The organism is Gordonia tangerina, assembly GCF_021556435.1.
In the GTDB taxonomy this organism is placed as follows: Bacteria; Actinomycetota; Actinomycetes; order Mycobacteriales; family Mycobacteriaceae; genus Gordonia; species Gordonia tangerina.
This window is the reverse complement of record NZ_JAKGCU010000006.1, coordinates 1-57,671: the sequence shown is the minus strand read 5'-3', so window position 1 is coordinate 57,671 and position 57,671 is coordinate 1. Positions and strand designations below refer to the sequence as shown.

Below are 57,671 nucleotides of genomic sequence, written 5' to 3'. Positions count from 1 at the left end.
GATGGACTGCACCCGATCGGCGAGCTCACCGAATCCGCCGGCACGCGGCCCGGTCATGGTGATGCCGGGCACGAGTCGACCCATCCCGGCCAGTGCGACCTCGGCTCCCACACCCTCCGGGGAGGGACCGATGTCGTTCTGCTTGCCCGATTCACGGCGGCCGTCGGCGATCAGCCCCACACCCAGCACCAGATCCTGGTCGGAGGCGTCCAGCACGCCGCGCCCGTTACCGATGTTGCTGGCCAGGTCGCCGGCGATCACCGCGCCCTGCGAGAAGCCCATGATCACGTAGCGCGTCAGCGGACAATTCCGGTTGGTCTGGATGATCTTGCCGGCCGCCCGTTTGTAACCCTGCGAGCGAGAGAAATCGTAGTCACGCTGCCGGTCGGCCAGATTGGTCGGATTCCGGAACTGCGCCACGTAGGGCACGGTGTAGACGCTCGTGCGCGACGACGGGAACTCGTCGGCGAGCGCACCGGAGACCCGCAGCATCAACGACTGCGGATTCGCAGTCGGTGTGTAGGGATCGTCGTCCGCCGACGACTCCCAGGTACCGGGTATGACCAGGGTGAGCACGTCCGGGCAGTCGGCCGACTGCGCATCGGGCCGCTCCTTTGGTTCGGTGGTCGACTCTCCCGGGCCGATGGGAATCCGTGGCGGGCCTGGCTGCAGCAACACGATCACCAACACCACGATCAGGATGATCGCGACGACCGCGAGCAGCGCCAGGAACAGCAGCATCCTCGGCAGTCGCCGCTTACGACGCTGCGATCTCCGTGCGCTCACCTATCAGCAGTAATTCTCGTCGGCGGCCTTGATGACCTTGTCGGCCTTGGTGTTGGCCTCGACGACGGTGTCGGTGCCCGGTCCGACCGACGCGGTGACGAATGCCTTCACGGTCACCGGGTCGGTGCCCTTCTTGCGTTCATTGCACACGTACTCGGCCATCGTGAGGGCCACCGAATTGTCGGTGTCACCCATGAACGTGACGTTGTCGGCCTTCAGCGCCGCCAAATACGCCTTGCCCTTCGGCCCGATCTCCTGCCCGTCGGGTCCGGGGAAGCTCTGCGGGACGCCGGTGCCGGGTTCGGGTGCCGTTGCCGGCAATGCCGTCCCGCCCGGCTCCTGCGGTGCCGGTTCGTCGGGGGCGTCGGAGTCCGCGGTCTCTTCGGCCGAGGCCGTCGTCGACGGAGCCGCCGATGACGACGGCGTCGTCGAATACATCGAGGTGGTCGTCACCGGGTTGCTCGTGATCGGGGCCGTGGCCGTCGAGTCGTCGGAGCACGCCGACACCGAACCCACGGTGAGCGCGAGTCCCGCCGCGACCATCGCGAGTTGCAGAAACTTTCGGGTCATCGTCACTTCCTCGTCGCACCCGGCCCGGACGTCGTCGTCGGAGTCGGGTTCTCACACCTGCTGCCGCGGTCCGCTCCTGCGATCCGCCTGGCGTCAGGCTACCGTCTCCGCGGTGAGTCGCTTGCCACCCGACCCACCCCACCAGCAGAAACGTGCCGATTACTCAGTGAAGTCTCAGCACCGGCGACGGCTCCCGTTCAGCTTGGGCCGTCGCCGGGTGCGAGAGGTCACTTGGTGACCTTCGCTCCATCCTTGGCCGTCCAGACGATCCGGCCGTGCTCGAAGGTGTTGACGCGCCCCTTGCCGTCGCGGGTGGGCATCTCGTCACTGGTCGGCAGACCCAGCTTGCCGCCCGGCCCGCCGGCGGCGACGTACTCGCCGCCGATGCCGCCGCCGACCATCTTGGGCCCCTTCGGACCGGTGATGATCCGCCCACCGCGGAAGTCCTGTGCCTTGCCACCCGGTACGCCGTAGACCGGTGTCAGGCATTCACCGAGAACGTCCTTGTTGACGTTGTAGGCCTTCGCGAAGCCGACCTTGCACGCCGGGTGATCGTTCATCAGGCCCAGGGCGCCCGCGGCCTGCGGCCACGACTGCTGCATCTCGAACTGCCAGTACGGCCAGGTGTGCGTCCCAGAAGGACGGTAGACCGCCTGACCGGGGATGCCCAGCTGGTTGAGCTTGATGGCGAACTGCTGCGAGGTCACTCGGCTGAGGATCTCCAGTCCGACACCCGAATAGTTGGTGGCCAGCATCGGGATGTCGGACGGCTTGTCGTGCGGGCCGACCAGTCCGTTGCCCGACGACACGTACAGGCTGGTGCCGCGCAGCTTCTCGGCCAGCAAGTACGGGTCATGCTCCTTCCAGGCCGGGTCGCTGGGCGGGCCGAACATCTTCATCGAGTCGTAGCCGCCACCGTCGCGCAACGCGAACTGGATCGCCTGCGGCATTCCGTAGGAGGTCATCTGCAAGATGCCCGAGTAGGACGCGGCGTACTTGTAGAAACCGGGGTTGCGGGCGGCCAGCATCATCGCCGCCGAGCCACCCATCGACAGGCCCTGGATGCCGCGGACGTCGGTGGAGCGCCAGTCGCCCTCCAGGATCGGCGGGAGCTCGGACTGCAGAAACGTCTCCCACTTGTAGTTCTTGCCCTTGTCGGGTTCTTTCCAGTCGGTGTAGAAGCTGGACTCGCCGCCGATCGGGAGCACCACGTTGACGTTCTTGTCGCGGTAGAAGTCCTCGATGTTGGTGTTGATGATCCAGCCACTCTGGTCTTCTTGTGCCCGCAGACCGTCGAGGGTGATCAGCTGCGGGAACTTCTCCTTCGGCTTGGCCCACCAGTCACGGGCCAGCAGCAGCTGGACCTGGATGTTGGTTCCCATCGCCGGCGAGTCGACCCACAGCGCGACACGGCGGTCGGTGTACCAGAAGGTGTTGGTCACCCGCGCGGGTTGGCTAGCGGCGACCGGGGCCGGTGGGGCCGACTCGGCCGCCGGCGGTGCTGCCGGCGCGGGGGCCGATGGCTGCACCGCGGGCGCGCCGGGCGCCGGGGCCGGCTCGGCGCCGGCGGGGATCGTGGGGGCGGCGAGCACCAGGACCGCGGCGGCCGCTACCGCCGCACCGGTCGCCCACCGTCGGGCGGTGCCGGATCGACCGCTCTGACCTCGGTGCCCCCGGACGCCGTGCCCCCGAACATCGTCGGTCGTGTTCCGCGCGCTGCGCGCCACGACATACCGAACCACTTGCCAGTTCACCCTCTGACTCCTTCACACCACCTGAGCATCACGGCGTTTGACCAGGTGAGCGAGTAACTCTTTCCCCAGAAGTCACATCAACCCCACAGACAACAAAACGCCCTACGTGTTTCTTACACGTAGGGCGTTCTGTTTTGCGTGCGCCACGCTGTTACGCGTGGGATTTCTGTGACTGATGTTGTCCTGCGGTGCGATCGCCGGTCAACTCAGCGGAAGAACCCGCGATTCTTGGCGTTCCAGAGCATGTCCTGCCAGTAGCCCCAGGCGTGGGTGCCGTTGGAGTAATAGGTCATCAGCGGCAGTCCCTGGACCAACGCGGCCGCCTCGAAGGCCTTGGCCTGGGTGAAGGCGAGGACCTCGAGCGTCGAGCCCTTGAACAGGTCGTCGAAAACGTTCGGCAGCGAGTTGTATTGTCCGAACAGGCCGTTACCGGACCCGATGAAGATCTTCATACCGTGCATGCGGTTGATGTTCATGAACGGGTCGTTGGAGATCCATCGCGGGCTCCACGGCGGGCCCCACATGCTGTCGATGTTCCACGGCTTGGGGTCGACGTCGAACATCGCCAGTCGCAGCGCGGTGCGCATACCGGGCGCGTTCAGGAAGTTGTAGCCCGACAGCGACGCCGCGCGGTCGAAGTTGTGGCGGTTCTGCGCACCGATGACGAGGGCGGCATTACCGCCCGACGACAGACCGGCGATGGCGTACTTACGGCTCGCGCCGACCCGGAACCCGCGGCGGTCCAGTTCGCGGACCAGCGAGCGGGTGATGACGCAGTTCCACATGTAGCGGTACGGCTGGTTGTTGAAATTGCTGGGTGCGTCCCAGTCGGAGTAGAAGCTGGCCGGCCCACCGATGGGTTCCACGACGTTGACGCCGGAGCGGACCATCTCCTGGACGTTGGTGTTGATCTCCCAGCCGCTGTAGTCGTACTGGGCGCGCATGCCGTCGAGCAGGATCGCGGTCTTGTAGTTACCGGGACGCTTCCAGGCACGCACCTTCACGTTGGGCATGCCACATCCGTTGACCCAGAACTCCTGCTTGCCGATCTGGGTGCCACCGATCCGGGCGCTCGCGTCACCGGCACCGCCGATCACACCGGCCAGGCCGATCACGGTCGCCATCGCGATGATTGCCGCGACGGCTCGGTTTCGCGCCCAACCGGCTCTTGGCGGCCTGGCAGCAGCTTCACGCATCGACTGATATCTCCCTCTGTCATCCGGCGGGACGGGACAACATTCCCGAACCGCCGAATCCTCCTACGACACCCGGCCGCTGACATCCCCCGACGGCGCTGCGGGCGCACTGGCCCCGGCACGCGAAGCAATCGCGCGCCGAACAGCCCACATTCGGCCGTTGAGCACCGTTTCGGGAGCCTATTGCATCCCCCCAACGCTGACAAACGCTGTGACTGCTCTCACATCCGCTCGTCGGCGAGCCGTTATGCAATCAGCACACGGGTGTCCTGGTCACGTTGATCTATCGACCAAGTCGGGCCGAACGTTACCGATTCGAGATATTGATGGGCAAACCGGGCCTTCGTGACGGGCCTCCGCACGCTCCGGCCCTCCTCAGGCAGCGTATTCAGCGGACTTCCACACGCGTCGGCCCCTCGCGGATGAGGTGAACGGTCAGCGCGGATGGATGCGGGGCGGCATCTGCAACCCACAGCGCGCGATCTCGTACTCGGGCTCACGTTCGATCCGGTAGTCGGTGAACGTGAACGACTCCTTGAGATTGCGTTTGAACCGTTCCCATGTCCACGCCGCCTCGTACGAGTCGAAACGATCCTGGGTTTCCGGGCATCTCAGCGCCACCTGCGCCTGCCGCACCAGGTCCTCGTCGAGATAACCCGGCAGGACCGGCTTGCGCGGGTAGGCTCCGGCCTCCGCGACGACCCATTCCGAGGGCAACACCTTGTCGTGACCGATCCGGCCGTCCTCGAGGCGCTCGGTGTGCGCGGCGAGCGGATATGCCAGGCCCATCTGGTCGATGACACGGACGTCGAGTGGCGCGTTCATACTCGTCATCCCCAGATTGAGGAAATAGACGGTGAGCTTGCGGTCCTCGGGCGCGATATTGCCGGGCAGCTTTGCGATGTACCACTCGTCGTAATTGAACGACGGCAGGATCACTCCGCCCTCGTCGTGGTAGCGCTCGATCCACTCGGCCATCGCTCCCATACGCGGGTAATCGAGATAGTCCTCGGCAGTCACCGGGTTCTCGTTGCCCATGTTGGTGACGTAGAAGCGACGCTCGTCGACGATGCCGCTCCGGCCGATGTCGGTGCCGGCGTTGGGCAGCACGTTGTGGCTGCACACCGCGGCCCACGCGACGATGGTCACCCAGAACGCGCCCATGATCACCGACCCGGCGAGCTGTACCCGCGTCCGACGCCGCACGTCGGTATCGGTGCCGGTATCCGAGCGCCATGCCGCGCGCACGTGCGCCGGAATGGTCACCGGCACCACCATCAACGGCAGCAGCAGGGTGAACAACGGGACCAGCAGAACGCGACCGTGCATGAAGTCGCCGCCCTGCCGAATCCAGTAGATGCCGCCGATCAGCCCGGCCAGCATCACGGTGACCGTCGCCGCGGAGGGACTGTGTAGGGCGGCCGACCAGGACGCCACCCGCTGCCGCCAGGTGAGTCGGACGGACTCGCCGGGCTCCGGCGTCGGCCGCCCGCCCGCGAGACGTCGGCCGCCGACGATGAAGATGCCGGTCACGACGATCAGGACGACGGGCAGCAACAGCACGTACGGTCCGAACAAATTGGCCAGATAGAGCAACCCTTGATGCCACTTGGCGCCGCTGGCGTCCTTGGCCACGGCCGGGTTGGGCACCAGCAACGCGTAGTAACCCATCCGGAAGATCTGATAGCCCACCGGCAGCACCGCGGCCACCACGATGATGCCGATCCGCATCGGCCACGAGGTGGGTGCGAGTATCACCAGTAGCAAGACCAGTCCGCCGAGAATCGTCAGTTCCGGCCGGATCAGCGGCGCCAGCCCGGCGGTGAACGCCAAGGTCAGCGTCGCGGCCCGCTGCCACCGCGACGGGTCGGTGACCGGGCGTCGGCTCCACGCCACCAACTGACCCCACAGGACCGCCACCCAGAAGATGCACAGGCCGTTCTCCAGACCGCTGGTCGCGAAGTCCCGGGCCGGCGGCAACGCGACGTAGGCGATCACGCCGAACGGCAGCAACAGCGTCCAACCGTCCCCGGTCAGTCCCCCGAGGCGGGTGCGATACAGCCGTGCGGTGGCATACATGGCGATCGGAATCGCCGCGACCGACAGCACCAGCGCCACCCAGAGGGCGACGTACTCGAGCTGACCGTCGGTGACCCAGGCCCAGAACCAGAGCACGTAGGTCCAGGCGGTCGAGGTGTTGGCCTCGACGCGTTCGCCGACGTTGAAGACCGGGCCGTTGCCTGCGAACAGGTTGCGCAACGTACGCAGCACGATCAGCCCGTCGTCGGCGATCCAGCGTCGCTGCCACACCCCGATGGTGAACAGCGTGGTGACCGTGATCGTGCCGATCAGAAAACTGATGACGGGCACCCACTGACGGGCACCCCAGCTGCCGAGGCCACGGCCCGTGTCGGCGCCTGTCGTCAGCTCGGTGGCGACTGTCGATTCGGTGTCAGGGTTCCGCTCGGTGGCACGGCTCGACTCGCTGTCGGGGTCCGACTCGGTGACGGGGATCGCCTCGGTGGGGGCGTCGGCTGCCGCGTCGCCGACCTCACCGCCCTCGGAAGACCCCAGGTCAGGAGACCGCATAGACCGCGACACCAACACACACCAACCAGGCGACGGCCAGCAACTGCAGGACGCGGTCACCGAGCGCGATCTCTTCGGGCTCCCCGGCCTGACCACCGTCGATGTCGACGGCGTAGCGCAGGATCGCGATCGTGAACGGCACCATCGACACGGAGTAGGCGACATTCGTGTCGGCGTTGTCGAAGGCCCAGAGGCCGTAGAAGATCACCACCGCAGTCGCCGACAAGGTCCACACGAACCGCAGGTAGGTGGTGGTGTAGTACTGCAGCGCCTTGCGGATCTTGGCGCCGGTCCGCTCGGCCAGCTGCAGCTCCGCGTACCGCTTGCCGGCAGCCATGAACAGCGACCCGAACGCCATCACCAGCAGGAACCACTGCGACAGCTCGATCTCGGCGGCGACACCTCCGGCGATAGCACGCAGCAGGAAGCCCGACGAGACAATGCAGATGTCGATGACCGGCTGGTTCTTCCAGCCGAAGCAGTAGCCGAGCTGAATGCCGAGGTAGATGGCGATGACGACCGCCGTCTCCCAGTTGGCGAGCAGCGAGATCCCCAGCGCCGCCACCGCGAGCACCACCGCCAGACCGTAGGCCAGCGGCACCGGCACCACACCCGCGGCGATCGGGCGGAAACGTTTGGTCGGATGATTGCGGTCGGATTCGACGTCGCGAGCATCGTTGACCAGATATATGGACGACGCGACCAGGCAGAACGCGACGAAGGCGATGGCGACGGGCCCGAGCACATCGCCCTCGCCCACGCTGCCCGCCGCCAACGGCGCGGCGAGAACGAGGACGTTCTTCACCCATTGCCGCGGGCGGACCGCCTTGATCAGGCCGGTCGCCAGATTCTTCGGCGGTGCCAGCACCGGTTCATGCTCGATCGGCTCTTCGCTCATGTCCTCGGACTCATCTCGTAGCGACGTTGGTCGCGAACAGTCTGTCACCCGCCGTCACGGCCGCCGCGCTCGCCGCTCCAATGGCTGCTCCGGCGAGCACATCGGTCGGGTAGTGCACGCCGAGGACCAGCCGCGACAACAGCATCGGCGGAACAAGTACCGCGGGCAACGCCGCCGTCGGCAGTCCGGCCGCCCGCCCGATGAGGATGGCGGCTGCGGTGGTGGAGGTGGCGTGCGACGACGGGAAGCTGAGTTTGCTCGGCGTCGACACCCCGACACGGATGCGCTCGTCGTGTGGGCGGCGGCGGCGCACCACCCGCTTGATGATCACCGAGGCGGCATGCGCGCCGAACGCGCCGACCCCGGCCTCCGCCCAGCGCCGCACCTCGGGCTGATCGCCGCGTCGCCATGCGGCGGCAGCGCCGACGCCGGCGATCGCCAGCCAACCCAGTGAGTGTTCGCCGAAGTGCGACAGGCCTCGCGCCGCCGAGACCACGCCCGGACGGTCGGCGGCCACGCGTTGGACCGCGAGCAGTGCGGCGACCTCACCGGTCGCCGGTGGCAGCACCACCGGCGCCGAGACCGACTCAGTCGATTCCGAAGACACGCGCCCAACTCTCCTGACTCGTCAGTTCTGCATGCTTGGCCCGGTACTCCTCGCGCATCGCCGGGAAGCGGTCCTTGAGTTCGCGCACGAGTGCCGCCGACTCTCTGGCCAGCGCAATCATCTTGTCGCGGTCACGTTTGCGGTAGACCACGCCGCGGCCGTCGGCGGTGGTCACGGTGACGCCGTCGACGCGTCCGAGGCTGAACCAGCGTGCCTCGATCGGCGGGAAGTTGGCCTGCGGCACCTCGTGGTGACGCGGGTCGGCCGGCTTGGCGTTGCGCACCAGCGCGGCGGTCAGCGACTTGAGCTTGGCGACCTTACCCTCCGGGATGTTGGTGCCCAGGTGGGTGGCCTGTCCGCTGGTGCGCGGCAACTCGGTGGCCGACGGCAGGACGACGGCGTCCGGGTACTGCTTGCGCATCGCGGCGATCTTCGGCAGCGCGGTCGGCAACAAGCTGCGGATGTGATCCGGCCCGGCCAGGAAGTCGCGGATCGCCTCGTTCTGGATGGCGACCGTCGAATACTCGAGGCACAGTAGATGTTTCGCGGTCGCCTTGACCATCGACTTGACGATTCCGTCGATGGGGCCGTCCTTGGTCAGCGACGCGACCACCAACCGGTTGCGCAGGTGGAAGTAGGCCTGCCAGTCGATGGCATCGTCCTTGTCGCTCCACGCCATGTGCCAGATCGCGATACCCGGCACGGTCGCCGTCGGGTAGCCGGCCTTGGCGGCGCGCAGCGCGAACTCCCAGTCGTCCCACTTGATGAACAGCGGCATCGGCAGGCCGATCTCCTCGGCGCACTGCCGCGGGATCATGCACATCCACCACCCGTTGCCCTCGACGTCGATCCGCCGATGCAGGTTCTTCGAGTTCTCCCGGTCGCGCAACGGGTATTTCGCGAAGTTGTGGTCGTAGGAGACAAACGGCGCCGCGGTCCACATGAACTTGTCGCGGTTGATGACCTCACCCATGCAGTGCAGGTGGCTGCGGTCCTGCAGGTTGAGCATCTGACCACCGACGAGCATGGGGGACTTGGCGAATCGCGACATTGCCAGCGCCCGCAAAATCGAGTCGGGCTCGATCATGATGTCGTCATCCATGTAGAGGATGTAAGGAGAGTCGGTGCGGCGCAACGCCTCGTACATGATCCGGGCGTACCCGCCGGAGCCGCCGAGGTTCGGCTGGTCGAAGATGTGCAGCCGATCACCGAGTGCGGCGGACGCCTCGGTGTAGCCGGGTTCGTCGACGACCTTCTTGTTGCCCTGATCGGGCATCATGACGGCATCGATCACCTCGTCCACCAACGGATCCGAGGTGAGCGCGGCCAGCGCGTTGACCGCATCGGTGGGCCGGTTGAACGTCGGGATGCCGATGGTGACGCGTTTGGTCTCGTCACCGGTTGCTGCCGGCTGCGCCGAATACCACCCGGCCGCGACGATCTCGGTGTCGGTGTCGGTGGTGATGTCGAACCAGATCCAGCCGCCGTCCTCGAACGGCCCCAGGTCGAGCTCGAATTCGGCCACGCCGCGGCCGTTCTCGTCGGTGGCGATCAGGTCGCCGCCGATGCCGATGCGTGAGCCGTCGATCTTCGAGCGATACAGATCGACTCGGCAGGTGCCGACCACCTCCACCCGCAGCACCACCGACGTCAGCACACTCCAGCGACGCCAGTAGGCAGCGGCGAAGGCGTTGAAGTAGGTCTCGAAGCTCACCTCGGACTCGCCGGCGAGCGACACCGATGTCCGGCTCGGTGCGTGCGCGCGTCGCGAATTGTTCGGCGATTCCACCAGATACAGCGACCGCACGTCGATCGGTTCACCGGCGCGCGGGAAGATCACCCGCTGCAGCAGTGCGGTCGCCTTCGACGGGCCGGCGCCCGCCTCCGGGATGTCGGTCTGGTTCACAGGGGTCACTGTCATGTATTCCGCCTCATCGGTTCACACCCGGTCACTGCCCGTCGGACGTCGAGAGCGGGGTGCCCTCGGCGAGGTGCGGCGCCAAGGTGTTGTCGAACATGGTGAGCGCACTGGCGATCGCCATGTGCATGTCCAGGTACTGGTAGGTGCCCAGCCGACCACCGAACAACACGTTGCGCTGTGCGGTCTCGGCTTTCGCGAGGTCGCGGTAAGCCGAGACCTTCGCACGATCCTCCGGGGTGTTGATCGGGTAGTAGGGTTCGTCGTCGGCTTCGGCGAAGCGGCTGAACTCGCGCATGATGACCGTCTTGTCGGCCGGGTAGGAGTCCCGCTCAGGATGGAAATGCCGGAACTCGTGGATACGCGTGTACGGGACGTCGGCGTCGTTGTAGTTCATCACCGGTGTGCCCTGGAAGTCCCCGATGTCAAGTACGTCGGTCTCGAAATCGAGTGTGCGCCAGCCGAGTCGGCCGGCCGAGTAGTCGAAGTAGCGGTCCAGCGGGCCGGTGTAGACCACCGGGGCGTCCGGCGAGATCGCCCGCAACTCGTCGCGCACGTCGAACCAGTCGGTGTCCAGGCGCACCTCGATGCGGTCGTCGGCGGCCATCTTCTCCAGCCACGCCGTGTAGCCGTCGACCGGTAGCCCCTCGTAGGTGTCGTTGAAGTAGCGGTTGTCGAAGGTGTAGCGCACCGGTAGCCGGGTGATGTTACCGGCGGGCAACTCCTTCGGGTCGGTCTGCCACTGTTTGGCGGTGTAGTGCTTGACGAACGCCTCATACAGGGGCCGCCCGATGAGGCTGATCGCCTTCTCCTCGAGGTTGCGGGCCTGCGCGGTGTCGATCTCGGCGGCCTGCTCGGCGATCAGGGCGCGCGCCTCGTCGGGCGAGTAGTAGCGTCCGAAGAACTGCGCGACCAGGCCGAGGCCCATCGGGAACTGATAGGCCTGGCCCTGATACATCGCGAAGACGCGGTGCTGATAGCCGGTGAAATCGGTGAACTGGTTGACGTAGTCCCAGACCCGCTTGTTGGAGGTATGGAACAGGTGCGCGCCGTACTTGTGGATCTCGATGCCGGTGGTCGGCTCGGCCTCGGAGTACGCGTTGCCACCGATGTGTGGCCGGCGGTCCAGCACCAGCACACGCTTGTCGAGTTGGGTCGCGGCCCGCTCGGCGATCGTCAGTCCGAAGAACCCGGAGCCGACCACGATCAGGTCGACGGGGCTGCGGTCCTCACCATTTCCTGCCACGGGTGTTCAGGGTAACGGACCGAACCTGAGTAATCGCCGTGCACACGGCCGCGTGGTGGCGTCGACCTGCACATCCGATCACCGGCCGGGCGGGTGTGAGTCACCCCGGATCTGGGTACCCGCGCACCGGTCGGCCTGAAACCACCGGGCATCGACGTCGTCAGACAACCCTGGAGGGCCCGGTGACCGATGTGCACGTTCTCGATGATCACTCGCCGATGGAACGGGCGGTGGTCGTGGTTCCCGCGCACAATGAAGAACTCCTGCTCACCCGCTGCCTGACCGCGCTGACGGTCGCGGCCGACGCTGTCGCGGTCGAGGTGGAGATCGTGGTGGTCCTCGACGCCTGCACCGATGCCTCCAGCCGGCTCGTACCCGCGCACATCACCGCCCTCACCTGTTCGGCACGGTCGGTGGGCGCTGCGCGTCGTGCCGGTTTCGCCTACGCCGCGAGTCACGATCGCCAGTCGACGCCCGATGAGCACGTCACCTGGTATGCCACCACCGACGCCGATTCCGAGGTTCCGCCGGACTGGTTGGCGACGCACCTGAGCGCAGCGGCCGACGGGGTCGACGCGTTCGTCGGGACGGTGGTCCCCGATGGCTGGGCCGACTGGCCCTCCTCGGTCGCGGAGCTTTTTGCCGACCGTTACCTAGCCGACGACGGCCACCATCACGTGCACGGCGCCAACCTGGGGTTTCGCGCCGACACCTACCGCCGGGTCGGCGGCTTCGCGCCGCGGACCGGCGACGAGGATGTGGACATCGTGCGGCGGCTGATGGCCTCGGGTGCCCGGGTTCGGCGCAGCGCCCGCTCCCCGGTGGCGACCTCGACGCGACGCGACGGACGCACCGACGCCGGATTCGCCGGCTACCTGCAGCGACTCGAGATCCTGGACCGCGCAACACCGGCCCGGCGCTCTGCCGATCGACCCGCCGACGATCCGGAGGTGGCCCGATGATGATGTGTGATGCCCCGGCGCTCGCGGTGCGCATCGTGACCGAAGGAGACCTCGACGTCCCACTCCCGGGCCGCGGCGACACCGCCGATCGATTCCGCATCCTCACCGAACTCTGCCATCGCGACATCTCGATGGGTCGACTCGTCGAGGCCCATCTGGATGCGGACGCGATCCTGGCCGACATCGTCGGCGAACGCACCGGGTTCGGCGAGTTCTGGGGCGTCTGGGCGGCCGAGCCCCCGGAGCCGATGGTGACCGCCGAACGGCACTCCGGGCGGTGGGAGCTCTCCGGGGCCAAGCCGTGGTGTTCGGGCGTGGTCAGCTGCACACACGCCCTGGTCACCGCCCGCGACGGTGACCAGCGGCGGATGTTCGCCGTCGACCTGCAGCAGCCCGGGGTGCGCCCGGAACGGGGTGGCTGGACCGCCGCAGGCATGCGCACCACCGAGACCGGTACCGCTCGCTTCGACCGGGCGGAGGCCCGTCCGATCGGCGCACCGGGCGCCTATTTGGAGCGGGCGGGGTTCTTCCACGGCGGGATAGGCGTCGCGGCCTGCTGGTTCGGCGGCGCCCGGAAAGTGGCCGGCGCGCTGTACACCGCTGCCGGGCGGCGCCGCGACGACGACATCGCGATGATGCATCTCGGTGCGGTCGACGCCCTCCTGGCCCAGGGCCAAGCAATACTCAGTCATGCCGCGATGACGATCGACGCCGCTCCCGACGACATCGATCGGGCCCGCCGGTTGGCCGCGCAGGTCCGCTGGAGCATGGAACAGATCGCCACCGACGTCATCGACCGGGTGAATCGGGCGTTGGGGCCCGAACCGCTCGTGCATCAGCGCGAGCACGCGCAGGCCGTCGCCGACCTCGGCGTCTACATTCGCCAATCGCACGCCGACCGCGACCTGGTGAACCTCGGTCGTCTCGTCGTCGACGACCGTAACCTTCCGGAGGCCCGATGTCGGTGACCGAACCCGATTCCACCGCGAGCGGCCTGGCCGGCACACCGGTCACCACCGACGGCACCACGGAGGACGCCTGGGTCAGCTGGATGGACGCGCAGGAGCCCTGGCCGGAACTGACGCTGGACATCGAGCGCCTGGTGGTGCTCGGCGCGCACCCGGACGACGAGGTGCTCGGTGCAGGCGGGATCATGGCCGCGGCCGCGCAGGCCGGCATCGAGGTCGTGGTGGTGTGCATGTCGGATGGCCGCGCGTCGCATCCGGGGTCGCCTACCCTGTCGCCCGATCAGCTCGCCGACCGGCGCCACATCGAACTCGACACCGCCACCGAGCTGCTGGGTGTCGCCCCGCCCCGATGGTGCGGGCTGCGCGACGGTGCGCTCGCCGAGCAGCGGCACACGATCGGCGGCATCGTCGAGTCGATCGTCGCCGAAGCACCGACCCTCGCGACCGGCCTGCTGTCGGTGTGGTCGGCCGACGGGCACCCCGACCACGACACGGTCGGCGCCGTTGCTGGTGAGGTGGCCGCACGCCTGGACGTGCCGGTGTGGTGGTACCCGATCTGGATGTGGCATTGGGCCGCTCCCGGCGACCCCACCATCCCGTGGCACCGGCTGCGTGCACATCGGATCGACCCGGCGATCCTGGCGGTCAAGCATGCGGCGATCAACGCCTTCGACACCCAGGTCCGGCCACTGTCCGACGACCCGGCAGACGCGGCGATCCTCCCGCCGCACGTGCTGGCCCACCTGATCCGTACCCGCGAGTTCGTGTTCACATGACGCGCGACACCGGGTTTCGGCGAACGATGGCCGACGACTACTTCCATGACATGTACGCACGCAGCGACGACCCGTGGGGCTTCGCCGAGCGGTTCTACGAGCGTCGCAAGTACGCGCTGACGATGGCCGCGCTGCGTGCCGACCATTACGAGCGGGTTTTTGAACCGGGCTGTTCGATCGGAGTACTCAGCGACCAGCTCGCCGCCCGCAGCGATCAGCTGCTGTGCACCGACCTCAGCCCGCGAGCGGTGGAGTTGGCCACCCGACGGCTCGCCCACCACGGCGGTCGCGTGCAAGTACGAACCGCCGACCTGGTGACCGGCTGGCCCGATGAGACGTTCGACCTCATCGTGCTCAGCGAAGTGCTCTACTACCTCGATCCCGTCGCCCTCGACGCTCTGCTGACGCGGCTGCCCCGGTCGCTCCGGCCCCGCGGCGAGGTGATCGCGGTGCACTGGCGGCGTAAAGTCGAGGAGTATCCGCAGTCGGGTGACGACGTTCACGATCGCCTGCTGCACGGAGCGTTGTCCCATGCCGGCGGTTACCGCGACGCCGACCTGCGCCTCGACGTGTTCACCGCCGACGCCGGACCGTCGGTCGCGCAGCGGGAGAATCTCGTACCCTGATCAGGTCACGAGGGCACCCGTAGCGGGGGCGGGCAGCGATCCGCGGAGGAATGAAAATGGACAGCGTGCAGACGACCAGGATGGCCGAACTCATCCGGGAGATCCGAACCGAGGGAGACGACACTGCCGCCGTACTCGGCCGCATCTCCGCCGCCGCGGTCGACTCCGTCCCCGGCACCGAATACGCCAGCGTCACCCTGGTGACCGCAGGCCGGATCGAAACCCCGGTCGTGGTGGGTGATCTCGCCGGCAAATCCGACGCGCTGCAGCGCGAGTTCAACGAGGGCCCGTGCGTACGGTCGGCCGTCGACGACACCACGATCATCATCGACGACATGCGCCGCGAGGACCGGTGGCCACGGTATGCCGAGGCCGCGACCGAACTCGGCATCAAATCGATGGCCTGCTTCTGCCTCTACATCGACGGTCACGATTTCGGCGCTTTGAACCTACTGAGCACCACCACCCATGCGTTCGAGCCCGACGCGATCGCGGTCGGTCAGCTGTTCGCCGCGCATTGCGCCACCGCGTTCTCCGCGGTCCGCGAGAAGCACCAACTGCTCACCGCGCTGAGTTCGCGCGACATCATCGGGCAGGCGAAGGGCATGATCATGGAGCGCTACCGGATCGACGCCGACCAGGCGTTCCGGCTACTGGCCCGACTGTCGCAGGACAGCAACACCAAGCTGGTCGACGTAGCCAAGCAGATCATCGAGGCAGGACCGGGCGTCGACTGAGGCGTCGCAACAGAACTCAGCGCAACCGGTCGTCGTCCGGAAAGCCCTTCACCGGCTGCCCGCCGCCGGCGAGGTAGTCGGCCAGACCCGCCCCCACCAGAGCGTGCGCGCCGGTCTGCTCACTGAACAGCAACATGCCGCGCTGGAAGAGTTGCACCACGCCGTTGCCGTCGGGAGTCAGGTTCGGTACGCCGATGGCCTGACCGAGTGGGCCGGTGACGCCGCCGAGGTCACCGTAGCGGCCGTTGATCGCCTCGGTGCCCGTCGACAGCAGTTGCGCGGCGCCCGGCAGGAGTTGGTCGGTGAGGTTCAGCAGATTCCCCAAGTCCAGGCCGCCGCCACCGGGCATGTCGGGACCGGTGGGTGGCTTCACGATCTTCGGTCGGATGGCTTGTCCCTTGACCGAGAAGAACGCCGACTTGAGTCCCAGTCGGGTGCGGGCCTCTTCGCCGCTGACCTCGACGGTACCGCCGGAGCCGACGGCGCGGACCTTGATCGCGCGACCGTCCTCGGCGCCGAGACCGTTGGCCTCCACGACCTCCAACGCACGTAGCGCACCGACGCCAAATGCCGAGCCCACCTGGCCCGCACCGATCGTCGCGGTCCAGTTGTGGTTCGGCGAGACCGTGTCTCCGTCGTCACGCACCGCCGGGAATCGTCCGCCGGCCGTGTAACCGCCTGTGGACGCGGAGAATTCGGTGAAGGCCGGCTTGCCGCCCTGCAGCAAGATCTGCCCCGGGGTGGCGTCGGCGGCGCGGTTGGTGCGCGGATCCTCGCCCGCCACACCGCCATACACCTGCGAGTTCTGCGTATCGTCGATCTTCTTGCCACCGGCGATCGCGGCCAGCGCATAGGTGCGCGCCGCGACCGCTTGTGCCTTGAGCGCTTCTGCCCCACCGGAATCCGCCCATCCCGGCACGCTCTCCTTGGGGATCACACCCTTGACGTAGTCGTCGATGTGGAGGCGGTTGCTGACGCGACCGCCGTCGTAGCCGAGAGCGCCACGATAGGCCTGGTTGGAGCCACAGAACTTCAGGAACTCGCCGGATGGCCGACTCGGACCCATGTTGACCGGCTCGACCCATTGCGCCGGAACCGACCGCACGACACCGCCACCGCACCCACTGGTGATGGTGGCGGTACCCCCGGACAGGCTGACCGCCTGTCCGGGAGCCACCATTTGGCCACCGACTCGCATCCCGGCGTCCGCGTGCACATTCACCGAGTTCTTCCCGGTCAGAGCGACCGTGATCTCGGGCCTGTCCACCTTCCCCGCGGTGGTGCCGCCGTAATAGTGGCGCAAAATCTGTGTCGCCGACCAGCCCTTCTGGGCGTAGCCGTACGCACCCCATTGACCCATCCCGCGGCCGTGGCCGTGTCCATGGCCGATCAGCGTCACCTCGGAACCGGCCGACAATGTCACGTCCTCGGACAGGATCCGCGGTGCGGTCAGCAGCCCGCCGACGAGCAGCGCGGGCACCAAGCCGATCGCCGCCAGTGACAGCGACCGAGCACGTGTGTGCCGGGGACGTGCGGAAACCAACGTCGCGAGACCTTCCGTGAGCGCGTGCCTGACCGAAACATGAGGCGCGTGTTACTGGTGTGACTAATGTGACGATAGTTAACGATCGCACGGCACGACAACCTCAGCAGGTCACAACCGCATCACGAGTTTCGACGGCTCGGCAGTTCTTAGTGGGCGGCCATACGGTCGCCGAGGATGTCGCGCAGTTGGGTACGCGCCCGGTTGAGCCGCGACTTCACGGTCTGAATCCCGACACCCTGCTGCACGGCGATGTCGGCGTAGGTGAGGTCACCGAATTCGCGCAGCACGATGGCCTCGCGGAACTCCGCGGGGAGCTGGGACAGCGCGTCACGCAGCGAATCCCGAAGAGCGATGTGTTCGTCGAACCGCGGAGCGGCATCGTCGTCGGCGAGTTGGACGGACTCTTCCGGATCGCTGAAATCGGTGATCTGCGTGTTGATTTTACGTTTGCGCACCACCGTCAGCGCGTTGTTGGCGGCGATGCGGTGCAGCCAGGTGGAAAAGCGCGCCTCGCCACGAAACTTGTGCAGGTTCTGCCAAGCCGCGACCAACGTGTTCTGCAAGGCGTCCTCGGCGTCGTGCGGGTTGCCGCAGATGTTGAGACACACCGCCCACACATGATTGCGGTGGGCGGTGACGACCTCGGCGAAGGCCCGCTGGTCGCCTTCGCGTGCCTGCATGAGCAGCGCAGCCTCGTCCATCAGTGGTTCCCGCCCGTCACATCCCCCACCTCAGCTCAGAGATCGTAGTGGCCGTCGTGCGGACCGACACCACCGTGCGTGTCGACACCGGCGTCATCGCCGTGCCCCGCATCGTCGAGGGCGACATCATCGTCTGTTTGGTCGCCGAGTTCGCTGTGGTCACCGGCCACGATGACGTCGTGATCCGACGCCGACCCCGACTCGACACCATCGTGGGTGTCGTCGAGCCCGGCCGGTTCGACGATGATCTCGTCGTCATCGGCAAGCGCCGGCGGTTCGTCGTCCATCTCCGGAACCGTGTCGGGATCGGCGGTCGCCGACGGATCGAACGCGGCCTGCAGCGCCGCACTCCAGACGTCGTCGGGGGGCGCCGGTGACGTGGCGGGGTCGATGCCGAGCGAAGCCAGGATCGACGGCTCCTCCTGCATGTGTTGCCCTCCGTTCGGATGAATCCGCGTTCGCCACCGCGTGGTGGCCGGTCCCCTATGTGATGCTACGGGCCGTCGGGAATGTTCCCACAACGAATTGCCGATGGCCGCCGACGTTTGGTCCTCGAGAGATTCGAGGCGGGCGCATTCTGGAACCGGGGAACATTCTGGGCCGCCGGGCACATCAGACACGTGACAGCTCGACCACATAGACCAGGAAGGCCCCACCATGCTCCCCAACGATCACGGCACCTCCAGCACCCCCGGCACCGCCACCGAGGGCGGCGTGCGCCACACCACCGATGCGCAGGGCAACGACGTCGCGGTCCACTACGACGCGGCGGGCAATGTCTCTCTCGTGGAGGTCGACACCGACGGCGACGGGCGCTACGACACCGCTGCGGTGTCCACCGCCGACGGCACCACCCTGGTCGGCCACGACGACGACGGCGACGGCCGCATCGACACGATTGCGCACGTCGACCGCGACGGCGATCTCACCCGCGTCGACACCGTGGAGAACGGCCAGATCGTGGCCTCGACCCTCGACCAGGACGGAAACGGCGCACCGGACACCGTCATCGAGGACACCGACCGCGACGGTGTCGCCGACCGCATCTCCTACGACCGGGACGGTGACGGTCGCATCGACTACATCGCTGCCGACACGGACGGCGACGGACAGCTCGACGCCTACGTCGCCGACAATGATGGTGACGGCCAGGCCGACTCCTACTCCGGTGGTGGCGATTCCTACGGCAGCGACTCGTACGGCAGCGACCCCTACGGCCAGGACCAGGTCCCACACTCCGAGGACGGCAGCGGGTACGGCGCCGACGACACGGTGCTCTGACCTCCACTCATCGCCCCCCCTCATCGCATCGCCCCCGACCAGCCCACCCCGGCGGTCGGGGGCGTTGTCGTCTGCTCGCCACTCACCGACGACCCCACTCACCGACGACGCTGCAGCTGCAAACGCGACATCGTGTACGTCACCAGCACAGTCGCCACCAACAGCATTGCGCTGCAGGCGAGTACCACGTTCGACCCGGTGGCATCCCAGATGGCGGCGCCTCGGGTCTGCGGGGCCAGTGGTGAGTTCGTGTTCACCTCGACCGCACCGGCCGCGGCGGCGTATCCCCAGTAGGACGGGAACAGCCAGGGCAGCTGGGCCAACACCGGTGTGCTGATCCGGAACAGCCCGCCGCAGAACACCAGCTGCGCGATGATCAACACCACCAGCGGCGGCATCGTCTGTTCGGTGGAGCGCACCGTGACCGACACGGCCAGACCGACGACGGTGCTGACGCAGGCGAGTGCACTGACCGCGCACACGAGTTCCAGCGGAGCGGTACCGAACACACCGCCGGCGGGAATCCCTTTGCCCAGGAGGGTGATCGTGATCATGACCATGCACTGGGTCACTGCCACGATGCAGAACACGACGATCTTCGCCGCAAGGTAGGCACCGGGACGCAACCCGACGGCCCGCTCCCGTTCGAAGACGTCGCGCTCACCGATGAGATCGCGGATGGTGAGCGCCGTGCCCATGAAGGTCGCGCCGACCACCAGGATCACCAGGATCTGCAGGGCTTCGCCGGCGGTCTCGGGATTCTGGTTGACCGCGAAACCCCGCGAGCCCGGGATCACCAGCGTCAGCAGGCCGAGGACCAGCGGTAGTGCCGAGAGGAACGCCAGATAGCCGGGGTCGGCGACGAGGAGTCGGAATTGTCGGCGGATGACGGTGCCACACTGCCGGAACGCCGACGCCTGTGGCGTACCGATCAGCGGTCCGGTGGGCCGTCGAACCGGGATGGCGGGCGCTCGCCGGGAACGGGCGAGGTGGGCCCGATGGGCGAGCACCGGGTGAGCGGTCACGAAGGCGAAGACCTCGGCCCAGTCGGCGCTGCCCATCGCGGCCGGGATGTGGTCGGGGCGGCCGACGAAGGCGGTGCGGCCACCGGGCGCCAGCAGAAGCACTTGATCGCACGTCGCGAGATGTGCCAGCGAGTGCGTGACGACCAGAACCACGCGCCCGCCGTCGGCGAGGCGACGCAGCGCGGCCATCACCTGGCGGTCGAGTGCCGGATCGAGACCCGAGGTCGGTTCGTCGAGGATCAGCAGGCTGGGCCCGGTCAGCAACTCCATCGCCATCGAGGCACGTTTGCGCTGGCCGCCGGACAGTCGGTCGATGCGGGTGTCGAGGTGATGGGACAGCTGCAGTTCGGCGAGAACCCCGGCGACGACACGGTCGCGATCGGCGGAGGTCAGATCCGGCGGCAGCCGCAGTTCGGCGGCGTAGCCGAGCGCCTCGCGCACGGTGAGCCGCCGGTGCAGCACATCGTTCTGCGGCACCATCCCGATCCGGGTGTGCATCGCGTCGTACTCGCCGTGCACGTCGCGGCCCTCGAAGGTCACCACGCCGGCCGACGGGGTGCTCAGGCCGGCGACCACCCGGGCCACCGTCGACTTCCCCGCCCCGGATGGTCCGATCACCGCCGTCAATGTGCCGGGGCGGGCGGTGAATTCGACGTCACGCAGCAACGTGGTGCCACTATCGAGGGTGAGTCCGACGCCACGCACGTGCAGGCCGTCGGAGGCTCCTGCGGGTGCGCCATCACGGGCGAGGACATCGCCGTTCACCATGAGGTCGGTGTTGCCGATCGTGATCACCGATCCGTCGAGAAGCGCGGCCCGGTCGACTCGGTGACCGTCGACATAGGTGCCGTTGCTGCTGGCGAGGTCTTCGATGATCAGCTCCTCGTTGACCTGTCGGACGACCCGGGCGTGATGACGGGATGCCGGCATGTCATCGACCACCACATCGTTGTCCGGGGTGCGTCCGATCGTGGTGATGCCGCGCACCGTGATCCCGCGCTCGGACCACCGGTCGGGTTGATCGACGACCAGGTCGATCACCAGCGACGGACCGTCGTCGGGGTCGGAGAGACGCACCACGGTCGGCGCGGCGACCATGACCTCGGTGACCGCGATGCCGGCCACGAAGGCCGGCATCGCGGGATCCTGCGCGGATACCCACCATCGGTTGGTCCGCCACTCGATCTGCACGTGGCGGGCGGCGATCAGCGGGTGATCGACGACGATGTCGTTGCCGACCGCGGACCCGACGCTCACCTGCGGATGCTCGCCGAGCTCGTGGACGGTCGCGCCCACCGTCACGGTGCCGCGGATCATCGTGGCCATCATCTCGGTGACCCGCAGGCCCGGTCAGAACGCGTCGTGTGCGTCGAGAGTGGTGTCGGCGTACGGTTCGTAGGCGTCTGCGGGATCAGTGTTTGCAGTGTCGGCTTCGGGGACATCGGACTCGGGGGCCGACGGCGCCGTCGACGGGGCGTTCTCGCCGTGCGGCTCACCACCGAGATAGCCGATGCGGTCGGCCTGACCGTCACCATCCGTGTCGGTGATCACGGTGTCGGGGGAGCCGTCGTTGTCGGCGTCGACGACGGTGGTGTCGAAACCGCCGTCGCGGTCGGTGTCGACGAGCTGCACGTCGAGATTGCCGTCGCCGTCCACATCGATCGCCGAGGACACGACCTGACCGTGGTCGAGGCCGTCGATCTGGATCACGTCGCCGTCGGCGGAGAGCTTTGCGATCACATCCGCGGAACCGTCGTCGTCCGAGTCGGATTCGACGATCGTCGTGCCGTCCGGACCGCCGTAGACCAGCGTGTCATAGGTGCCGTTGTGGTCGGTGTCTGCTTCGACGAGCACCACGTTGCCGGTGTCGTCGAGGTAGGAGTTGATCGCGGTGCCGTCGGCGGTGGTGCCGTGCACCACATCGACGTTGCCGTCGCGGTCGATGTCGACGGCGCTATGGGTGGTTCCCTCCGGCGCGGAACTGTCGGTGGTGCTGGTGCTGGTGGTGGCGGTGCTGCTGTTGCTGGTGGCGGTGCTGTCGGACATGGTTCTCACCCTTCGTCGCACCCCGCTCGGCGGGGCCTGTGTGCGTTGTCAAAGATCTGACGACAGCGGAGGGTGACAATGTTCCCGGAGGAGCCGAACGAGGCTTTAGTTCATCAGACCCGACCGGGTGAGGAAGGTCTTCGCGTCATCGACGCTTGCCACGCCGAACACGTCCACCAGCAACCCCGTCGAGGTGTTGGCATAGTCGATCTTGTAGCTCGACTCCGCACTCGAGCGCGGTGCGATATCCGCGGCGGACACACGATCGGAATCCTCCACCAGCTCACCCTTGCCGTCGGAGTAGATGCCGTTGCGGATGTTGACGATGGTGCTGTCGGCCTCGTTGTCGTCCACGTGGAACGAGATGAAGTAGGTCAGCGACTCGGGTTGGCCGAGTTCGGCCAACGTGCTGTCCTCGGCGATGTCGCACAGCATCTTGACGGCGTCGTTGCTGTTGAAGCCGGTCTTGCGGCAGTTGGCGACTGACGCCTGCAGCGGCCCGGGCAGCGCGGCCATCAGGGCGGTCTCGTCGGTCAGGATTCGGCCACCGTCTTTGCCGGTTTCGCCGGCGGCGCTCACCTGCCCCGTGTCTCCTGACGCGTCGGGCGTCCCGGAGGCCGACGGGACGTCGGGATTCGGGTTGTCGTCGTCGGAAGAGTTCACCAGAGCGGCAGCGCCGGCACCGATTCCCACCACGGCGATCACCCCGACGGCGATCGCGGCGATCCGTCCCCACCGTCGACCACCCGACGACGAGGAGGTCGGTGCCACCGACTTCGCGGCGTTCAGACCGGTGCCCGCACCGGGGGGAGCCGGCATCCGATCGGACGCTGACGGCACGCCGGCCGGCCGTTCGTTGGTACGCGGGGCGCCCTCGACGATGGCGGTTACCAATGCACCCTGGGCGACCACGGTTTTCGGATCGTCGAGCGTGGCGACGGGACCGAGTTCGGTGAGCCGCTGCTGAATCATCGGGATGCGCGACGACCCGCCGGTGAGATACAGCGCCGACAGCTGATCTGCGTGAGTGATTCCCGCGTCACCGAGCGCCGCACGCGTCAGCTGCATCGCCTGCCCCACGGCCGGAGCGATGAGCTCGTCGAATTCGTCGCGGGTGATCTGCAGGGTGGTGCGGCCGGTGGGGGTGGGCACGGTGATGGTGGCCGACGGCGCCTCCGACAACAACTCCTTGGCGTGCCGAATCGAATCCTGCAGGCTCTGCATCACATCCACGGACGCCTGCCGGCGCAGCCACGTCACGACATCCGGATCACGGTCGGCCAGGCGTTCCTCGACCCACCGCTGCACGAGGGCGTCGAGGTTCTTGCCGCCGAGCCCGTTGTCGCCGCGGGCCGCGATCACCTCGAAGGAGTTGGGCGCGGTCACCGTCAACACCGCGATATCCAGTGTGCCGCCACCGAAGTCGAAGACCGCGATCCGCGCTCCCGGTTGCATCGCGTGCGATCGCGAGTAGTGCGCCGCGGCGGCACGGGGTTCGGAGACGGTGACGATCCGCGCCGGGTGGATCCCGGCCGTGGCCGCCGCGTCCACCAGCACCCGTATCTGCTGCTGCGCCCAGGCTTCCGGATGGGTGAGCACCACCTGCGCGGGCGGCGTCCCGGCGTGCGCGGCCATTCCACGCGCGATGATCGTCCGGATCACCGCCGACACGAGGACGTAGGTCGGCATGGTCTGCCCGTTGACGGTGCAGGTCGGGTCAGCACCGATCAAACGTTTCGGAGAGGCCACGAAGCCCGACGGATTCTGTTGTGCGGCATTGATCGCCGCGTCACCGACGGCGATGTTGCCGCCGCTGCCGGCGACGTACACCGCCGACGGCATCAGGTTGCTGGTGTGCGAGAGCGCCAGCGTCTCGATGCCACCGCTGGTCGCCCCGGAGTGCGCGGCGGCGGAGTTGGAAGTGCCGAAGTCGACGGCCAGCGTCCACGCGGCCGCTGTCGGGGGCGGCGGGGTCATCGGTTGCTGGGTCATCGGTCCCGGGTGCATCGGGTGCGGATTCATCGGCGGCGGGGTCATGGGTCTCGGTTCCTCGGATGCGGCGGGCTCAGCCCGGTGGCGGAGTCGGGGTGGTCGGCACAGTAGGGGCGGTGTAGGTGCGGATCAGGGTGACGATGGCGGCATCCTCGGCCGCCGACCCGGTGGCCAACGAGCGTTGCTGGAGCATCCCCAGCCGCCGGGCCGCCTCCGCGGTCACCGCCTGCGGCGGTGCGTCATCAGGCAATCCCACACGTCCCGCCGGGGTGGTCGCGGTGAGCACGGTGCGCAGCTCGTCGGTGATCGACGCCTGCGGATCGGTTCGCAGCATGCGCTGATAGTCCTCCAGGACGGTCACCATCTGCAGCGCCGGCGCTGCGCGCAATTGCGCTGCCAGCGAACGGATCTGCTCTCGCGCCGGGTGAGTGAAGGACAGCTGATCGAGTCGCGCCAGGATGCGGTGCGCGCGATGCAGGATCGCGAAGCGCGTGGTGGACGCGTCCAGAGCCCGCATCAGCCCGCCGATGCCAGATCGGTCGGTCAGCCATGCATTCAGTGCCGCCGCACCACCCGCGGCGATCTCGCGCCCGTTGAGTACGCCGTATTCACCGAGCAAGCCGAGCAGCTGGATGCGCACTGTCAGCGGCAACACCTCGTCGGCGTCGTCGGCGTCGAAGGTGCGGATCAACTCGAGCGTCGGCATCCCGCGCAGCCGGCCGAGCGCTGCGGCATGGTGTTCGGTCAGCATGCCGGTGTGGCTGGTCTGGGCCATCAGCCCGGAGATCGGCACTACTGTGCTGACCGTCGCCGACAGCTGTCGTGCCATCCGCACGGCGTGCTCGGCGGCATGCCCGAGCGGGTCGCGACGGCCCAGCGCGCCCTCGCCGAAGGAGTCGGCCCGCGAGAGCACGCCGAGCATGTTCAGCGGCGTGAACGGCAACTGGGAGAGGAACTCGATCTCGTCGATCCGGGGTGCCGCGTCGAAGAGGAAGACCGCAGCGTCGGCGTCGATCGATGCGCTGCGGGTCTGTTCGAACCCGTCGATGGTGGCGCGTCGGGTGGCGGTGTCGTTGTCCACCGTCAGCGTCGACAGGCCGGGAGTGTCGATGAGAGTCAATCGACGCAGCGCCGCCGACGGCAACCACCGGTCCACGTAGGCGATGTCGGGGGTGGCCAGCGGCAGCGGGACCTGCTGATGCGGACCAACCGTCACCGGATGCCGTCGCCCGTCGACGCCCACAACTTCAGCACGCGACGGCGAACCGTCCTGGTAAACGGTCACGGTGTTGGTGGCCTCCAACGCGGCGGTCTCGGCCACCGGCGCCCCGATCAGTGCGTTGACCAATGTCGACTTGCCTGCTTTGAGCCGGCCGACGATCACCACCCGCGGCGGTGACCACAGGATGGTGCCGATCGAGTTGGCATGTGCGGCCAGGTCGCCGCCGAACGCGGCGAGCTGATGCAGGCCGCGATCGAGGGTGGCGTGCACCGGATCGGGATGCGTCACGCGCCGACTCCCGCCATCAGTTGTTCGGCCGCGGCGATCCGTTTCTCCACGATCTGCAGGTTCGTGGTCAGCCGGGCGGTGGATTTCTCCCGGGCCGCAGCGTCGGCCGACGCCGCCTTTTGGACCTCGTTGATGGTTTTCTGCAGCTGCTCGATTGTGGTCCGCAGGTAATCGCGGTAACGGATGATGATCTCCGGGCGCGACTGCGCCACTGCACTTTCCAGCAGCCGGCCGGTGGCCGCCTTGGTGGTGGCGATCGTCTCGCGCAGCCAGGTGAGCAGATTGGTCTTGCCTGCCCGGATGGCCCGGAAGCTCAGATTGACGCCCACCCATACCGTGCCCACCACCACGCCGACGCCCATCAATGCGGACAGACCCAACAAACCGCCGAGTGTCGAGCCACCCACGACACCCATTGTCAGCAGGGTGGGATCGAGCAGTCCGTGGCGCTTGTTGCCGACCTGATGAGACTCGATCCGTTTGTCCTGCATGGACGTGACGATGCGCGCGCTGAGTTCCTCCCAGACACTCGGGTCGTCGGCAAACCGGGGGGCGATGATCTCATCGTGCAGGCGGGCCAGGAAGGTCGACAGTGTCTGTGCCATCGCCTGTTGCAGGTCGGCCTGCATGTCCGCGGTGAACTTCTGCTCGCTGCGCCGCAGCACGGCCATGCCATGGGTGTTGACGTATGTCGTCCACTTGTCGCGGATCTCGTCGAGGCGCCGCTCGAGGTCGTCGATGGCCGACTGTCGCAGCAATGTCAGGTCCCGCGCCAGGTACTGCTCCCACTGCCGCGACTGCTCCTGCAGTTCGGCAAGGCGGTTCAGGTCGGCGGTCAGGTCGGGCAACGCATCCGCGCCCGCCGCCACTGCGTCGAGTTCGCGGCGCACCCTGCTCCGGACCGACCGCAGTCCTTCCAGGCAGGTGCGCACTGCATCGAGGTGTGGGAGTTCGGCGGCGGCATCGAGCCGTCGGACGATCTCGGTGCGCAGCGTGGTGATCCCGCTGTCCTCTTCGAGGCGATCTCGGACGGTGGGGTCGTCGATGTCGGCAGCGATCACCGCGAGCAGGCTCGACACCCCCAGCACGGTCACCGGCCGTCCCAGCTCGGTGGCCAGGATCTGTTCGTTCTCGGCGACGATCTCGCGCCAGCGACGCAGGTTCTTGTCGGTCTTGGTGACCACCACGATCACCGAGTCCACGGTGGCCGTCGCTTCCCGGACGAACGCCATCTCCGGGGCGGTCAGCGGCGACGACGCATCACACACCAACACGAGCACGCACGCCTGTTCGGCCGACTGGGCGGCCAGCCGCGCCAACCTCGGGTCGAGCCCCCCGACCCCCGGGGTGTCGACGAGGGTCATGTCGGCCATCCGGGCATCCCGCACCGCCAGTGCGGCGGCGGTCGGCAGCTCGTCGACGCGCGGGTCACACACATGCGTCCCCGTGGTGGTCACCCACTGCGGCAACTCCGCGACATCGATCCGCCGCGACCCGGTCGGGAAGAACAGCTCGGCCACACGCGCCTGTTCGAGGCCGGCTTCGGGGGTGACGCCGACCGCCACCGAGGACGTCACATCGACCCCGACCGGACAGAGATCTCGTTGTCCGACAAGTGCGTTGACGAGCGAACTCTTGCCGCGCTGCACCTCGCCCACCACCACCACGGTGCGCGTCTGCACACCGCGATCGAGCTTGGCCAACGCGACGTCGGCGAGCCCATCGAGCTGATAGGCGCGCAGCACTTTGACCGCACCGTCGACCACCGCGGACACCTCCGCAGGGGCGGTTCCGGAGGCCACTGCCTGCGGCGTGGACTCACCCATCGATGGCTTCCCCCGGTCATGTTCGGTCACGGAAAACAGCAGAGCACGGATATCAGCTGCCTGCCGGGGCCGTAGTCTACCGAGATGAATTCTGCGCTGGTCATTCCTTCGGTGCACTAATCTGCATCCGAAGCTCGGGGGAACATTCGTCGGTCGCCACCGCATCGAACCCACGACACAGTTGTGAGCCCGCCGCTACAGGTCGGGATGCTGCGAGAGGGGAACGACAAGATGATGTGCGCACCGACGCCAGGTGGACGAGCGAGAGCAGGACGGTGGCTGGCGGCCTCCGGCGCGCTGGCCGCCGCGCTGATCGCGGTCGCCGGCTGCACCACCGACGGGACGCCGAGGAGCACACAGGCCGCGGCGGTGTCGTCGGCCGCCGAGCCCTCGGTGGATCTCGCCGCCCTGGACACCGGGGCCTACCCGACCGCGCCGCGGCCGGAGTTCGGGAAGGCGACCACCGACAACATCCTGCAGGTCGAAGGGCAGCGAATGGCCCAGTTCATCGTCGTACCGTTCGAGATCGATGCAGATCTCACGAAGAGCGGGCTGCCCACGATGGTGATCACCGGTAAGTCGAATCTGCGCCTGGTGTTCTCCCCGGAGGTCGCGAACGTGCCCGCCAACGAGAAGATGCTCGGCGGTTATGTCTCGACGGCGGCGACCCCGGACGAGAGTCTGCGCGCCGGTCAGCGGCGCAGCCTCAACAACCTGGTGGTGCGGTATCTGACCGCCGGTGACGCCACCGCCGCGGCACAGCAGATGGCCGACGCGGCCGCCAAATCCGCCGGCACCCGACCCAGCACGCTGCCGGGTCTGCCCGACACCATGGTGGTTCGCGGCACCAGCGGCGGCAACCGGCAGATCATGGCGTTCACGCCACACAAGACCTATGTGCTCTACCAGTGGTACGAAACGACACCGGCGCAGCAGGACCGCCTCGAACCCACGATCGGCAAGGCTTTGGAACTGCAGACACCGCTGATCGATCAGTTCCCCGCCACACCCACCAAGGCCGAGGCGGCCGCGCGTGGCGTCTCCGGCTCCAGCGCGCCACAGATCGACCAGGATCATGTCCTCATCTACGCGTTGCCCTACAGCGACGAGGAACTGAAAGACGCCAAGGCCAACGTGCCCGGCGGCAGCGTGCGGGCGGTCTACGGTCCGCGCGGGATGGCGCACACGAGTACCGATCCGGTCACCGACTACAACGTGCTCACCGAGACGGGGTCCACCGCCAACGCCGTCGAGCGCTCGACCGTGTACCGGGCCGAGACGGCCGAGGGCGGTCAGAAGATCGTCGACGCGTTCCTCGCCTCGAACCGCAATCAGGGCTGGTCCGACATCGACAGCCCGGCGGGCCTGTCGGTGGCGAACTGCCAATCGAAGACACAGTTCTTCTGGTGCATCGTGCGTGACGGTCGCTACGTTGCCTCGGTGTCGTCGAGTAGTGAGCGGGACGTTCACCAGCAGATCTCGGCGCAGTACGTGATCTTGACCAAGGCCGATCAGCAAGCGGAGTGATTCACACGAGTCACACTAGATAACAACTGCATCACGGGTTACTGAGAAGCGGCGCGCGGTGCGGATGTCCGCGGCATCCGACCACCACGATGGCGAACCATGCGCCGAGTTCGTCCCAACGCCCGCCCCAGGCCGTCGTTCGTGCTCGCGACGATCGCCGCTGCGATCGTCGCGAGTCCGTTCGCCATCATCGTGACCGGGTCGGAGCCACAACCCACCGACAACCACCGAGAGGTGCCGCCGACCGCAATCGATCAGATCGGGCTCGGCGATGTGCCGTCGGCGGTGGTCGATCTCGCCGAGTCCGGGTTGTCGGCGGCCGGGCTGAAGCTGCCCGAGATCGATCCGACGGCATTCGGGTTGCGTGACCTGAGCGGCGTGCAGGGCCCGGCAGCGCCGGAGACGCCTGCCGACCCCGAGTCCGAGCCGGCACCGCAGCGGAATCCCGAACCGTCGGCCGAAGCGGAGCCCAAGCCGGAGCCTAAGTCGCCACCGACGCCGCAGGCACCGACGTCGCCCGGTGCGAAGTCGGCCGCGCCGGCGGCACCGCCGGCACCGCCGCGGATGGCCGACGGCCGGGAGGTTGGCGTGGCGGTCAAGCACATCGTCCGCGACGACCCGCTGAAGATGGTCGCGTTCACCTGGGACCGGGCGGTCGATGCGTCGATGATGCTGCGGGCCCGCAACGACGACGGGTCGTGGGGGGACTGGCTCGATCTCGACCCGGTCGACACGGCCTACCCGGTCTCAGCGGAGCACCCGATGGGCACCGAACCGGTGTGGGTGGGTGATGCCAAGGAGGTCCAGGTGGCGGTGTCCGACGACGGGCTCGCGATCCCGGCGGCCGAACCGCAGGGCGGCGGTCTGGTCGAACTCGGCATCGGCACCGCCAGCACCGTCGTCACGGAGCTGCTCGAGACCGTGGTGCCGGCGTTGACGGCGACGCTCATCAGCCCGGAAGGTCTGCTGTCGCTCGGGTCATCGTTGCTGACGCCGCTACTCGGCGGTCCGCAGGTGGTTGCGCGGGCACAGTGGGGCGCCGACGAGTCGATGCGGTGCTCACAGCCGACGTTCTCCCCGAACGTCCGCGGCGCCGTGGTCCACCACACCGCGGGCAGCAACGATTACACGCCGGAGCAGTCGGCGGAGATCGTCCGCGGCATCTACGCGTATCACGCACGCACGCTGAACTGGTGCGACATCGGCTACAACGTGCTGGTCGACAAGTACGGTCAGATCTTCGAGGGTGCGTTCGGTGGTCTCGACCGGAACGTGGAGGGCACGCACACCGGCGGGTTCAACAAGAACACGGTCGGGGTGTCGATGATCGGCAATCTCGACGAGGTCGCACCGACCACCCCGATGATCTCGTCGGTGGCGAACTTCCTGCGCTGGCGCCTCGGGAAGGCAGGGGTGAACCCCGCGACCAACGCGCAGCTGACCGCGGAGTACTTCTCCGACAGCAAGTTCCCGGTCGGCGCCGTCACCAATCTGCCGGTGATCAGCGGCCACCGCGACTACAACAACACCAGTTGTCCCGGTGAGTTCGGTTACGCCGCACTGGGTCCGATCCGCACGATGGTGGCGGGCTCCTCGGCACCGCAAGAACCGGCACCGCAGGAGTCGGCACCACAGGAGTCGGCACCACAGGAGTCGGCACCACAGGAGTCGGCACCGCCGGCGGAGCCCGCACCGGCACCGCCACCCGCCGAGCCGGTGTCACCGGCGCCGCCTCCCGCCGCCTGATTCACTGTCCGCGCCTGGCCGAGTGAGTTCAACGTGCCGGAAACCGGAACGTTCACCTCACTCGCGAGTCAGACCACGCCACCGCAGTGAGCTACCCGAACCACCGCTCCAGCACGCGGGCGACGCCGTCCTCGTTGTTTCCGACGGTGATCTCGTCGGCGGCGGCCAACGCCGCGGGGTGGCCGTGGCTCATCGCCACGCCGTGGCCGGCCCAGCTGAGCATCTCGACGTCGTTGGGCATGTCGCCGAAGGCGACGGTCGCCGACGAGTCCAGCTGCGCCAGTTCGACGATGTGCCGCAGCCCGGACGCCTTGTGCGTATCGGGCACCGCCAACTCGACCAGCCCGTTGTCGGTCGAAAAGGTGATTTGTGCCAGCCCGTCGACCGTGTCCTTGAGTCGGGCAGCGATCTCGTCGCTACGCATATCCGGTTGGCGAACAAGCAGTTTCACTGCCGGTTCGGCATGCACCTCGTCGTCACCCACCTCGATATGGTCGGGATTGAGCCAGGCGTGACGGTATCCCGAGGTGGCTACGAAAGGCGGGGTGGCGGCGTCGTAGGCGGACCGTCCAGCACGTTCGGCGGCGATACCACACCCCGGTACCTGCCGATAAGCCTGCGCCACGAGCTTCTCCAGGACGTCGGGTGCCATTGTCGCGGCAGAGATCACGTGGTCATGCTCGACGTCATAGAGGATGGCGCCGTTGGCGCACACCGCGTATCGCACATGTGCTGCGGTGCCCTCGAGTTGATCGGTGATCTCGGCGATCCACCTGGGCGGTCGGCCGGTGGCCAACACGAAGTCGACGCCGCGCTCGGCGGCGGCCGCCAAGACCTCGATCGTCCTAAGCGACACGCGATTCTCATCATCGATGAGGGTGCCGTCCACATCCGACGCGATCAGCGTGGGCGGACCGAAGGCCCCCGAATCCGCGGGTGTCGGGCTCACCGCTCACCTCGCGCCTTCTGTGCACGCGCGTTGGCCTTCGCCGCCGCCTCGGCGTCTTCGATCACCCGGGCCTGTTCCGGTGTCGGTGCCGAGCCGCCGAGTCGGGCGGGCACCCAGAACTCGCCTTGCGGATGCGGCCCGTAGGCGTCCTGCACCTGGTGCAACAATGTCGTCATCTCCTCTCGCAGCCGGGCAGTGGCCGCATGCGAGTCCTCGCCGGCGTCGACCCGCACCGGCTCGCCGTAGCTGACCGCAACCGGCAGTCGACTGCGGCCCATCTGTCGGGTGCCCGTCTCGGTTTTGGTCCATTGGCGCTGGGCACCCCAGACGATCGCCGGGACGATCGGCACACCCGCCTCCCCGGCCATGCGTACCGCGCCGGTCTTGAACTCCTTGAGTTCGAAACTGCGACTGATGGTCGACTCCGGGTAGACGGCGACCATCTCGCCGTCTGAGAGTTCGTCGACGGCGGCACGATAGGCGTCGGCACCGACCGACCGGTCCACCGGCACCGTCTTGGTGTGGTTGACCAGGAAACGCATGATCGCCACATCCATCACCTCGGACTTGATCATGAACCGGGTGCGCCGGCCGACCCGGTACAGCCCGAGCGCCAGCGGCAGGAAGTCGACATAGCTGGTGTGGTTGACGGCCAGCACTGCCCCACCGGCGCGCGGGATGTTCTGCAGACCCGAGAACCGCAGGTCCAGCCCCTGCGCTCGCACCAAGCCATTCGCGATGACCTCGAGCGTCCGGTAGACCGGTTCCATGTTGAGCCAGGGTAGTCGGGGGCGATCAGGAGGCCTCGCCGCCCGCCTCTCGCTCGGCGCGGCGGGCCGCTTTGGCCGCTTGTTCCTCGGCATCCATCCGGTTGGCCTCCTCGAGAGTGGGCGCCGACCCGCCCAGGCGCGCGGGCACCCAGTATTCGCCGGCGGGATGCTCACCGTAGGCGTCCTGCAGTTCGAGCAGCTTCTTGCCCATCACCTCGTGCAGCCGCGCGGTGATCTCCTCGGCGGTGCCCGCCGGTTCGATGGGTTCGGCGACCCCGATCATGATCTTGACGTTGCTGCGCCCGAGGTTCTTGGGGTGGCCCTTGGTCCACACCCGCTGCGCACCCCAGATCACCGTGGGGATGATGGGCGCACCCGATTCCAGTGCCATGCGCGCGGCACCGGACTTGAAGTCCTTGAGCTCGAAGCTGCGGCTGATCGTCGCCTCCGGGTAGACACCCACGAGTTCGCCACGTTTGAGATAGTCCACGGCGTCGCGATAGCTCTGTGCGCCGCTGCCTCGATCGACCGGGATGTGTTTGAGCGCACGCATGATCGGACCGGAGACCTTGCTGTCGAACACCTCCTTCTTCGCCATGAACCGCACTTTGCGGCGGCCTTGCAGAAAGGCGGGGATGCCGGCATAGGTGAAGTCCATGTACCCGGTGTGGTTGATCGCGACCACACCCGGGCCGTCGACGGGAACGTTCTCCACCCCCGACACCTTGAACTTCAGGCCCTCGGCCAGCCACAACAGGCGTGCGGTGGTGATCACAGCGTCGTAGACCGGTTCCATGCGTCGAGCTTAGGCCATGGGCGAGGCGCTACCCTGGGAGCCGATTTCGATCTCGGGCCCCTACCCAGCGGCTCGAGTGCGAGGAGGCGAGAAGTTGCAGATCACCAGCGTGGGACATGCCGGTTTCCACATCCAGACCGCGGCCGGTTCGATCCTCTGCGATCCGTGGGTCAACCCTGCCTACTTCGCGTCGTGGGTGCCGTTCCCCGACAACTCCGAGCTCGACTGGCGTTCACTCGGCGACTGTGACTACCTGTACGTCTCGCATCTGCATCGCGATCATTTCGACGAGCGCAACCTGCGCGAGAACGTCAACAAGGACGCGACCGTACTGCTGCCCGACTACCCGGTGCCCGATCTCAAGCGGGAGCTCGAGAAGCTCGGCTTCCACAGGTTCGTGGAGACCGAGGACTCGGTGAAGACGACGATCAGCGGCCCCAAGGGGTCGCTGGATGTGATGATCATCGCGCTGCGCGCACCCGCCGACGGGCCCATCGGCGACAGCGGTCTGATCGTCTCCGACGGCGAGACCACCTGCTTCAACATGAACGACGCCCGGCCGATCGACCTCGATGTCATCTCCGAGGCGTTCGGCCACGTCGATGTGCACCTGCTGCAGTACTCGGGTGCGATCTGGTATCCGATGGTCTACGACATCCCGCGCAAGTCGAAGGCGAACTTCGCTGCGCAGAAGCGGCAGCGCGGCATGGACCGGGCGCGCTCCTACATCGAGCAGGTCGACGCGAGCTGGGTTGTCCCGTCGGCCGGGCCGCCGATGTTCCTCGACGAGGACCTGTTCGGGCTCAACGATTTCGGGTCCGGGGTCGACGGCGCCGATGAGACGTCGATCTTCCCTGACCAGGAAACCTTCCTCGAACAGATGCGCATCCACGGCACCGACGACGGCGAGAAGCACCGCGGCCTGATGATGGTGTCGGGTTCGATCGCCGAGTTCGCCGGGTCGTCGCTGATCGAGGTCTCCCACCCGTATCCGCCGGGTGAGGTCTTCGGCGAGAACAAGCGTGCGTACCTGGAGAAGATGAAGGAGAAGTTCGCTCCGGTGATCGCGGCCGAGAAGGCCACCTGGGCACCGGCCGACGGTGATCCGTTGCTGCCGGCCCTCAAGGAACTCTTCGAACCGATCATGGCGCAGTCGGACCTGATCTGCGACGGCATCGGGTATCCAGTGGGTCTCGTGATGGGTGACGAGGTCGTCGTGGTGGACTTCCCCAACCGCATCGTGCGCGAACCGAAAGAGGGAGAAGGCAAGTACCGCTACGGCTTCCGGATCGCACCGGAGCTCGTGCGGACCGTGCTGCGCGACGACGAACCGGACTGGGTCAACACCATCTTCCTCTCCACCCGGTTCACCACGTGGCGCATCGGCGGCTACAACGAGTACCTGTACACCTTCTTCAAGTGCCTGACCGACGAGCGGATCGCCTACGCCGACGGCTGGTTCGCCGAGGCCCACGACGACTCTGCCTCGATCGTGAAGGACGGCTGGGAGATGCAGCGTCGGTGCCCGCACCTGAAGGCAGATCTGTCCAAGTTCGGCGTCATCGAGGGTGAGAAGCTGACGTGTAATCTGCATGGCTGGCAATGGGATCTGGCGTCCGGGCGCTGCCTCACCTCCAGGGGCCACGAACTGCGCGCCCAGCGCCTGGACTCCTGATGACCCGCATCTAGGCTGCGGAACGCACTGTGGCACAACGGTCATACCGAGGGCGCCCGGTCACCGAGCGCCGCGCCGACCGCCAGGACAGATTCATGGCGGCCGCCCTTGAGGTGTACGGCACCCAGGGCTACGCACGTGGCACGGTCTCCACGATCTGCACTGCCGCCGGCCTGTCCCGGCGGCAGTTCTACGAGTTGTTCGACAGCCGTGAGGATCTGCTGATCGCGGTGTACGACATGATCCACGCACAAGCCCGCACCGCGGTCCTCGCCGCATTCGCCCGCGCCGATCCGGCGGCAAGCCTGCAGGACCGGGTGCGCCCGGCCATCGCCGCCTTCTTCGACTCGGTTGCCACCGACCCGCGGCGGATGCGTATCGCATTCGTCGAGATCGGTGGTGTGAGCGCACGCGTCGAAGCTCACCGCGTGCGGTCCCGCGCAGAGTGGACGACGTTCTTCGGTGCCGCGGCTGCGGAGATCGGCGGTCTGCGCGACTCACCGTTCGGCTTCGACTACGAGGCGGCAGCGTTCATCGGCGCACTGACCGAGGCCGGCCACTTGTGGGCGAGCAGCACCGAACGGCCCGATCGGGACGAGGTGATCGACATGCTGCTCGCCGTCATCGTCGCACTGGCCACCCGGCGGTCCACCGCTGAGCCCGCCTGAGCCACCGGCACCCTATCCCAGACGCTCGGGGGCCGATCCGGCCCATACCTGCACGTTCGTTGCCGAACATGCAGGCGGCATGCTATCTTTCCCGGCGTTGTGGGACAGCACGTTCTCACATTCCTGGTCGGGGGTCACCGGAGCGAGCCAGCAGCGGGCGCCGCTCCGGTGGCAGCGGGAGTGTCCGAGGCGCACCCGCCCGCAGATACCTCAGACCGCAACGACAGCCCGCAACAACTCAGCCCTGCGGCACTGCGGGCGATGACGCCACGACGACGGCACCCACCACCGCCGCGACGAACGCAACGATCGCGACCGGCTCCCAACCCGCTCGGGTCGCGTCGCCGAGCAGGGCCAGTCCCACCGCGCCCGGTACCACCGTCTCGCCGACGACGAGAGCCGCCGCAGCTCCGTTGACCGATCCCGTCTGCAGCGCCACCGTGAACAAATAGAAGCCGGCGACGCCGCACCCGATCACCGCATAGGCCGCGGGGTCGGAGAGCAACGTTGCGAGGTCGAACGGATCGATACCGTACACGATGCGGACCGCGACCGCCATCACCCCGAACAGGACTCCGGCCAACAATCCGGCGACCGTCGCGACGCGCGGCCCGGCCCACTGCAGCAGGGCGAGCCCGCCCACGAACAACACGACACCGGCACCCAACACCGACCAGTGCAACCATGCGGCGTCGTGGCCGTGTCCCTCGTCGGCGGACGCGACGGCGAGCACCACGAGCGCCACCACGACGACGCCGATTGCGACCCGATCTCGGGTTCGTAGCTGCACATGCAGGAAGATCGCCGCGAGAACCGCGGTCACCACCAGGTTCGCACTTACGATCGGCTGCGCGAGGAACAGCGGAAGATCCCGAGCGGCAACCAGATTCCCGACAAATCCGACACCATCGAGGGCTATTCCGGTGAGGAAGGCGACCGTCAGCATCGCGGTGATCGTCGACCGCAGGGTCGGTGCGTGTGTGTTCGCGTCATCCGGTTCGACCGCGCTTCGTGCGCCGTAGGCCTGCAGGACTGATCCCGTTCCGTAGGCCAATGCCGCGACCACGGCGGCGACGATTCCGACGACCATCCGATCAGTATCACGGACGTGAAGGCGGAGATGAGACACCTGACACACATCGGCGCTGCGGGAACAAGACCAGGCCGCGAGCCCGTTACCGCTACACGTGACTCTCGCCCGCGGATCAGTAGCCGCCCGTCGTGCCCCTGCCTGCGCCACCGCTGAGGAATGCTGATGCGTCAGGGCCCCTTTGCCGGACGCTATCCGGCCGTGGCCGTCATGGTCACCTTCGCGCTCATCCCGTATCTCGCGCTGTCCGCGGCCATCGAACCGCTGGTACCGACGATCACCGCCCAGCTCGGTATGACACCGCAGATGATGAGCCTCGCATCCGGCCTCGCCAACGCGGCCTACGCAGCCGGCACGGTGCTGGCGGTGCAACTGGCCCAACACCTCCCGCAGCGTCGGATGCTGTTGGCGTACGCGGTGGTGCTCGTGGTGGGTGCGGTCGTCACGGCCGGTGCGGTAAACGGCGTCATGTTCACCTTCGGGCTGATCTTCCTCGGCCTCGCCACCAGCATGCTGCTGATCGCCGCCGCGCCGTCGTTGACCATCGGTTTCCCCAAGAAGCGTCTGCCCCAGACCGCCATGATCATGAACATGTGCGTGTTCGGTGCGGTGGCCATCGGGCCGTTCATCGGCGGCGTGCAGTCGGCGGCCGGGCAGTGGCGCCCTCTGTTCTGGATCATCGCCGGCATCGCCGTGCTGGCGCTCGCCATGGCGGTCCTCACCTTCGAGGACGCACCGCCGGCGGACCCGACCGCGCCACGTGATCTGCGGGCGATCGGGCTGGCCGCCGCGGGCTGCGTACTGGCCTTCGCCGGCGCCGCGCGACTGACCACCCATGGCCTGTTCGACGTCGAGGTGGCGTTGCCGATGTTCGTCGGCCTGGCTTTGATCGTCGCGCTGATCACCTATCAGTTCCGGGCACGCCGACCCCTGTTGACGGTGCGGGCGGTGCTCACCAGTTCGATTCCGGTCGCGGGGGTGGTGCTGGCCCTGTTCGCCGCGGCGGCCTCGATCGCGGCCACCTCGCTCACCGCCGCCGCGTTGATGGATGAGCTCAGTGCCTTCCGGGTGGGGCTGCTGTATCTGCCCGAGCTGGGTGGCGCCATCGTGATGGCGGTCGTCTTCGGCGTTGTGATCTCGCGTCGCGCGATGCACTACCTGCCGCTGGTCGGCATGGTGCTGCTGGCGGCCGGGATCGTGGTGTTCCAGCTCGCCTTGCCGGCCAATCAGCCACTGGTGCTGCTCGGCGCGGCACTGACCGGCCTGGCGCTGGGTGCGACGGTGGCGCCCGCACTGTTCGTCACCGGGTTCTCGCTGCAGTCCAACAGCCTGCAACGGGTGTTCGCGATCATCGAGCTGCTGCGTGCGGTGGCGGCGTTCCTGGTGGCGCCGATTCTCGCCAACATCGTGGTTGCCGCGTCCGCCGACCGGCTCGACGGCACCCGCCACGCGTTGTGGATCGGATTCGGCCTGGCCATCGCCGGCGCGGTGTTCGGTATCGCGGTCTATGCGCTCAGCGGCGCTCGCCCACAGAAGCCCGACCTCGATCGCTTCCTGGAGGGTGACGCCGCGGCCTGGCACTCCCCGCCGCTGCTCGCCCGGCTGCGCGGCATCGCGGCACCGGCCCCCACCCGTTCCGAGCCGGTGGATCGGGGATTGCCGGCGCCGGCGCCTATCGCCGAGTCCGACCTCGATCGCGCGACACCGGGTCCGATCTGCTTCGCCTACGACGGCAGCGACCTCGCGCGATCGGCCATCGTCGCCGCCCCCGGGCTCGTCGGCCCCGGCCGAGATGCTGTCGTCGTCTGTGTGTGGCAGCCGGCCGATGTCGGGTTCACGCCCCCGTCTGGCGAGCGATTCGACCCGAACAACGCACACGAGGTCGCGCGGATGGCCGAACGGGTGGCCGCCGCCGGTGCCCTCCTGGCCGAGCAGGCCGGTTTCCGCGCCCGTAGCGTGGCGGTCGAGGCCGCCCCGACCTGGCAGGGCATCGTATTCGCCGCGCAGGCCGAGAAGGCCCGGCTCATCGTGCTCGGGCCGCATCCGCGCGGTGGGCTGTTGGCCGCGTTGCAGGGCAGCGTCTCGGCGACCGTTGCTGCGCACACCGCGATACCGGTGCTGTTTGTGCCGTCACCCGCCGACACCGAGACCGACAAAACCGTCGAATCCGGCGCATCGCCGCAGGTGAACGGCCGGAGCGCGGCTGTCGGGGTCGGCGAATAGGCTCGTCACGGCGGAGTGTGATCGCCTACGGTTGAGAGAGCGGGATCGGGGGAACTCCTCGCAGGGTCGGGACTCCACTGAGGGTCGGGGGACTCGAGAAGGAGGCAACTCATGAACCGAACTGCTCGCCTCGCAGCATCCGCGCTCGCCGCGTCCGGGCTGGCGGTGGGTGCGACCACCGTCGCGGCCGCGTCGGCGACCGCGGCCGAACCCGCTGCCCTGAGCATCCAAGGTGACCTGGCGCTGACACCAGACCTGCATCTGTTGCGCATCGACGCCGAGGGCGCACGTACCGGGGCAGGAGCCACCGGCGGCACCTATACGGCGACCGTGCTGGCCGGCACCGACCCGACGCCCATCCAGGTCACCGGTCCGATCACCTGCATCTACGTCAAGGGCGATACGGCCTCCCTGGTCTACCCGATCAGCGACATCAAACCCATCGGCCTGCCGGCGCAGTTCAAGGATGCTGCCGCCGTGCAGATCACTGTGCGCGAGGGGACCGACGGACGTAGCGACATGGTCGGCGTCAACGGCCCGATGCTGACCAGCAGCTTCACCGGATGCGCACCGACCGACACCCCGTTCGCCTTCGACGGCGAGATCGAGACGTCGGGCGGCTGATCGACTGATTCAGCCGGTCATCTGTCTCTGCTCCCGAGGCGGATGACCGTAGCCGGTCGGCATGTTGGTGGCGTCGGCGGATTCCACAGCGGTGACCGCTCCGGACGACGCCAACGCCACCCCACCGGCGACAGCGGCGACGAACGCGACGATCGCGACCGGCCCCCACCCGGCGCGGGTGACGTCGCCGAGAAAGATGATGCCGACGGCACCGGGTAACACCGTTTGGCCCACCACAAGCGCGGCGGCGGCACCATTGACCGACCCCGTCTGCAGCGCGACGGTGAACAGATAGAACCCGGTGATCCCGCTGAACAGCAACGCATACAACGCGGGGTCGGTGAACATCGCCATCAGGTCGAACTCATCGAGGCCGTCGACGAGGCGCGACGCGATGGCCATCACGCCGAACACCGCACCCGCCATCAGCCCGGTCGCCGCGGCAATGTGCTTGTGCAACATACGCATACACATCAGGCCCAACCCGAACAGGACGGGCCCGGCCACCAACACCGCCCAGTGCATCCAGCGGTCGTTCTGCGCGCCTTCACTTCCCGCGGACACCGCCAACAGCACCAATGACGCCACCACCACGGTGCCGGCGATCCAGTCGCGCATCGCCAGCCGCACATGCAGCACCACCATCGCCAACAACGCCGTCGCGACGAGCCGCGCCGAGATGATGGTCTGCGACAAGAACAACGGGATCAGCCGCGCCGACAGGATGGTCGCGACGAACCCGATGATGTCGAAGACGAAGCCCACCAGGAACGGCACCGTCAGCATCGTCGCGACGGTCGACCGCAGCGACGGGTGCGCCTTGGACGACTGGCGGCGCTCCTCGCGAACGGCGGCCCGCTGCGCCACCTGATCGGCACCGAGCGCCTGAAGCACCGCAGCCGCGGCGAAGGCGAACGAGCCGATCACCGCGATGATGATTCCGGCGGTCATCGCAGCGAGATCACCACACTTCCTTTGATCAGCGGGGCTCGAGGACGTCGGTCCCGACGAACCGGGCCAGTTCCGGCGGCAGCGTCACCGAGCCGTCGGGCTGCTGATGGTTCTCCAGGATGGCGACGAGCCAACGGGTGGTGGCCAGGGTGCCGTTGAGCGTGGCGGCGGTCTGCGGTTTGCCGTTCTCGTCGCGGTACCGGATCGACAGCCGCCGCGCCTGGAAGGTGGTGCAGTTCGACGTCGACGTCAACTCGCGGTAGGTGCCCTGGGTCGGCACCCAGGCCTCACAGTCGTATTTGCGTGCCGCCGACGACCCGAGGTCGCCGCCGGCGACGTCGATCACCCGGTAGGGCACATCGATCGCGGCGAGCATCTCCCGCTCCCAGGCGAGCAGCTTCTGGTGTTCGGCCGCGGCGTCCTCGGGTTTGCAGTAGATGAAGCCCTCGACCTTGTCGAACTGGTGCACGCGGATGATGCCGCGGGTGTCCTTGCCGTAGCTGCCGGCTTCCCGCCGAAAGCAGCTCGACCAGCCGGCGTAGCGTTTCGGGCCGTCGGCGAGGTCGATGATCTCGTCGGAGTGATAGCCGGCCAGCGGCACTTCCGAGGTACCGACAAGGTAGAGGTCGTCGTCTTCGAGGTGATAGACCTCGTCGGCGTGGGCACCGAGGAAACCGGTGCCGCCCATGATCTCCGGTCGCACCAGCACCGGCGGGACCATCAGCGTGAACCCGTTCGCGACCGCCTTCTGTGCGGCCATGTTGAGCAGCCCGAGCTGCAACAACGCACCGTGTCCGGTGAGGAAGTAGAAGCGCGACCCGGAGACCTTGGCCCCGCGTTCCATGTCGATGAGGCCCAGCGCCTCGCCGAGTTCGAGGTGATCCTTCGGGTCGTCGATCCGGCGCGGTTCACCGACGTGTTCGAGAACCACATAGTCGTCCTCACCGCCGGCCGGGGCGCCCTCCTCGACGAGGTTGGAGATCGCGCGGTGCGCGGCGGTCGCGGCCTCGTCGGCCTCGTGCTGGGCCGCCACGGCCGCCTTCACCTGTTCGGCGAGTTCCTTGCCCTTGGCCAGCAGCGCGGCCTTCTCCTCGCCTTGGGCCTTGCCGACCTGCTTGCCGAGAGCCTTCTGCTCCGAGCGCAGACCGTCGGCCTCGACGATGGCGGCGCGGCGCGCGGCATCGGCGTCCAGCAACGCGTCGACCAGACCGGGATCCTCACCTCGGGTCCGTTGCGAGTCGCGCACGAGGTCGGGGTTCTCACGAAGAATCTTCAGGTCGATCACGTGTGAAACCCTACTGGAGGCGCTGTGGCGTGGCGTCGCACCCGCTGGTCAGCGTGCCCGCGCGGATTCACGACTGCCAGTGCCGCGTGTAATCGGTGCGGCCGAACATCTGGGCCGCATCGTGGGCGGTCGGAGTGCCGGCGAATGGGTCGGCACCCGCGCGCACCAACGCCGCGACCACGTCGTCGAAACCCTTGAACACCGCGCCGGCCAGCGGCGTCTGACCTCTGTCGTTGACGGCGTCGACGTCGGCGCCGCGGTCGATCAGCACCCCCACGGTCGCCGACGACCCGTGATAGGCGGCGAGCATCAGCAGCGAGTCGCCGGCCTGGTTGCGCAGGTCGACGGGCACACCGGCGTCGAGATAGGCGGCCAGGGTCGGCGCGTCGCCGGCGCGGGCCATGTCGAACAACCGTCCGGCGAGCTCGGCCACATCGTCGGGTACTGGGCCGGGCGCGGGGGTCTGCGAACTCACCGTCGCGAGTGTAGGTACTCCTCGGCAGACGCAACAGGCATGATGGGTTCTGATGAACGGCGATGACGACACCCCGCGGGACGGGGCCGACGACGACTGGGTGAACGTGCCCGGCGGCGAGACGTCAGAACACGACACGTCACCACACAACGCGCCGCCACAGGACACGCCATCGGCCGACGCGGCGGACACCCCCCGCGACGACGAGGGCCGCGACTGGCGACGATCCCTACTGCGCCATCCGGTGCGGGTGGTGCTGTCGGCGGTGATCATCGGCGCCATCGTGGCCGGCGCCATCGCCCTGGCCATGGGTGTGTTCAACGAGAGCGGCAGCGTCGGCGGCACCGACATCGGCGAAGGCGAGCGGCTCGCCCAGAACGCGTTCACCCAGTCGGTGCCCGGCGACTGCCTCGACTGGCCCGCAGACAACCCGGGCGATCCCAGCAAGGTCGCCTGCGATCAGCAGCACCGCTTCGAGGTCGCCGGTCCGCTCGACACCGGATTGTTGCCCGGGTCGGAGTTCGGCGAAAGCGCCTCGTGGCCGGGTGCCGGTCGCTTCGCCGCGATCCGTGACGAACAGTGTCCGGTCATCGTCGACGCCTACCTGGACGGGCGGCTCGATCCCCAGGGCCGGTTCTCGGTCGGCATGATGTATCCGTCGCAGGTGCAGTGGGACAAGGGTGCGCGCGAGTTGCGCTGCGGGCTGCAGCAGACCGGTGCGGACGGGATGGCCGACCAATTCGTCGGCCGCGTCGCCGAGCAGGACCAATCCTTCCAGTGGCCACCCGGTACGTGCATCGGTATCGATCCGGCCAACCGCAAACCCACCGGCGTCGCGGTGAACTGCACCGAGGCCCACGCCTTCCAGACCACCGGAACCGTCGTGCTGTCGCAGCGGTTCGGCAACCCGTTGTCGGGCAAGCCGTGGCCGGGGGTCGAGGCCCAGAACGATTATCTGCAGTCGATCTGCCCGGTACAGGCCACCCGCTTCCTGGGCGGTAAGCAGAAACTCGACGCGACGACGTTGAACGTGCAGTGGTCGGTGTTGTCGGAGCCCAGTTGGCTGGCCGGCAGCCGCACCGCGGTGTGCTACCTCGGACTGCCCGACCGGGGCGGTTTCGCCACCCTGGTCGGCGATGCCCGCTCGACCCTGCTCATCAACGGCAAACTGCCGGTGCCACCACCGCAGGCGCCACCGGGTCGGGCGCTGCCCACCCCGGTTCCGCTGCCGCCGGGTATCGCACCGAATCCGGACGAAGTGCCGGCCCCGGCCGGGTGACCCGATGACCGTACGCATGTCCGACGACGAGTTCGACGGGCTGGTGTCCGACGCGCTGGACACCATCCCCTCCGAGCTGACCGACAATATGTCGAACGTGGTGATCCTGGTGGAGCCGCACAACGAGGAAGAACCGTCGATCCTCGGCCTCTATCACGGGGTGGCGCTGACGATGCGCGACCACGAGTACGGCGGCTTCCTGCCCGACACCATCACCATCTACCGCGACCCCATTCTGGCGATGTGCCGCACCCGCGAGCAGGTCGTGCACGAGGTCGCGGTGACGGTGATCCACGAGATCGCCCACCACTTCGGCATCAGTGACGACTGGCTGCACGCGAACGGGTGGGGCTGAGGTCGTCGGCGGGCGGGGGCAGGGGTCCCGATACGCCGCTCGGCTAGCGCCCGGATCGGGAAGGCCAACCGTCGCCTGGCCCGCGCCGGCGCTGTCGACCGGTTCACCTGCGACGTCGAGGAGTTCGTGCGCTGAGGTGGGCAGCTCGTCGCGGTCGGCAGCGACGGCCCGGCTGAGATAGCGGCGCCCCTCGTCGGTGATCACCCAGGCCAGGGCCAGCAGCTCACGCACCCCGAACAGCTGTGCGCTGCCGGGCCCGCCCGAGGGTTCGGCCGGGACAAGGTCCTCGGGGTCGTACTGCAGCGCCCACAAACCGGCCGGCGAGACACCGAGGAACGGCACCAGACACGACTTGCCGATCTGCACGATCTCGCCGGTCTCCTCGTTACGCACAACGTAGGAGGTGCTGCGCGCGCGGGACTTTCGGCAATAGTCACACCAGTGTTCATCGGGGCGAGTCCACCCGTCGAGGCTCTGGCCGGGTGCGGTGCGCACCACCATGCCGGCCTCCTCGCGGGTCAGGGCGGCCAGGAAGGTGTAGCCGGGGGCGGTGATCTGCGGGGCGCTGAGGGTGACCCGGGCCATCGCGACGTGCTCGGTCCCCGCGGCGGTGTGATCGGTGCCGAGTGGGACGGAGTATTCCTCGCTGGCCATGATCTGGCTACAGCGCGCTCAGGGAGCAGGTGACCGCGTCACATCTGTCCACCCGTCGGTAGCTGCGCGGGTGGACAGGCCTTCGCTACTGTGCGGCGGGCAGTTCCGTGATAGGTACCGGCTCGGGCCAGTTCCATTGGCCGACAGGTACGCCCGCTGTGCCTGCGGGGACCAGCTGCACCAGCGACAGCGATACCTCATCGTTGGTCAGGGCGCCGCGGGTGCTGTAGTCGACGAATGGTATGACGCCTTCGATGTGGCCGGTGACGGTGGCTTTGCCGATTGCGGTCGGCGCCGATGAGTTGGTGATGCCGTCGATTTCCTGGCCGCTGAGTGTGCGCAGCACCCAATGTGACGGATTCAGGTCGTACGCGCCGTCGACGACGTCGATCGAGACCGGGACCAGCACGCTCACCGTCGAGGTCGAACTGCGGCGGACGGTGGCGGGGTCGCTGACCTGAACACGGATGGTGTAGCCGTCACCGGAAATGGTGTGTGTACTGCCGATCAGCCCGATCTCAGTATCCTCGTCGGCTTCGGAGTTCACTCGAGGTAGCAGGGGCATCTCTTCGTTGCTCGTCGGGGTTGAGACCGTCGTGGAGGCGGTTGTCGACGATTCCGGTGGCAGCGCGCCACCAGCACTGTTGTTGACGTCGTCATCGGTGCTGCCGCTGCACCCTGCGGCAGCGACGATGACAGCAACGACCGCGACAACACCTGTGAACGATGACGTACCCCGACTCACCAGTCATCCACCCCTATTCTTCACTCCCAAAAATTATCAGTGCGTTATCGTACGGGAGTCTGTGCGTCAGAGAGCCGTGGCCCCTTCATCCCGGGGCTCACCTACGCGAGACAGTCAGTCGGGGCGACAGGGGGGCGATGGACCCGTACAGGGCAGTGAACCGGACGAGCGGGACCACGTTCTGGCATGGAGGGACGCCGGGGCTTGACGTAGGAGACGAGATTTTGTCTCGCAACCACCTCTATCAACTCGGTGCAGGTAACCGATCTAGTCCACGGGGGGTAGATGACGACGGTTCGGTTGTGTACATCACCGACAGCCTCGCAGTAGCGAGAGGCTACGCTGCCCTGTACGCAACCCCCGGAGACGTGTACGAAGTGCGGCCACAACCGGCGTCGTCGCTGCGAATCGACGATGATCTCAAAGTGGTGAGCTTGACGGCCGCTAGGGCGAGGATCGTCGGCGTGGCTGAGCGTGAGGTGCAGGTGACTTATGAACAGGCTGTGCGACCGATAGCTCCGCACCTGACATGGGAAGACGACAGCCCGGTCTATACATCTGAAGGTTTCGTCACTCCCGCACCGAACTGGGCGCACGCCGATCCCGGGCAGCTCGCCGAACTAGGAAGTTGGCTGCCGCACGTTGGTATTCGGTACATCGAGCGAACCCGTCGGTGCGTGATTTACTGGCCGGTCATGGCCACATACGTGGCCAGGTTCCCCGAACTCGCGAATAGATCGCCTCACATGCACAGACGTGCGTGACTCCGGGACGGGGGACCCCGCCGTGTCTTGATGTGTGAGTCGGTGACAGCTGCAGCTGCTGGCCCGCAGCGGATCGACGGCAACGATGTGCGGGAGAAGTTGGCGGCGGGTGCGTTCACCCTCAACGACCACGACGTCACCGATGCCGCGCGGCAACTCGGGTGCACACCCGCTACCGGACCGCGCGGCGCTGTGTCGATGCTCGGGGCGCAGATCGAGCACGCCGCAACGATGTCGGCCACCTGTGCCCGCGACGCCCTGGCGATCAGGCTGCGTGTGAGCGCCGGCGGCGATGTCGCCCTGGCCGGTGTTGGGTCGGGAGGTTCTGGCGGCCGGGTCGACTGGAAGGTCTGTTGACACATTGACGTGGTGGCTGTGGCTGTTGATCGGGTTCCTCGCTGTGGTGGTGTTGGCGATCGGCGAGATAGTGGGACGTCGAACACACAGCCGCGCAGCTGGGTTGGTGATGGCGGTCGTGGCTGGAACGGAGTGTTATGTGACCTTTGTTGCCGTTCTCCTCGTTACCGGGTACTGAGGAGTGCTGGTGACCGGGCGCGCCTGAGTTGGATGGAGTGTCGAATTGAGTCGACCTTCTCCGGTTGGGCGAGCCACGCCGCACGAGTGTGGAACCTGAATCTGCATGTGGTGCCGACCGAATTAGACCTGCTCATCCTGCTCATTGCTGCCGGGCGACTTCGACCCGGCCGCACCCACCCGGGCAGGTGCGCGGGGCGGTGATCACTGAACCGACCCCGCCGCCCGCGCGCATGCCCGCTTCGGACCGGCGAACCTGAGTAGTTGGCCGTGTCGTATCTGACATCGACGATGTCGGTGGAATGTCTTACCGTGGAACGTGGTTATGCGCCGTGGCAGGGGGATTTATCTGCCAGCATCATCACGGGGGACACACATGAGCACACCATCACAGGAGTCGGCGTCAGAAGTTGCGCCGGTCACCGTTCTCAGCAGCACCGACGATGAGGTGCCGTCGGCATTGGTGACCGCACCGCGCAGCGAACTGGTGATCTCGGCATTGCTGCTTATCACGACTGCCGCTATGTTGGTTGCCCTGTTCACCAGTGCTGGGTGGTGACCACGGGGCAGGCATACCCCGCAACAGGGCGGTCTCGGATCTGGTGCTTGAGGTCGTTGATCTGGCGGGTCATCTGCCAGGCTTGACGTAGAGCATCCGGGAGAGAGGCCCGCGACACCAGTGATGTGTGCGTTCATCGCCGAGCATCGCGCTCGGTTCGGGGTTGCTCAGATCTGCCGTGCACTCACGAGGTGACATGCATGCACCTTGCATCTCAACCCCGCTCATGCCGATTCGGCCCTCTACGAGCGTTGCACGACAGGTCGTTTCGCTTCCATGAGGATACGATTTGCCTCCATCTGGCCTGCCCACTTGCTAACCTGACAAAGTCTCACGTTGGGGCGTCGCACGCCAAGACATTCGGGGTGCTCGCGGGGCGATCTCCCCCCCATTGACCGCGCGAGCCACCGTCGTGGCGTGTGGCGAGAGACAGCTGTGGGCATCGTGCACAGCAAGGGCCGCGGCCCCCATCTGCGCACGATGCCCCGCAGTTCTCAAACACAAACTCGGGCCAACTGGGTCAGCGCCCAGACTCCACCAACCGATCCGAAGGGTACCGGTCAAACCAAGTCGGCCCCACGCTGGAAGCCAGCGCTCAACGCCCTGGCCATCACGTTCGCTGACCGGATGCCAGCAGCCGAAGATCGCTGATCGAAAGGAAATTCGAATACACGCCCACTTACACCGAATATCGGACAGTCCCGCTTCGCGGGGACAGGGAGTGGTGTGGTCGGCGATACTCACCGATGTGGTTGGGCAGATGGAGTGGTGGCGCGAGCGCGGGGTGATGGTTGCGTTCGCGTTGCGGTGGGCGCCGTTCGGCGGGGGCAGTAGCGAGGACATCTGGCTGGCCTTCGGCATCAGCGAACACGTCTACTTCGCCCGCCTGCAGGTGGTGCTCCGTGGTGGCCCACCCGTGGGGGTCGACGATGTCACGTGGGATCGCCTGCGTGGTGTGTGTACCCGCCGACTGGCGGCCGATGCCGGTCCGAGCTCACCGTCAGCAGAGGGTCGGGCATGAGGGCAGGCGGCACAACATCGGTTCGGAGGCGACCGTAGAGCATTCGGTCATCGCCGGAAACATCGATGCCGGAGGCTTTGTCTGCGATGCGGGGCAGTGTTGAGGATGGTGAGTGGTGATGGGAGGGTTATCGGTCGTGCCTTCGGTGTGTGGCGTGTAGCTGGCGGTGTGCGGTAGCGAGTTGGTGTCGTAGGCGGGCATTTTCGGCTGCCAGGTTCGGGTTCCTGTGGTGGTTTGTGCCGTTCGGTCGTCGAGCGGCGGTGTCGGGGTGGGGTTCGGTCTCGGCGGTGGGGGTTGGTGATCGGTCGGTGGTGGTTGAGGCTTTGATGCGGGCGAGGATGTCAGGTTGAATCGTCCTGGGTCGAGTGGAGGCCTTGGTTATGCCACCTCCGTTTCGGGGGTGACGCGCTCACGGTAGCTGGTTTCGTAGTCGATCGGCGTCTGGTAGCCCAGCGACGAGTGCAGACGCGTTGTGTTGAACCAGGCCACGTAGGCGGCGGTTTCTCGTTCGACGTCGCCGCATCCTGACCAGGTCCGACCGTCGATGAGTTCGGTCTTGTACAACCCGATCGTCGATTCCATCAGGGCATTGTCGAGGGCATCACCGACAGATCCAATAGAGCCGGTGATCTCGGCGTCGCGCAATGCTGCCGAGAACGCCAACGATGTGTACTGGCTTCCCGCATCGGAGTGATGCACCAAACCTGTTGTGGTGAAACCGAATATGCCTCTTCGTCGCGTTGACATCGCTTGCTCGACGACACTGGTCACCAACGGTGTGTGCTTGGTCGACATCACCCGCCACCCGAGTATCCGCCGCGAGTACACGTCCACGAGGAACGCCACATACACGAACCCCGCCAACGTCCACACATACGTAAAATCGGCCACCCAAAGCTGATCCGGTGCATCGGGACGATCCCATTGCCGATCAACATGATCCGGGAAACGAGGCGCCCGATCATCGCGGGTGGTCGTCGTGGTGCGGTGCTGGCCGCGGACCGCACCGGCGGCACCGCAGATCCCCATAAGTCGACCGACCTGATCGCGGCCCTGACGAGGCTCAAGAAACTTCCCCAGGTGTGCTCGCTGAAATTCCCCACCTGTGGGCGGCTCCTACTGTAGCGTCCGTCGGGTTGGCGCGGTGGCGGTGCGCTGGTTTTGGGTGCGTGCGTGGTGGTCGCGTAGTCGGTAGGAATCGCCGTCGAGTTTGAGCACGACTGAGCGGTGCAGCAGTCGGTCGAGCATGGCGGCGGCGACGGTGGTGTCGCCGAGGACTTCACCCCATTCGGCGACTGACCGGTTGGTGGTGATGACGATGCTTGTTTTCAAATATCGTTGTGCCACAACTTGAAACAATGCTGACGCGGCTTCGGCCGGCAATGGTAGATATCCGAGTTCGTCGATCACCAGCAGGGTGGGGCCGGCGAAGAACCGCATGCAGGTGGCCCAGCGGCCCTCGATGGCGGCTTTGTGGCAGCGCGCGGCCAGATCGGCGGCGGTGGTCACATAGGTGCGGTAGCCGGCGTGCACCGCGGCATGTGCCAGCCCGACCGCGAGGTGGGTTTTGCCGGTGCCGGGTGGGCCGATGAGTAGCACGTTCGTCGCCGATTCCAGATACGCGCAGGTGCCCAGTTCACGGATCAACGCCCGGTCGACTCCGGGGGCGGCGTCGTAGTCGAACCCGTCCAGGGTGGCGGGGGTGGGCAGACAGGCGAACCGCAGCCGCCCGGCCAGGCGACGGGCCTCGGTGGCATCGACCTCGATGCCCAGTAGGTGCTCAAGGGTGTAGGTCATCGTCCACTCCTGCTCGGCAGCGATCTGCAGCACCTGCGGTAGGGCTTGCGCGGCGGCGTCGAGTTTGAGTACGGCGAGATGCCCACGCAGCTGCTGATACACCGAGACCGCCGATTGTGACTGCGGCGCATCATTGGTCGGATTCACGGTGGTGGTGGTTGTGTCGGTCTTGTTGGTCATGGGAGTTGGGTCCTGTTCTGTGCGGCGCGTTCATACACGCTCAGGTCGATCACCGACGCCTGAGCTGTTGGCGCGGTGGTGTGTGTGGTGTTGTGACGCAGCGCCTCTGCAGCTTGTCGAGCGGCTTGGCCCGGTGGGATGCGTTCCTTGCGGCGATGCGGCCGGCGACTCGATGAGGCGCCGGCCTGGGCCAGGGTGTCCAGGGCGACGACATGGCCGTGGTCACGCACTTGGGCTCCCGAGCCTGCAGCGGCCAGGCGGTGGCGGGCGATCACGATGCCCGAGTCGGTGGCGATGTCGATATGCCCGTCGCCGAGTCGTTCGCTGACGTGCACGTCGTTCATCGCCAACTCCGGGGGCACCGAGTACTGGTTGCCCTTCCACGCCACCAACGCCTGGCGAGACACTTTCCGCACCTCGGTGACCGTCGTCGGGTACGGAGCCGCTGGCGGGGCGCTGAGCGGTTCGCGCTTGGCGACGGTGGCCACGTTCGAGCGCCCATCTTTGGTTCGGCGCATACGCACATCTGAGCGGGTCCGGCAGAACGTGTCACAACTGGCCTGGGCTTGCTCGACGGTCAGCTCGTCGGGAAGTGTGCGCCACCAGCGTTGCGCGGCAATGTGATTGGACTTCTCCACCACACCTTTGCGGTTCCCACGCCGGGGTGGACACACGGCTACCGAAACACCGTAATACTTGGCGACACCAGCGAACTCGGCGGTCAAGGCCCCGGTTGCCGGGTGACACACCGTGGCCATCCGGTCGAACCGCCACGACTTGGTGACCCCACCCAAGCGGCGGGTGATGCGGTCGATACCGGCGATCACCTGCGGGCGGGTCATATCAGGTGCCAGATAGCCGCGCCACCGCCCCGAATGCGACAGTGACCCGACCAGCAAGAACGCGGTCGAACCCCAACCCCACTGCGATGGAGGATTCGGCAACTCCACCCAATCCCATTGCGTCTCTTCACCTGGCGGGTGTTCAATGATCGCGTTCGCCCGTTCGGTGACCTGCGCGCAGTCCGCACACTTTGGTCGCAGACCGCGAATCCGGATCTGGCGGGTCAGGGTCTGATACGACTGGGCGTAGCCGAGGTCCTCAAGTTCATCGCACAACGTGCGCGACCACAGATGCGGGTCCTCGTCGAGTCGGGCCCGAACATAGTCCAGGAACGGCTCGAACGGATCCACCGCCGGTTTCTTACGTTCGCCCGGGGTGCGCTCACCATTGAGGTAGGCCCGGATCGTCTTCCTATCGTGGCCGGTGTGGCGGGCGATCGCCGAGATCGTCCACCCCCGTTTGTGCAGTGCATGTACTTCCACATCGCTCTCCCGTGTCAACATGAAAGCGGGCCTCCCGAGGTTGCTGGTGAGTGGTCAGAGACCATCAGCATCACGGGAGGCCCGCCTACTCTGGCGGAGCCACACGGGTGAGGAATTCAGATGAGCATCACTGGGGAATTTCGATGAGCGCCGTCAGCCCATCCGAACCCCGGCACGATCCATCGCATGCCACATTTTGCGGACGCCGTAGACGCTGCGGTTGCGTTCCCACACCTGGTAGACCGCGTGCGCCTCGTAAGCTTCTGCCAGCACCGATTCGGGGACCTGGCCGGCTTGTTTGCGTGCGTAGTAAGTGGACGGGGCGATCTGCATCCCGTGCTCGGTGAGCACGCGGCAGATCGGGTCGACCCCGAACCTGGCTTTGTGAGCGTCGATGTACTCGACGATCACCGCAGTCGGCGGTCGACCTCCGCCGCTGCGAAAAACGCGGATGCTGTCTTCAAAATCTCATTTGCCCTACGTAATTCGGCATTCTCGCGCCGAAGAGCACGCACCTCGGACTCATGCTCGGCGACCGTCTTGGCGCCCTCGGCCGAGTCGATCGGGGCGTCCTTCTCGATCCAATTGCGTAGCGTCGCGGGGTTGATGTCGAGCAGTCCGCCGACGTGCTTGCGGGCGCTGAGTTTGGACTCACCCGCCTCCTTCAGACGGTCGTGATACATCCGAACCGCCCGCTCACGAGTCTCCTGATCGAACTTGCGTGGTGCAGCCATACCGACATTCTCCTGGTGAGATCACGGTCTCCACCAGACCCAGGACGGCTCAGGTTGGGTGTAGATCCACGATCGCGCGACGGCGGCGGTACGGGCGAGTTCTGAGACTGTGATGGGGCCGGGGTGTGTGTCGAGGGCGGCGAGGGCGCGGTTGCGGGTGTGTTCGTGGCGGCGGCGGGCGGCAGCGCGTAGGTGGGCGCTGTTATCGGCGTGCATGGGCGTTCACGTCACGATGGCGTGGGGTGTGGGTGTTGGTTGGGCTATAGCTGCCGGGATGCCCGATGATCTGACGTGTCACCCCTCACCTCCTGGTCGAACATGTATTCGCACGATAGGGGGTGGGGGTGACAGTCGGACGCGGCCAGCGGCTGGGGTCATCGGGCGGGTGTTCGCGCTGACCGTCCGATGCCGGTGGCGGTGCGCAGCTGGTCGGGGTCATACCCGTTGGCGGCGTTCATGTCGCAGCGTACGGTGCCGTAGCCCTCGGGCAGGCCGTGGCCGTAGCCCTGGCCGTTGGTGTACTGGTGGGCGATCATCTGCGCTGCCAGGTCTCCGGTGCCGGGCGGGAACACCGGCGCCGACCCGTAGGAGGGGACGACGAACCCGATCGGTGGACGGTGGGGCCAGATGTGGGCGTCGTGGGGGTTGAGGTAGCCGATCACCCGGCGCGGTCGGCCGTGGATGTGCGGGCCGCGCCAGTCGCCGATCGCCCAGACGAGCCGGTTGATCGCGTCGCTGTTGTCGCCGGTGATCTGTCCGCCCCACGATTCCACGTCGACCATCGACACGACATCGGGGCGGTTCTCGCCCTGCAGGTCGAGGTGGGTAGCCAACACATCGCGCCAGTTGCGCCGGTACACGCAATACACGATCAGTCCCCGCAACCGTCCGGAATCGAGCCACGACCGCGCCATATCCCAATTATGTGTGAAATTGCGGTCGCGATATGTGCCGTTGTTCGATCGAATTGACAACCATGTGTAGGGATAGCTGTCATCGAGTACCGGTTGCCATTCGGAAATATCGGCAAACAATGTATCTGCCATGTGGTTAATTCTCCTTTTCTGGTGATTGAGCGAATTTCTGTATTCACGGTTCCACGGTGGTTGACAGTGTCGCCGCGACGGTGGCGTGCTGGTGCCAGCCGGGCTGCGTTAGTGGCGGTAAAGGCTTGCTGTGCAACCTGATCGTAGAGGTACCGGGCCGGTCTGACAGGTGGGCGCCGACGGCGGTTCCGGTGGTGGGGAAATGGGTGATTTATCTGCGGTGTTGTGTTGAGGACAGGTGTCCACGACGCATTCATCGGGACGGTCGACGAGTATTTCTGTCGAATGAGGTGGTGACCTGGAGGTTCTCTAACTTGTCAGTGTGGGGTGCCAGTCTGTCGTTAGCTCGTCACCGTCATCGAGCAACTCGCCGCCACTAGAAGGCGACGATTTCAACAATCGCAAGGAGTAGTGATTATGCAGGACAAGACCACGTCTGAGGTTGCAGCCGCGGCTGCGGCCACCACCGTCGACGAGGGCAACGCGCCAGCCGTGCAGGACTTCGCGGCCACCGCAGCGGCTACCGCGGCAGTGGCGGCCGGCTGCCAGATCTACCCGCCCACCTCGTTCCAGGTGTGCGGTGCGATCCGCGACAAGTACAACCAGATGGGCGGACCGACGAGTTTTCTGCTGTTTCCCAAGAGCAATGAGCTGACCAACCCGGGCAACACCGGCAAGCGTTCGGAGTTCATCGGCGGCAACATCTACTGGTCGGCGGCCACCGGCGCGCACCCGGTCGCCCACGAGTTCTTGTTCAAGTGGGGCGATCACGGCTATGAGACCGGGTTCCTCAAATACCCGAAGACCGACGAGATCGTGCTGTCTGACGGCATCAGCCGCCGCCAGCAGTTCCAGGGCGGCCACATCTACTGGTCGCCGGCTACCGGAGCGCACTCGATCCAGGGCGCCATCTACGACAAGTGGACAGCCCTCGGCGCCGAGACCGGGGTGCTGAAGTTCCCGACCTCGGACGAGGTCGTCGCGCCCGACGGCACGGGCCGCTTCACCACCTTCCAGGGCGGAGCCATCTATTGGCACCCCACCACCGGGGCGCACCCGGTGTACGGGCCGCTGCACATGTTCTGGGGTCTCTCGGGCTATGAAGCCGGACCGTACGGTTACCCGACAGGTGACCCGGTCTACACCGGCGATAACGTCTCGCAGACATTCCAACGAGGAACGATCCAACTGTGGGACGGCCAGCTCGGCGGCGTTCACCAGGTCGACGAGTCCGATGAGTTGACCCTCGATGACACCTGGATTTTCCCGGAGTATCCCGCGTGGCCGCCCACGCCAGACACCTTCGCGGACTGGAACACCGTCGATGATCCCGACGGCTCTCTGGCTGAGCAGAATCGCCAGGAAGCGGTCATGGTCGACAACGCCCTGGCCACCTTGGGGGGTTATGAAGTTACCCGGTACCTGTGGAAGCACATGTACGAAGACCCGGGCATCGCCGTCACACTGGCACCGAGCACCATCGACGAGTGGATGGAAGAGTCGTTCACCGGGATCGACGGTTTCACTGCACCCGCGCTGGTGCGGTCTGCCAATCGTGACCGGACTGTCGCCACCGCCATCGAATATGCCGATCGGCTCAACAAGCCCTTCAAAGCGACCTTCATCGCGATCGACAAGGATGATGAGGGAGTTGAGCGCAAGCGCTGGATTCTGACCCGAGGGCTGTCGGGCAGTGATCAGTGGTACGCGGCCGGCAGGTACTCGATGTCGGCGTGCACATCGGTCATCGCACGGCCGGGTCCGGCGGGCCAGCATCCGATCAAGCTGGTGCAGCAGGCACACACCTACGATGTCTACGATTTCGACCCCGAGTACACCAACTCGCTTCCGGTCGATTTCGCCACGGAGATCACGTTGCGCGGGTTCCGGCTCGGCATCAACAAGTGGTTCCAGGTCTTCGGACATGGCAGTCAGATCGCGTGGGAAGGCCTGCGCTAGCAAGCCAGTAGCCGAGTCGCCGGTTGCGCACCGGTGGCTCGGCTACGTCCCGCTGTAGACCACGAACACCTGTGTATGTGACGGGGTGGAGTTCAGGACAATTGCCTGTTCAGCCTGGGTCAGAGATTGGTCGGGATTGCGGGCACTCTGGGACCGGCTGATCCGCGCGCCACCGCCGGCGGGGCAAGCCAAACCGAGCTCGGTGAGATCGTCGCCGGCCCACGGTGAGGGAATAGACGCGCACGGCAGATCCTCGAACTGCGACAGCCCGCTAGTGAAGTCCGCTGCTTGCAACGTCCGGAACTGATCGGCTGGCCCGTCGTACCGGATGGCGAACGCTGAGGAGCCGACCGAAGCGATCGGCCAGACGTAGCCTTGGGCGAACTCGAAGCCGTCGGGGACGTGCATACCTCGTCGTTCGATGCGTTCGGCAGCGCCGTTCGCGTCGATGCTCTTGCGGTACGGCGTTTCTTGAAACCCACATGCTGCTACAAGGGTTCCGGCAACCACAGTACAAATGAGGAACATCAGGGCCGAACGAGTTCGACGGTAGAGGCGCAATCTCTCTCCTGAGTAGGTAGCGAATCGGCGGGTGTCAGCGGGGTAGGTGGTCGGGGTTGGTGTGCAGCCACAGTGTCCAGGCGGCGGTGGTGGTTGTGGTGAGCCACAGTAGTGCGATGTCGTCGGTGGCGAACCAGTGGCCGCCGCGTAGGGCGTGGGCGGTGGCTGGGGTGGCCGGCAGGTGGCGCAATAGGTGGGCGAGGTCGTCGACGGCGGTCAGTTCGTGGTCGGTGAGGTCGTAGATGTCGGTGTGCAGGGTGCGCAGTCTGGTGCGTAGGAAGTCCGGTGCGCGGCCGAGGTGTTCGCCGAGGATGGTCCAGAACTCGTCTTTGGGTGAGCGCAGCGGCAGGTAGGTCAGCAGGCGGCCGAGTTGATAGAGCGCGGCTGCGGCGTCGGGGTCGCTGCGGAGTCGTCCCTGGTGCACCGAGGTGGGGTCGACGTCGTCGATGCCGTGGTGGGCCAGTGCGGTGACCAGGCTGGTGGCGGTGGCCGGTTTGGGGGCGTTACCGCCCTCGATCGAGGCGACGGTCATGCGGTGCACGCCGGCGGCGGTGGCCAGTTGTTGTTGGGTGAGGCCAGCCTCGGTGCGGGCGTGCTCGAGGTAGGTAATCACCGGTCGCTGTGCTCGCCGTCGATAGGCTCACCGTCGCGGGGGTCGGCGGCCGGTAGCGGGGTGACGTCAATGCTCCAGCCGGTGCCGTCCGGGCCACAGAGCACCATGCCCTCGGGATAGGTATCGAGGATGTACTGGGCGGCTGCGGCGATCGCGGAGTGGGTGACATCGCGTTTACCGGCGAGGAAGGCATTGCCGGCGGCGTTGAGTGTGCCGGCGTAGATCTTCTGCGAGAGCGGTTGATAGCTGACAGCGACCTGGCGGGACGTACTCACGGTGCTGGTCCTTTCCGGGGTGGTGGGGTGGATTATGCCGCCACCGTGGTGGGGCTGGTGGACAGGCTGGCGGCGACGCGGTGGCCGAGGAAGGTGGCGACCGGTACGGCTACGGCGTTGCCGATCTGGCGTTTGACCACTTTGGCTTGGGTGGTGGCGGGGTCGCGCTAGGACACGGCCCACCATTGCGTGACACCGTCTGCGCGGCATCCTCGGCCACCTCCCGATCAGCGTGGGCAGACATCGCATCGATCGGCCGCGCGGTGTCAATCGTGTAGGTGCCCACCATCTCCGGGTCGCCGCTGGACACCTTCGTGCGGTCGTAGTGACACCGCATCTTCCACGGCCGCCGTACACCCATCGCCGCCACCCTTCGCTGTCGTCATCGGAGTCGATCACCGAGCATGCTACCTAGCATTTGTGATAGATGCTAGGTATCATTACGTGTGAAAGATGGTCGATGGCAGAATGGAGTGCGGGATGACCAGCACTGCGACAGAGGACCCGCTAGGAGGCTGCTGAAGAAGTGGTCTGTGTGCGGCTGGCCGTCGGTAATGCTGGGTCTGTTGATCACGGGCGAGTGTTGCTCGGGCGCTTGCCCCGCGGGGTCAGGCGGTGGTCAGGGTCCAGGTGTTGTTGGTGGTGCTCAGCCCCAGGGTGATCAGGCGGCGCAGGTTGATCGCGGCGGCGCGGTGGTGCAGCCAGTTGTTGTTCGCGGTGACTCCTCGGTACGGCACGCGGCGGCTACCGCGGGTCAGCCAAGCGATCGAGCGTTCCACCATAGGCCGATGCTGTCGATATGATTGCTGGATCATGTTGTTGGTGAACTGTTTTCGATGGTCACGCTGGAGCCGATGGTGTTCACCGAGGTGGACGGAGCGGCCCTTGGCCGAGGTGGTGCACCGTGCCCGTAGCGCACACCCCGTGCAGG

At 66.8% G+C, this 57,671-nt stretch carries 51 protein-coding genes, 3 pseudogenes and 1 other annotated feature (1 of these 55 running past the window's edge); of the genes and pseudogenes, 19 read left to right on the top strand and 35 right to left on the bottom strand.

The window, feature by feature from the left end:
• From L1892_RS09305 to glf, 9 genes are all read right to left on the bottom strand, one after another.
• On the bottom strand, positions 1 to 741 hold the 5' portion of the coding sequence (locus tag L1892_RS09305) for a cutinase family protein (protein ID WP_268900160.1). It extends 210 nt beyond the left edge of the window; the window shows 741 of its 951 coding nt (coding positions 1-741); the start codon lies at positions 739 to 741; its stop codon lies off the left edge, out of view.
• A 48-nt stretch (positions 742 to 789) separates the two neighbouring features.
• Positions 790 to 1,356 carry a DUF732 domain-containing protein gene (locus L1892_RS09300; RefSeq protein WP_235723312.1) on the bottom strand — a complete coding sequence of 189 codons (567 nt, stop codon included), beginning with the start codon at positions 1,354 to 1,356 and terminating at the stop codon, positions 790 to 792.
• A gap of 227 nt (positions 1,357 to 1,583) precedes the next feature.
• Positions 1,584 to 2,948, bottom strand: coding sequence for an alpha/beta hydrolase-fold protein (locus tag L1892_RS09295; protein WP_235723426.1), 1,365 nt, complete (start codon positions 2,946 to 2,948; stop codon positions 1,584 to 1,586).
• Between the two features lie 368 nt (positions 2,949 to 3,316).
• The gene (locus L1892_RS09290; RefSeq protein ID WP_235723311.1) at positions 3,317 to 4,306 is read right to left on the bottom strand and encodes an alpha/beta hydrolase; all 990 of its coding nucleotides are present in this window, start codon (positions 4,304 to 4,306) and stop codon (positions 3,317 to 3,319) included.
• Between the two features lie 435 nt (positions 4,307 to 4,741).
• Positions 4,742 to 6,895 carry an arabinofuranosyltransferase AftB family protein gene (locus tag L1892_RS09285; RefSeq protein WP_235723310.1) on the bottom strand — a complete coding sequence of 718 codons (2,154 nt, stop codon included), beginning with the start codon at positions 6,893 to 6,895 and terminating at the stop codon, positions 4,742 to 4,744.
• Complete coding sequence (locus L1892_RS09280) at positions 6,882 to 7,793, bottom strand: decaprenyl-phosphate phosphoribosyltransferase (protein ID WP_235723309.1); 912 nt, start codon at positions 7,791 to 7,793, stop codon at positions 6,882 to 6,884. Before L1892_RS09280 ends, L1892_RS09285 begins: the two co-directional genes overlap by 14 nt.
• A 10-nt stretch (positions 7,794 to 7,803) precedes the next feature.
• Complete coding sequence (locus L1892_RS09275) at positions 7,804 to 8,400, bottom strand: phosphatase PAP2 family protein (protein ID WP_235723308.1); 597 nt, start codon at positions 8,398 to 8,400, stop codon at positions 7,804 to 7,806.
• Positions 8,381 to 10,321: a glycosyltransferase gene (locus L1892_RS09270; RefSeq protein ID WP_235723307.1), complete on the bottom strand. Its 1,941-nt coding sequence runs from the start codon at positions 10,319 to 10,321 to the stop codon at positions 8,381 to 8,383. Before L1892_RS09270 ends, L1892_RS09275 begins: the two co-directional genes overlap by 20 nt.
• 28 nt (positions 10,322 to 10,349) lie before the next feature.
• Complete coding sequence (glf, locus tag L1892_RS09265) at positions 10,350 to 11,564, bottom strand: UDP-galactopyranose mutase (protein WP_235723306.1); 1,215 nt, start codon at positions 11,562 to 11,564, stop codon at positions 10,350 to 10,352.
• 182 nt (positions 11,565 to 11,746) lie between these two features.
• Between glf and L1892_RS09260 the strand changes: the two genes are divergently transcribed.
• From L1892_RS09260 to L1892_RS09240, 5 genes are read left to right on the top strand one after another with little or no spacing between them, the layout of a single operon-like run.
• Complete coding sequence (locus L1892_RS09260; protein ID WP_235723305.1) at positions 11,747 to 12,526, top strand: glycosyltransferase family 2 protein; 780 nt, start codon at positions 11,747 to 11,749, stop codon at positions 12,524 to 12,526.
• 2 nt (positions 12,527 to 12,528) lie between these two features.
• Entirely contained in the window at positions 12,529 to 13,494 is a 966-nt protein-coding gene (locus tag L1892_RS09255) for an acyl-CoA dehydrogenase family protein (protein ID WP_372474991.1), read from the top strand.
• Complete coding sequence (locus tag L1892_RS09250; RefSeq protein WP_235723304.1) at positions 13,485 to 14,270, top strand: PIG-L deacetylase family protein; 786 nt, start codon at positions 13,485 to 13,487, stop codon at positions 14,268 to 14,270. Before L1892_RS09255 ends, L1892_RS09250 begins: the two co-directional genes overlap by 10 nt.
• Positions 14,267 to 14,896, top strand: a complete 630-nt coding sequence (locus L1892_RS09245) for a class I SAM-dependent DNA methyltransferase (protein ID WP_235723303.1) — start codon at positions 14,267 to 14,269, stop codon at positions 14,894 to 14,896. Before L1892_RS09250 ends, L1892_RS09245 begins: the two co-directional genes overlap by 4 nt.
• Positions 14,897 to 14,952: 56 nt before the next feature.
• Entirely contained in the window at positions 14,953 to 15,633 is a 681-nt protein-coding gene (locus L1892_RS09240; protein ID WP_235723302.1) for a GAF and ANTAR domain-containing protein, read from the top strand.
• Between the two features lie 16 nt (positions 15,634 to 15,649).
• Here the strand turns inward: L1892_RS09240 and L1892_RS09235 are convergent, their stop codons facing one another.
• The 3 genes from L1892_RS09235 to L1892_RS09225 form a co-directional block, all read right to left on the bottom strand.
• Positions 15,650 to 17,176 carry a SpoIID/LytB domain-containing protein gene (locus tag L1892_RS09235; protein ID WP_235723301.1) on the bottom strand — a complete coding sequence of 509 codons (1,527 nt, stop codon included), beginning with the start codon at positions 17,174 to 17,176 and terminating at the stop codon, positions 15,650 to 15,652.
• A gap of 149 nt (positions 17,177 to 17,325) precedes the next feature.
• Positions 17,326 to 17,880: an RNA polymerase sigma factor gene (locus L1892_RS09230; protein WP_235723300.1), complete on the bottom strand. Its 555-nt coding sequence runs from the start codon at positions 17,878 to 17,880 to the stop codon at positions 17,326 to 17,328.
• A gap of 35 nt (positions 17,881 to 17,915) precedes the next feature.
• A complete protein-coding gene (locus tag L1892_RS09225) occupies positions 17,916 to 18,308 on the bottom strand; it encodes a hypothetical protein (protein ID WP_235723299.1) in 393 nt (130 codons plus the stop codon).
• 229 nt (positions 18,309 to 18,537) lie between these two features.
• Here L1892_RS09225 and L1892_RS09220 point away from each other — a divergent pair, with 229 nt between their 5' ends.
• Entirely contained in the window at positions 18,538 to 19,161 is a 624-nt protein-coding gene (locus L1892_RS09220; RefSeq protein ID WP_235723298.1) for a hypothetical protein, read from the top strand.
• Positions 19,162 to 19,259: 98 nt separating this feature from the next.
• Here L1892_RS09220 and L1892_RS09215 read toward each other — a convergent pair whose 3' ends face one another.
• The 5 genes from L1892_RS09215 to L1892_RS09195 form a co-directional block, all read right to left on the bottom strand.
• On the bottom strand, positions 19,260 to 21,503 hold the full coding sequence (locus tag L1892_RS09215) for an ATP-binding cassette domain-containing protein (RefSeq protein WP_235723297.1): 2,244 nt from the start codon (positions 21,501 to 21,503) through the stop codon (positions 19,260 to 19,262).
• A gap of 33 nt (positions 21,504 to 21,536) precedes the next feature.
• Entirely contained in the window at positions 21,537 to 22,232 is a 696-nt protein-coding gene (locus L1892_RS09210; protein ID WP_235723296.1) for a hypothetical protein, read from the bottom strand.
• Positions 22,233 to 22,337: 105 nt separating this feature from the next.
• Positions 22,338 to 24,269, bottom strand: a complete 1,932-nt coding sequence (locus tag L1892_RS09205; RefSeq protein ID WP_235723295.1) for an Hsp70 family protein — start codon at positions 24,267 to 24,269, stop codon at positions 22,338 to 22,340.
• A gap of 28 nt (positions 24,270 to 24,297) precedes the next feature.
• Positions 24,298 to 25,734, bottom strand: coding sequence for a GTPase (locus L1892_RS09200; protein ID WP_235723294.1), 1,437 nt, complete (start codon positions 25,732 to 25,734; stop codon positions 24,298 to 24,300).
• Positions 25,731 to 27,560 (bottom strand): dynamin family protein, encoded by a 1,830-nt coding sequence (locus tag L1892_RS09195; RefSeq protein ID WP_235723293.1) that lies wholly within the window; start codon positions 27,558 to 27,560, stop codon positions 25,731 to 25,733. Before L1892_RS09195 ends, L1892_RS09200 begins: the two co-directional genes overlap by 4 nt.
• Before the next feature lie 207 nt (positions 27,561 to 27,767).
• Between L1892_RS09195 and L1892_RS09190 the strand changes: the two genes are divergently transcribed.
• The gene (locus L1892_RS09190; RefSeq protein ID WP_235723292.1) at positions 27,768 to 29,087 is read left to right on the top strand and encodes a DUF7373 family lipoprotein; all 1,320 of its coding nucleotides are present in this window, start codon (positions 27,768 to 27,770) and stop codon (positions 29,085 to 29,087) included.
• Positions 29,088 to 29,186: 99 nt separating this feature from the next.
• Positions 29,187 to 30,833, top strand: a complete 1,647-nt coding sequence (locus L1892_RS09185; protein WP_235723291.1) for a peptidoglycan recognition protein family protein — start codon at positions 29,187 to 29,189, stop codon at positions 30,831 to 30,833.
• A gap of 91 nt (positions 30,834 to 30,924) precedes the next feature.
• On the opposite strand, the gene L1892_RS09180 is transcribed toward L1892_RS09185, so the two are convergent.
• The 3 genes from L1892_RS09180 to L1892_RS09170 are packed head-to-tail and all read right to left on the bottom strand — an operon-like array spanning position 30,925 to position 33,348.
• A complete protein-coding gene (locus L1892_RS09180; protein ID WP_235723290.1) occupies positions 30,925 to 31,782 on the bottom strand; it encodes an HAD family hydrolase in 858 nt (285 codons plus the stop codon).
• Positions 31,779 to 32,552 (bottom strand): lysophospholipid acyltransferase family protein, encoded by a 774-nt coding sequence (locus L1892_RS09175; RefSeq protein WP_235723289.1) that lies wholly within the window; start codon positions 32,550 to 32,552, stop codon positions 31,779 to 31,781. The genes L1892_RS09180 and L1892_RS09175 overlap by 4 nt, the downstream gene beginning before the upstream one ends.
• A 25-nt stretch (positions 32,553 to 32,577) precedes the next feature.
• Positions 32,578 to 33,348, bottom strand: coding sequence for a lysophospholipid acyltransferase family protein (locus L1892_RS09170; protein WP_235723288.1), 771 nt, complete (start codon positions 33,346 to 33,348; stop codon positions 32,578 to 32,580).
• Between the two features lie 94 nt (positions 33,349 to 33,442).
• On the opposite strand from L1892_RS09170, the gene L1892_RS09165 reads away from it, so the two are divergent.
• Positions 33,443 to 35,023: a Rieske 2Fe-2S domain-containing protein gene (locus L1892_RS09165; protein WP_235723287.1), complete on the top strand. Its 1,581-nt coding sequence runs from the start codon at positions 33,443 to 33,445 to the stop codon at positions 35,021 to 35,023.
• A gap of 95 nt (positions 35,024 to 35,118) precedes the next feature.
• Positions 35,119 to 35,691, top strand: a complete 573-nt coding sequence (locus L1892_RS09160) for a TetR/AcrR family transcriptional regulator (RefSeq protein WP_235723286.1) — start codon at positions 35,119 to 35,121, stop codon at positions 35,689 to 35,691.
• Between the two features lie 238 nt (positions 35,692 to 35,929).
• Here the strand turns inward: L1892_RS09160 and L1892_RS09155 are convergent, their stop codons facing one another.
• Positions 35,930 to 36,781, bottom strand: coding sequence for a hypothetical protein (locus L1892_RS09155; RefSeq protein ID WP_235723285.1), 852 nt, complete (start codon positions 36,779 to 36,781; stop codon positions 35,930 to 35,932).
• Positions 36,782 to 36,946: 165 nt separating this feature from the next.
• Between L1892_RS09155 and L1892_RS09150 the strand changes: the two genes are divergently transcribed.
• Both L1892_RS09150 and L1892_RS09145 read left to right on the top strand, forming a co-directional pair.
• On the top strand, positions 36,947 to 39,004 hold the full coding sequence (locus L1892_RS09150; RefSeq protein ID WP_235723284.1) for an MFS transporter: 2,058 nt from the start codon (positions 36,947 to 36,949) through the stop codon (positions 39,002 to 39,004).
• A gap of 111 nt (positions 39,005 to 39,115) precedes the next feature.
• A complete protein-coding gene (locus L1892_RS09145; protein ID WP_235723283.1) occupies positions 39,116 to 39,628 on the top strand; it encodes a hypothetical protein in 513 nt (170 codons plus the stop codon).
• Positions 39,629 to 39,637: 9 nt separating this feature from the next.
• On the opposite strand, the gene L1892_RS09140 is transcribed toward L1892_RS09145, so the two are convergent.
• The 3 genes from L1892_RS09140 to L1892_RS09130 form a co-directional block, all read right to left on the bottom strand.
• Entirely contained in the window at positions 39,638 to 40,579 is a 942-nt protein-coding gene (locus L1892_RS09140; RefSeq protein ID WP_235723282.1) for a DMT family transporter, read from the bottom strand.
• 28 nt (positions 40,580 to 40,607) lie between these two features.
• The gene (gene serS / locus L1892_RS09135; protein WP_235723281.1) at positions 40,608 to 41,864 is read right to left on the bottom strand and encodes a serine--tRNA ligase; all 1,257 of its coding nucleotides are present in this window, start codon (positions 41,862 to 41,864) and stop codon (positions 40,608 to 40,610) included.
• A 67-nt stretch (positions 41,865 to 41,931) separates the two neighbouring features.
• On the bottom strand, positions 41,932 to 42,267 hold the full coding sequence (locus tag L1892_RS09130; RefSeq protein WP_235723424.1) for an ankyrin repeat domain-containing protein: 336 nt from the start codon (positions 42,265 to 42,267) through the stop codon (positions 41,932 to 41,934).
• A 124-nt stretch (positions 42,268 to 42,391) separates the two neighbouring features.
• Between L1892_RS09130 and L1892_RS09125 the strand changes: the two genes are divergently transcribed.
• Together L1892_RS09125 and L1892_RS09120 are read left to right on the top strand one after the other, a co-directional pair.
• Positions 42,392 to 43,618: a septum formation family protein gene (locus tag L1892_RS09125; RefSeq protein WP_235723280.1), complete on the top strand. Its 1,227-nt coding sequence runs from the start codon at positions 42,392 to 42,394 to the stop codon at positions 43,616 to 43,618.
• Positions 43,619 to 43,622: 4 nt separating this feature from the next.
• A complete protein-coding gene (locus tag L1892_RS09120) occupies positions 43,623 to 43,973 on the top strand; it encodes a metallopeptidase family protein (RefSeq protein ID WP_235723279.1) in 351 nt (116 codons plus the stop codon).
• A 739-nt stretch (positions 43,974 to 44,712) separates the two neighbouring features.
• Here the strand turns inward: L1892_RS09120 and L1892_RS09115 are convergent.
• On the bottom strand, positions 44,713 to 45,372 hold the full coding sequence (locus L1892_RS09115) for a hypothetical protein (RefSeq protein ID WP_235723278.1): 660 nt from the start codon (positions 45,370 to 45,372) through the stop codon (positions 44,713 to 44,715).
• Positions 45,373 to 46,178: 806 nt separating this feature from the next.
• Between L1892_RS09115 and L1892_RS09110 the strand changes: the two genes are divergently transcribed.
• The 4 genes and pseudogenes from L1892_RS09110 to L1892_RS09095 all read left to right on the top strand — a co-directional run bounded on the left by L1892_RS09110 (position 46,179) and on the right by L1892_RS09095 (position 48,250).
• Positions 46,179 to 46,493 carry a hypothetical protein gene (locus L1892_RS09110; protein WP_235723277.1) on the top strand — a complete coding sequence of 105 codons (315 nt, stop codon included), beginning with the start codon at positions 46,179 to 46,181 and terminating at the stop codon, positions 46,491 to 46,493.
• A 553-nt stretch (positions 46,494 to 47,046) separates the two neighbouring features.
• Entirely contained in the window at positions 47,047 to 47,229 is a 183-nt protein-coding gene (locus L1892_RS09105) for a hypothetical protein (protein WP_235723276.1), read from the top strand.
• Positions 47,230 to 47,760: 531 nt separating this feature from the next.
• Positions 47,761 to 47,880: pseudogene (locus L1892_RS09100) on the top strand (hypothetical protein); the annotation flags it as partial.
• A 97-nt stretch (positions 47,881 to 47,977) separates the two neighbouring features.
• Positions 47,978 to 48,250 carry a hypothetical protein gene (locus tag L1892_RS09095; RefSeq protein WP_235723275.1) on the top strand — a complete coding sequence of 91 codons (273 nt, stop codon included), beginning with the start codon at positions 47,978 to 47,980 and terminating at the stop codon, positions 48,248 to 48,250.
• Between the two features lie 378 nt (positions 48,251 to 48,628).
• Here L1892_RS09095 and L1892_RS09090 read toward each other — a convergent pair.
• The 5 genes and pseudogenes from L1892_RS09090 to L1892_RS09070 all read right to left on the bottom strand — a co-directional run.
• Positions 48,629 to 49,303, bottom strand: a pseudogene (locus L1892_RS09090) (IS3 family transposase); the annotation flags it as partial.
• A 63-nt stretch (positions 49,304 to 49,366) separates the two neighbouring features.
• Positions 49,367 to 50,227, bottom strand: a complete 861-nt coding sequence (gene istB / locus L1892_RS09085; protein WP_235723274.1) for an IS21-like element helper ATPase IstB — start codon at positions 50,225 to 50,227, stop codon at positions 49,367 to 49,369.
• Positions 50,224 to 51,573 carry a Mu transposase domain-containing protein gene (locus tag L1892_RS09080; RefSeq protein ID WP_235723273.1) on the bottom strand — a complete coding sequence of 450 codons (1,350 nt, stop codon included), beginning with the start codon at positions 51,571 to 51,573 and terminating at the stop codon, positions 50,224 to 50,226. Before L1892_RS09080 ends, istB begins: the two co-directional genes overlap by 4 nt.
• Positions 51,574 to 51,708: 135 nt before the next feature.
• Positions 51,709 to 52,286, bottom strand: a pseudogene (locus tag L1892_RS09075) (transposase); the annotation flags it as partial.
• Positions 51,871 to 52,002 (bottom strand) — a sequence feature (AL1L pseudoknot). Its footprint overlaps the pseudogene before it by 132 nt.
• A 374-nt stretch (positions 52,287 to 52,660) precedes the next feature.
• Positions 52,661 to 53,332: a hypothetical protein gene (locus L1892_RS09070; RefSeq protein WP_235723272.1), complete on the bottom strand. Its 672-nt coding sequence runs from the start codon at positions 53,330 to 53,332 to the stop codon at positions 52,661 to 52,663.
• A 417-nt stretch (positions 53,333 to 53,749) separates the two neighbouring features.
• Between L1892_RS09070 and L1892_RS09065 the strand changes: the two genes are divergently transcribed.
• Positions 53,750 to 55,291 carry an LGFP repeat-containing protein gene (locus L1892_RS09065; protein ID WP_235723271.1) on the top strand — a complete coding sequence of 514 codons (1,542 nt, stop codon included), beginning with the start codon at positions 53,750 to 53,752 and terminating at the stop codon, positions 55,289 to 55,291.
• Positions 55,292 to 55,333: 42 nt separating this feature from the next.
• On the opposite strand, the gene L1892_RS09060 is transcribed toward L1892_RS09065, so the two are convergent.
• From L1892_RS09060 to L1892_RS09040, 5 genes are all read right to left on the bottom strand, one after another.
• Positions 55,334 to 55,852, bottom strand: a complete 519-nt coding sequence (locus tag L1892_RS09060) for a hypothetical protein (RefSeq protein WP_235723270.1) — start codon at positions 55,850 to 55,852, stop codon at positions 55,334 to 55,336.
• A gap of 34 nt (positions 55,853 to 55,886) precedes the next feature.
• Entirely contained in the window at positions 55,887 to 56,465 is a 579-nt protein-coding gene (locus L1892_RS09055; RefSeq protein ID WP_235723269.1) for a helix-turn-helix transcriptional regulator, read from the bottom strand.
• Positions 56,462 to 56,740: a DUF7446 family protein gene (locus L1892_RS09050; RefSeq protein WP_235723268.1), complete on the bottom strand. Its 279-nt coding sequence runs from the start codon at positions 56,738 to 56,740 to the stop codon at positions 56,462 to 56,464. The genes L1892_RS09055 and L1892_RS09050 overlap by 4 nt, the downstream gene beginning before the upstream one ends.
• A gap of 32 nt (positions 56,741 to 56,772) precedes the next feature.
• Positions 56,773 to 56,880 (bottom strand): DNA cytosine methyltransferase, encoded by a 108-nt coding sequence (locus L1892_RS09045; protein WP_235723267.1) that lies wholly within the window; start codon positions 56,878 to 56,880, stop codon positions 56,773 to 56,775.
• A gap of 468 nt (positions 56,881 to 57,348) precedes the next feature.
• Positions 57,349 to 57,671, bottom strand: a 323-nt coding sequence (locus L1892_RS09040) for a transposase (RefSeq protein WP_235723266.1), incomplete at its 5' end; no start/stop codon positions are given.

What these genes read in the sequence shown, in the direction of transcription:
- L1892_RS09245 (WP_235723303.1), top strand. Translation starts at nt 14,267, where the DNA reads ATGACGCGCGACACCGGGTTTCGGCGAACGATGGCCGACGACTACTTC.
- L1892_RS09205 (WP_235723295.1), bottom strand. Translation starts at nt 24,269, where the DNA reads ATGACCCCGCCGCCGATGAATCCGCACCCGATGCACCCGGGACCGATG.
- L1892_RS09195 (WP_235723293.1), bottom strand. Translation starts at nt 27,560, where the DNA reads ATGGGTGAGTCCACGCCGCAGGCAGTGGCCTCCGGAACCGCCCCTGCG.
- L1892_RS09105 (WP_235723276.1), top strand. Translation starts at nt 47,047, where the DNA reads ATGAGCACACCATCACAGGAGTCGGCGTCAGAAGTTGCGCCGGTCACC.
- L1892_RS09250 (WP_235723304.1), top strand. Translation starts at nt 13,485, where the DNA reads ATGTCGGTGACCGAACCCGATTCCACCGCGAGCGGCCTGGCCGGCACA.
- L1892_RS09150 (WP_235723284.1), top strand. Translation starts at nt 36,947, where the DNA reads ATGCGTCAGGGCCCCTTTGCCGGACGCTATCCGGCCGTGGCCGTCATG.
- L1892_RS09230 (WP_235723300.1), bottom strand. Translation starts at nt 17,880, where the DNA reads ATGGACGAGGCTGCGCTGCTCATGCAGGCACGCGAAGGCGACCAGCGG.
- L1892_RS09190 (WP_235723292.1), top strand. Translation starts at nt 27,768, where the DNA reads ATGCTGCGAGAGGGGAACGACAAGATGATGTGCGCACCGACGCCAGGT.
- L1892_RS09270 (WP_235723307.1), bottom strand. Translation starts at nt 10,321, where the DNA reads ATGACAGTGACCCCTGTGAACCAGACCGACATCCCGGAGGCGGGCGCC.
- L1892_RS09155 (WP_235723285.1), bottom strand. Translation starts at nt 36,781, where the DNA reads ATGGTCGTCGGAATCGTCGCCGCCGTGGTCGCGGCATTGGCCTACGGA.
- L1892_RS09225 (WP_235723299.1), bottom strand. Translation starts at nt 18,308, where the DNA reads ATGCAGGAGGAGCCGTCGATCCTGGCTTCGCTCGGCATCGACCCCGCC.
- L1892_RS09215 (WP_235723297.1), bottom strand. Translation starts at nt 21,503, where the DNA reads ATGATCCGCGGCACCGTGACGGTGGGCGCGACCGTCCACGAGCTCGGC.
- L1892_RS09185 (WP_235723291.1), top strand. Translation starts at nt 29,187, where the DNA reads ATGCGCCGAGTTCGTCCCAACGCCCGCCCCAGGCCGTCGTTCGTGCTC.
- L1892_RS09125 (WP_235723280.1), top strand. Translation starts at nt 42,392, where the DNA reads ATGAACGGCGATGACGACACCCCGCGGGACGGGGCCGACGACGACTGG.
- L1892_RS09300 (WP_235723312.1), bottom strand. Translation starts at nt 1,356, where the DNA reads ATGACCCGAAAGTTTCTGCAACTCGCGATGGTCGCGGCGGGACTCGCG.
- L1892_RS09065 (WP_235723271.1), top strand. Translation starts at nt 53,750, where the DNA reads ATGCAGGACAAGACCACGTCTGAGGTTGCAGCCGCGGCTGCGGCCACC.
- L1892_RS09210 (WP_235723296.1), bottom strand. Translation starts at nt 22,232, where the DNA reads ATGTCCGACAGCACCGCCACCAGCAACAGCAGCACCGCCACCACCAGC.
- L1892_RS09120 (WP_235723279.1), top strand. Translation starts at nt 43,623, where the DNA reads ATGACCGTACGCATGTCCGACGACGAGTTCGACGGGCTGGTGTCCGAC.
- L1892_RS09140 (WP_235723282.1), bottom strand. Translation starts at nt 40,579, where the DNA reads ATGACCGCCGGAATCATCATCGCGGTGATCGGCTCGTTCGCCTTCGCC.
- L1892_RS09175 (WP_235723289.1), bottom strand. Translation starts at nt 32,552, where the DNA reads ATGGAACCGGTCTACCGGACGCTCGAGGTCATCGCGAATGGCTTGGTG.
- L1892_RS09240 (WP_235723302.1), top strand. Translation starts at nt 14,953, where the DNA reads ATGGACAGCGTGCAGACGACCAGGATGGCCGAACTCATCCGGGAGATC.
- istB (WP_235723274.1), bottom strand. Translation starts at nt 50,227, where the DNA reads ATGACCAACAAGACCGACACAACCACCACCACCGTGAATCCGACCAAT.
- L1892_RS09220 (WP_235723298.1), top strand. Translation starts at nt 18,538, where the DNA reads ATGCTCCCCAACGATCACGGCACCTCCAGCACCCCCGGCACCGCCACC.
- L1892_RS09170 (WP_235723288.1), bottom strand. Translation starts at nt 33,348, where the DNA reads ATGGAACCGGTCTACGACGCTGTGATCACCACCGCACGCCTGTTGTGG.
- L1892_RS09280 (WP_235723309.1), bottom strand. Translation starts at nt 7,793, where the DNA reads ATGAGCGAAGAGCCGATCGAGCATGAACCGGTGCTGGCACCGCCGAAG.
- L1892_RS09130 (WP_235723424.1), bottom strand. Translation starts at nt 42,267, where the DNA reads ATGGCCCGCGCCGGCGACGCGCCGACCCTGGCCGCCTATCTCGACGCC.
- L1892_RS09145 (WP_235723283.1), top strand. Translation starts at nt 39,116, where the DNA reads ATGAACCGAACTGCTCGCCTCGCAGCATCCGCGCTCGCCGCGTCCGGG.
- L1892_RS09285 (WP_235723310.1), bottom strand. Translation starts at nt 6,895, where the DNA reads ATGCGGTCTCCTGACCTGGGGTCTTCCGAGGGCGGTGAGGTCGGCGAC.
- L1892_RS09070 (WP_235723272.1), bottom strand. Translation starts at nt 53,332, where the DNA reads ATGGCAGATACATTGTTTGCCGATATTTCCGAATGGCAACCGGTACTC.
- L1892_RS09080 (WP_235723273.1), bottom strand. Translation starts at nt 51,573, where the DNA reads ATGTTGACACGGGAGAGCGATGTGGAAGTACATGCACTGCACAAACGG.
- L1892_RS09160 (WP_235723286.1), top strand. Translation starts at nt 35,119, where the DNA reads ATGGCGGCCGCCCTTGAGGTGTACGGCACCCAGGGCTACGCACGTGGC.
- L1892_RS09290 (WP_235723311.1), bottom strand. Translation starts at nt 4,306, where the DNA reads ATGCGTGAAGCTGCTGCCAGGCCGCCAAGAGCCGGTTGGGCGCGAAAC.
- L1892_RS09255 (WP_372474991.1), top strand. Translation starts at nt 12,529, where the DNA reads ATGTGTGATGCCCCGGCGCTCGCGGTGCGCATCGTGACCGAAGGAGAC.